The organism is Nodosilinea sp. FACHB-131, assembly GCF_014695395.1.
Lineage (GTDB): Bacteria > Cyanobacteriota > Cyanobacteriia > Phormidesmidales > Phormidesmidaceae > Nodosilinea.
Genome location: NZ_JACJOF010000038.1, coordinates 286,125 through 328,962, shown reverse-complemented (window position 1 = coordinate 328,962; position 42,838 = coordinate 286,125). Strand labels below are relative to the sequence as shown.

The 42,838-nt window shown below is 56.3% G+C and carries 42 protein-coding genes (1 of these 42 running past the window's edge); 26 read left to right on the top strand and 16 right to left on the bottom strand.

Annotated features, from left to right (window positions below; translation table 11 throughout):
- Window positions 1-134, top strand: a 134-nt coding sequence (locus H6F75_RS25940) for a transposase (protein ID WP_190754441.1), incomplete at its 5' end; no start/stop codon positions are given.
- A 114-nt stretch (window positions 135-248) separates the two neighbouring features.
- On the opposite strand, the gene H6F75_RS25935 is transcribed toward H6F75_RS25940, so the two are convergent.
- The gene (locus tag H6F75_RS25935; RefSeq protein WP_190755940.1) at window positions 249-1,940 is read right to left on the bottom strand and encodes a serine/threonine-protein kinase; all 1,692 of its coding nucleotides are present in this window, start codon (window positions 1,938-1,940) and stop codon (window positions 249-251) included.
- A 338-nt stretch (window positions 1,941-2,278) separates the two neighbouring features.
- On the opposite strand from H6F75_RS25935, the gene H6F75_RS25925 reads away from it, so the two are divergent.
- On the top strand, window positions 2,279-2,758 hold the full coding sequence (locus tag H6F75_RS25925) for a GNAT family N-acetyltransferase (protein WP_190755936.1): 480 nt from the start codon (window positions 2,279-2,281) through the stop codon (window positions 2,756-2,758).
- Window positions 2,759-2,842: 84 nt separating this feature from the next.
- Here H6F75_RS25925 and H6F75_RS25920 read toward each other — a convergent pair whose 3' ends face one another.
- Window positions 2,843-4,696 carry a tetratricopeptide repeat protein gene (locus H6F75_RS25920; protein ID WP_190755935.1) on the bottom strand — a complete coding sequence of 618 codons (1,854 nt, stop codon included), beginning with the start codon at window positions 4,694-4,696 and terminating at the stop codon, window positions 2,843-2,845.
- Window positions 4,697-4,994: 298 nt separating this feature from the next.
- Here H6F75_RS25920 and tilS point away from each other — a divergent pair, with 298 nt between their 5' ends.
- Window positions 4,995-6,005 (top strand): tRNA lysidine(34) synthetase TilS, encoded by a 1,011-nt coding sequence (tilS, locus tag H6F75_RS25915; protein WP_190755933.1) that lies wholly within the window; start codon window positions 4,995-4,997, stop codon window positions 6,003-6,005.
- 72 nt (window positions 6,006-6,077) lie between these two features.
- A complete protein-coding gene (locus H6F75_RS25910; RefSeq protein WP_190755930.1) occupies window positions 6,078-7,079 on the top strand; it encodes a hypothetical protein in 1,002 nt (333 codons plus the stop codon).
- 148 nt (window positions 7,080-7,227) lie between these two features.
- Here the strand turns inward: H6F75_RS25910 and H6F75_RS25905 are convergent, their stop codons facing one another.
- Window positions 7,228-7,539, bottom strand: coding sequence for a DUF6679 family protein (locus H6F75_RS25905; protein WP_190755928.1), 312 nt, complete (start codon window positions 7,537-7,539; stop codon window positions 7,228-7,230).
- Between the two features lie 342 nt (window positions 7,540-7,881).
- Between H6F75_RS25905 and H6F75_RS25900 the strand changes: the two genes are divergently transcribed.
- The 6 genes from H6F75_RS25900 to H6F75_RS25880 all read left to right on the top strand — a co-directional run bounded on the left by H6F75_RS25900 (window position 7,882) and on the right by H6F75_RS25880 (window position 12,521).
- Entirely contained in the window at window positions 7,882-8,631 is a 750-nt protein-coding gene (locus H6F75_RS25900) for a creatininase family protein (protein ID WP_190755926.1), read from the top strand.
- 270 nt (window positions 8,632-8,901) lie between these two features.
- Complete coding sequence (locus H6F75_RS25895; RefSeq protein ID WP_242020357.1) at window positions 8,902-9,816, top strand: AAA family ATPase; 915 nt, start codon at window positions 8,902-8,904, stop codon at window positions 9,814-9,816.
- Complete coding sequence (locus H6F75_RS29080) at window positions 9,779-10,234, top strand: hypothetical protein (protein ID WP_242020356.1); 456 nt, start codon at window positions 9,779-9,781, stop codon at window positions 10,232-10,234. The genes H6F75_RS25895 and H6F75_RS29080 overlap by 38 nt, the downstream gene beginning before the upstream one ends.
- A gap of 221 nt (window positions 10,235-10,455) precedes the next feature.
- Entirely contained in the window at window positions 10,456-11,823 is a 1,368-nt protein-coding gene (locus tag H6F75_RS25890; protein ID WP_190755925.1) for a tetratricopeptide repeat protein, read from the top strand.
- 105 nt (window positions 11,824-11,928) lie between these two features.
- Complete coding sequence (locus H6F75_RS25885) at window positions 11,929-12,042, top strand: type II toxin-antitoxin system HicB family antitoxin (protein ID WP_190755923.1); 114 nt, start codon at window positions 11,929-11,931, stop codon at window positions 12,040-12,042.
- Between the two features lie 119 nt (window positions 12,043-12,161).
- Complete coding sequence (locus tag H6F75_RS25880) at window positions 12,162-12,521, top strand: hypothetical protein (protein WP_190755921.1); 360 nt, start codon at window positions 12,162-12,164, stop codon at window positions 12,519-12,521.
- A gap of 67 nt (window positions 12,522-12,588) precedes the next feature.
- On the opposite strand, the gene H6F75_RS25875 is transcribed toward H6F75_RS25880, so the two are convergent.
- Window positions 12,589-13,164: a GNAT family N-acetyltransferase gene (locus tag H6F75_RS25875; protein ID WP_190755919.1), complete on the bottom strand. Its 576-nt coding sequence runs from the start codon at window positions 13,162-13,164 to the stop codon at window positions 12,589-12,591.
- 188 nt (window positions 13,165-13,352) lie between these two features.
- Between H6F75_RS25875 and purH the strand changes: the two genes are divergently transcribed.
- Both purH and H6F75_RS25865 read left to right on the top strand, forming a co-directional pair.
- Window positions 13,353-14,900 carry a bifunctional phosphoribosylaminoimidazolecarboxamide formyltransferase/IMP cyclohydrolase gene (purH, locus tag H6F75_RS25870; RefSeq protein ID WP_190755917.1) on the top strand — a complete coding sequence of 516 codons (1,548 nt, stop codon included), beginning with the start codon at window positions 13,353-13,355 and terminating at the stop codon, window positions 14,898-14,900.
- 101 nt (window positions 14,901-15,001) lie between these two features.
- The gene (locus H6F75_RS25865; protein ID WP_190755915.1) at window positions 15,002-15,670 is read left to right on the top strand and encodes an MOSC domain-containing protein; all 669 of its coding nucleotides are present in this window, start codon (window positions 15,002-15,004) and stop codon (window positions 15,668-15,670) included.
- A gap of 39 nt (window positions 15,671-15,709) precedes the next feature.
- On the opposite strand, the gene yidD is transcribed toward H6F75_RS25865, so the two are convergent.
- The 4 genes from yidD to H6F75_RS25845 form a co-directional block, all read right to left on the bottom strand.
- Window positions 15,710-15,955 carry a membrane protein insertion efficiency factor YidD gene (yidD, locus tag H6F75_RS25860; RefSeq protein ID WP_190755913.1) on the bottom strand — a complete coding sequence of 82 codons (246 nt, stop codon included), beginning with the start codon at window positions 15,953-15,955 and terminating at the stop codon, window positions 15,710-15,712.
- A 91-nt stretch (window positions 15,956-16,046) separates the two neighbouring features.
- Window positions 16,047-16,358, bottom strand: a complete 312-nt coding sequence (locus H6F75_RS25855) for a hypothetical protein (protein ID WP_190755911.1) — start codon at window positions 16,356-16,358, stop codon at window positions 16,047-16,049.
- A 139-nt stretch (window positions 16,359-16,497) separates the two neighbouring features.
- On the bottom strand, window positions 16,498-17,547 hold the full coding sequence (locus H6F75_RS25850) for a serine hydrolase domain-containing protein (protein WP_190755910.1): 1,050 nt from the start codon (window positions 17,545-17,547) through the stop codon (window positions 16,498-16,500).
- Window positions 17,548-17,549: 2 nt separating this feature from the next.
- Window positions 17,550-18,467, bottom strand: a complete 918-nt coding sequence (locus tag H6F75_RS25845) for a LysR family transcriptional regulator (RefSeq protein ID WP_190755908.1) — start codon at window positions 18,465-18,467, stop codon at window positions 17,550-17,552.
- Window positions 18,468-18,556: 89 nt separating this feature from the next.
- Here H6F75_RS25845 and H6F75_RS25840 point away from each other — a divergent pair, with 89 nt between their 5' ends.
- The 5 genes from H6F75_RS25840 (at window position 18,557) to H6F75_RS25820 (ending at window position 21,997) form a co-directional block, all read left to right on the top strand.
- A complete protein-coding gene (locus H6F75_RS25840; protein WP_190755906.1) occupies window positions 18,557-19,003 on the top strand; it encodes an ester cyclase in 447 nt (148 codons plus the stop codon).
- Window positions 19,004-19,167: 164 nt separating this feature from the next.
- Window positions 19,168-20,067, top strand: a complete 900-nt coding sequence (locus tag H6F75_RS25835; RefSeq protein WP_190755904.1) for an SMP-30/gluconolactonase/LRE family protein — start codon at window positions 19,168-19,170, stop codon at window positions 20,065-20,067.
- Window positions 20,064-20,615, top strand: a complete 552-nt coding sequence (locus H6F75_RS25830; RefSeq protein ID WP_190755902.1) for an antibiotic biosynthesis monooxygenase — start codon at window positions 20,064-20,066, stop codon at window positions 20,613-20,615. The genes H6F75_RS25835 and H6F75_RS25830 overlap by 4 nt, the downstream gene beginning before the upstream one ends.
- Window positions 20,616-20,642: 27 nt before the next feature.
- The gene (locus tag H6F75_RS25825; RefSeq protein ID WP_190755900.1) at window positions 20,643-21,293 is read left to right on the top strand and encodes an SDR family NAD(P)-dependent oxidoreductase; all 651 of its coding nucleotides are present in this window, start codon (window positions 20,643-20,645) and stop codon (window positions 21,291-21,293) included.
- Between the two features lie 14 nt (window positions 21,294-21,307).
- A complete protein-coding gene (locus H6F75_RS25820; RefSeq protein ID WP_190755898.1) occupies window positions 21,308-21,997 on the top strand; it encodes an SDR family oxidoreductase in 690 nt (229 codons plus the stop codon).
- Window positions 21,998-22,011: 14 nt separating this feature from the next.
- On the opposite strand, the gene ffh is transcribed toward H6F75_RS25820, so the two are convergent.
- Window positions 22,012-23,487 carry a signal recognition particle protein gene (gene ffh, locus H6F75_RS25815; RefSeq protein WP_190755896.1) on the bottom strand — a complete coding sequence of 492 codons (1,476 nt, stop codon included), beginning with the start codon at window positions 23,485-23,487 and terminating at the stop codon, window positions 22,012-22,014.
- A gap of 293 nt (window positions 23,488-23,780) precedes the next feature.
- On the opposite strand from ffh, the gene H6F75_RS25810 reads away from it, so the two are divergent.
- Entirely contained in the window at window positions 23,781-26,072 is a 2,292-nt protein-coding gene (locus tag H6F75_RS25810) for a GAF domain-containing protein (RefSeq protein WP_242020355.1), read from the top strand.
- Window positions 26,073-26,175: 103 nt separating this feature from the next.
- On the opposite strand, the gene H6F75_RS25805 is transcribed toward H6F75_RS25810, so the two are convergent.
- Window positions 26,176-26,586 carry a hypothetical protein gene (locus H6F75_RS25805; RefSeq protein ID WP_190755894.1) on the bottom strand — a complete coding sequence of 137 codons (411 nt, stop codon included), beginning with the start codon at window positions 26,584-26,586 and terminating at the stop codon, window positions 26,176-26,178.
- Window positions 26,587-26,676: 90 nt separating this feature from the next.
- Entirely contained in the window at window positions 26,677-27,087 is a 411-nt protein-coding gene (locus tag H6F75_RS25800) for a DCC1-like thiol-disulfide oxidoreductase family protein (protein WP_190755892.1), read from the bottom strand.
- A gap of 276 nt (window positions 27,088-27,363) precedes the next feature.
- Here H6F75_RS25800 and H6F75_RS25795 point away from each other — a divergent pair, with 276 nt between their 5' ends.
- Window positions 27,364-29,316 carry a tetratricopeptide repeat protein gene (locus H6F75_RS25795; protein ID WP_190755890.1) on the top strand — a complete coding sequence of 651 codons (1,953 nt, stop codon included), beginning with the start codon at window positions 27,364-27,366 and terminating at the stop codon, window positions 29,314-29,316.
- Here the strand turns inward: H6F75_RS25795 and H6F75_RS25790 are convergent.
- Complete coding sequence (locus tag H6F75_RS25790) at window positions 29,313-29,522, bottom strand: hypothetical protein (RefSeq protein WP_190755887.1); 210 nt, start codon at window positions 29,520-29,522, stop codon at window positions 29,313-29,315. The genes H6F75_RS25795 and H6F75_RS25790 overlap by 4 nt on opposite strands.
- A gap of 325 nt (window positions 29,523-29,847) precedes the next feature.
- Here H6F75_RS25790 and hpxO point away from each other — a divergent pair, with 325 nt between their 5' ends.
- Complete coding sequence (gene hpxO / locus H6F75_RS25785; protein WP_190755885.1) at window positions 29,848-31,008, top strand: FAD-dependent urate hydroxylase HpxO; 1,161 nt, start codon at window positions 29,848-29,850, stop codon at window positions 31,006-31,008.
- A 463-nt stretch (window positions 31,009-31,471) separates the two neighbouring features.
- On the opposite strand, the gene H6F75_RS28930 is transcribed toward hpxO, so the two are convergent.
- The 3 genes from H6F75_RS28930 to H6F75_RS25770 all read right to left on the bottom strand — a co-directional run bounded on the left by H6F75_RS28930 (window position 31,472) and on the right by H6F75_RS25770 (window position 33,910).
- Entirely contained in the window at window positions 31,472-31,672 is a 201-nt protein-coding gene (locus H6F75_RS28930; RefSeq protein ID WP_199304129.1) for a GNAT family N-acetyltransferase, read from the bottom strand.
- Window positions 31,673-32,111: 439 nt separating this feature from the next.
- A complete protein-coding gene (locus H6F75_RS25775) occupies window positions 32,112-32,750 on the bottom strand; it encodes a response regulator transcription factor (protein ID WP_190755969.1) in 639 nt (212 codons plus the stop codon).
- The gene (locus H6F75_RS25770) at window positions 32,747-33,910 is read right to left on the bottom strand and encodes a sensor histidine kinase (protein WP_190755883.1); all 1,164 of its coding nucleotides are present in this window, start codon (window positions 33,908-33,910) and stop codon (window positions 32,747-32,749) included. Before H6F75_RS25770 ends, H6F75_RS25775 begins: the two co-directional genes overlap by 4 nt.
- Window positions 33,911-34,075: 165 nt before the next feature.
- Between H6F75_RS25770 and H6F75_RS25765 the strand changes: the two genes are divergently transcribed.
- Window positions 34,076-35,032, top strand: a complete 957-nt coding sequence (locus tag H6F75_RS25765; RefSeq protein WP_190755881.1) for a CPBP family intramembrane glutamic endopeptidase — start codon at window positions 34,076-34,078, stop codon at window positions 35,030-35,032.
- Between the two features lie 434 nt (window positions 35,033-35,466).
- On the opposite strand, the gene mutS is transcribed toward H6F75_RS25765, so the two are convergent.
- Complete coding sequence (gene mutS / locus H6F75_RS25760) at window positions 35,467-38,151, bottom strand: DNA mismatch repair protein MutS (RefSeq protein ID WP_190755879.1); 2,685 nt, start codon at window positions 38,149-38,151, stop codon at window positions 35,467-35,469.
- A gap of 97 nt (window positions 38,152-38,248) precedes the next feature.
- On the opposite strand from mutS, the gene H6F75_RS25755 reads away from it, so the two are divergent.
- From H6F75_RS25755 to prmA, 5 genes are all read left to right on the top strand, one after another.
- Window positions 38,249-38,479: a hypothetical protein gene (locus tag H6F75_RS25755; RefSeq protein ID WP_073607125.1), complete on the top strand. Its 231-nt coding sequence runs from the start codon at window positions 38,249-38,251 to the stop codon at window positions 38,477-38,479.
- Between the two features lie 126 nt (window positions 38,480-38,605).
- Window positions 38,606-39,379: an MOSC N-terminal beta barrel domain-containing protein gene (locus H6F75_RS25750; RefSeq protein ID WP_190755876.1), complete on the top strand. Its 774-nt coding sequence runs from the start codon at window positions 38,606-38,608 to the stop codon at window positions 39,377-39,379.
- A gap of 42 nt (window positions 39,380-39,421) precedes the next feature.
- On the top strand, window positions 39,422-40,633 hold the full coding sequence (gene hemW, locus H6F75_RS25745; RefSeq protein WP_190755874.1) for a radical SAM family heme chaperone HemW: 1,212 nt from the start codon (window positions 39,422-39,424) through the stop codon (window positions 40,631-40,633).
- A 339-nt stretch (window positions 40,634-40,972) separates the two neighbouring features.
- Entirely contained in the window at window positions 40,973-42,553 is a 1,581-nt protein-coding gene (gene serA, locus H6F75_RS25740) for a phosphoglycerate dehydrogenase (protein WP_190755872.1), read from the top strand.
- Between the two features lie 160 nt (window positions 42,554-42,713).
- On the top strand, window positions 42,714-42,838 hold the 5' portion of the coding sequence (prmA, locus tag H6F75_RS25735; RefSeq protein WP_190755967.1) for a 50S ribosomal protein L11 methyltransferase. Its footprint extends 772 nt past the window's final position; only the first 125 of its 897 coding nucleotides appear in the window; the start codon lies at window positions 42,714-42,716; the stop codon falls past the right edge of the window.

The window sequence follows — 42,838 nt, the reverse complement described above, 5'->3', positions numbered from 1 at the left end:
GGGTAGTCGAACGAACTTTCGGGTGGCTGATGGGATGCCGACGCTTGGTACGAGACTATGAACGCCTGCCCGAAAACTCGGAAGCCCTCATTTATCTCGCCATGATCCGTATTATGGTCAGGCGGTTAGCATGATTTTTGACCCCGTCCGACTTCTCAAACACCCTCTAATTGCGATCGCCTCAACTCGCCTAACAAATTCAGGCTTAGAGTTTCCCAAAGGGTATCTGGCACCAGAGCCAACTTTGACTACCGAGACTCCAGCACCCCGCCAAAGCTAGAGCCCACAATCCGAGGCTGCCCATCTTGCATTTGCACCGTGAACGAGCGCTGTTCTCGCTGGGTAGAGCCATCCGGGTAAACATAGGTGTTCTCGCCTACAAACTCAACGCTGTCGGCGGTTTGCCCCGTCACCCGCAGATTCTCAACCGAAACGCGATCGAATTGGGCAAAAAAGCCCGGGTCAAACTGCTGCGCTAGCGAGCCGCTAAACTGCGATCGCGCCGCATCCCAAGATTTACTCGAAACATGGCTATACAGGGCTGCCACCGTCGCTTGGGCCGCCTCGGGCGTTAGCTCGCTATCCGCTGGCGGTGGTGGAGCCGGCTCTTCAGGTTCTACCACCTCTTCTGGCGCATCAGCCACCTCCGGCTCTGGGGCAGTGGGTGCCTCAGGCTCAGCCTCAGCCGATTCGACAGCGGCCTCAGGGGGTGCGGCAGGCGCTTCCGCTTCGGGCTCAGCCTCAACGGTTGTAGGTTCAGCTTCAACAGGTGCATCAGTGGAGGGAGCCGTGGCCACCGCTGGGGTTTCCTCTTCTGGGGTAGACGAGGCTGAGCGCCAGGCCTGCCAACCAAGCAGACCGGCGATCGCCACCACAGACGCCGCCAAAGCTCCTGCCGCCAGGGGCAGCCAATTAACTGACGACGGCTCTCGTCGCCGCACCGGTACTTTAGCTGCTGGGACTTGGGCTGCTGGTACCTGGGCGGCTGTTAGCTGAGTTCGTTCTCGCCGCCGCCCTACCGCTACCGTAGCGACAGTGGTGCGGGGAGTCTGTCCCTGGGGCGTCGGCGCCGCTGGCACATACCGACTCAAGGCCGAGGGTAAGTTCCTCAGGGCAGCCAGAGCCTCGGCGGCAGTGGTATAGCGGGTGCGAAAGTCGTAGCGCACCATCACTTCCAACACATCCAGCAGGGCAGGATTGGCCTGGGGCACATAGTGCTGCCACTCCAGCTCACCGCTGTGGGGGTCAGGATGCAGCTCAGTCGGCGAGTAGCCGGTCAGGGCCTGAATGCCCAGGACGCCGACAGCATAGATATCGCTGCTGAACTGAGGTCGCCCGGCCACTTGTTCGCTGGGCATGTATCCCTGGGTGCCGATTGAAATCGTATGGCTTAGGCCAGACCGCAAGGCGGTGGCCTGGGCACTCACCTGCTTGACCGCACCAAAGTCAATCAGCACAATGCGGCGATCGCTGGCCCGACGAATCAAATTCGAGGGCTTGATGTCGCGGTGGATTACCCCATGGGAATGCACAAAGGCCAAAATCCCGAGCAGCTCACCCAGAAATGCAGCGACCTGGGCCTCAGTCCAGGGGGTGCCCAACTCCTCTGCCAGGGAGTGACCTTCGATCAGCTCCTGGGCCAGGTAAAACTCTTGCCCTTCCTCAAAGTGGGCCAGCAGCCCTGGAATTTGAGGGTGCGTTCCCAGCTTGTAAAGGGTTTGGGCTTCAGTATCAAACAGCCGTCGCGCTGTTTGCAGCTCTTCAGCCGTGGTCACCTGGGGCTTGAGCTGCTTCACCACGCACAGTGGATGCCCCGGCAGGTGAAGGTCTTGGGCGCTAAAGGTTTGACCAAACCCCCCCGAGCCCACGGGTTGCACGAGCCGGTAACGGCCCCCTAGCAGTCTAGATTCTGGCGGCAGGTTGGGAAAGGAAGCGGTCATAGCCATGGGCAAGTGACGTTTGAACTATTAGACGACAATCTAGCAGGTGCCGTTAACCCCCCTTAGGGTAGCGCTCAGCAGCACAGAAATACAGCGGTGGCTGTAGATGCCGAGTTGATCAAATTCAGGGTGACGTACTGAACCGTCGGCGGGTTCCGGGGTAATGGCAAACGAACGAAAATAGAAGAGCGAAAAAAGCTCGATAGCTTGAATTGTTATATCTCGGCTGTCCAACCCAGACTTCATTAGCTGTAGGCTTTCAGGACTGTCAGAGCCACAGGAATTCGCCCTAAAATAGGTTCGACAAGCCATCGGCTTCCAGTTTTGGCTACAAGAACATGGAAATCGAACCCTATGCCTCTCACCACCTTGATGCGGTTGTTCGGCTGGCACTGCGGGCCCGGGCTCCAGTCTTTGATTCAATTCAAAGCACAATGAATGCCGAGGTGTATCAGGCGTTTTATCCTGAGCACTGGCGGGGGAGCCAGCAAAAGGCGGTTGAGGATATCTGCGCTGCGGCAGACACCAGCGTGTGGGTGGCTAGGGAGGCAGATTTGGTAGTGGGGTTTGTCGCCGTCAAGCTACATTCGGCAGACAACATGGGTGAGATCTACATGGTTGCCGTTGATCCAGAGTTTCAGGGTCGCGGCGTTGGCAGTGCTTTAATCAAATGTGCGCTGGGCTGGATGGAAGAGGTCGGCATGGCGATCGCGATGGTAGAGACCGGCGGTGACCCTGGCCACGCCCCGGCCCGGCACACCTATGAAAAGGCGGGCTTTGAGCTGTGGCCCGTCGCCAGATACTTTAAGAAGCTTTAGCGCGATCGCCCCCACCCTAAGCCGGCACCATGCCCAAATTTAGGTCGAGTGGATTCCCTGAAAGCCGTTTCCCTTGCCCAGGCCCTACTCCAACGACTCACGATACCGCGCCAGCAGCGGCTGCAAGAAGTCGTAGCCATCGACGCCAATCACGGCGAGAAACTGGCGACGGTGGTCGGCAAGAATGCTCTCAAAGGTCTCTGGTCCCAGTTGCCCGTAGAGAATGCTGAGCAGGGCCGCGGGCTGCCGCCACTCAGGGGAGTCAATCTGGTGGTGCAGATACATGCCGAGGCAGCCCGTGAGCACCGCTTGCTCCAGGTTGCCGTCGCCCTGGTAAGCAGCGGCCAGGTTGGCAAAATTGGAGGCCATTAGAAAGCGATCGCCGATCGCTTGCGCCACCTGAAGCCCCTGCTGAAGAGACTCGATCGCATCCCGATATTGCCCGAGCTTGAGCTGGGCGATGCCGAGACTGTTGGCGCAGAGGGCCTGACTGGGGCGATCGCCCACCTGCTCCGACAGCGCCAGCCCTTGCTCCAGATAGCTGAGCACGGTTTCGTACTGTTCGGCCTCCAGCAGTTGGGACTGGCCCTGGGCGACCTGGCTGTAGCCCACATTGGCCAAGGCGTTGGCTTGGCCAACGCGATCGCCGCTCTGACGGGCTAAAATCAGCGCCCGCTGGCTGTGGCCCTGGGCGGCCTCAAAGTCTTGCTGGGCCACCGAGGTGCGACTGAGATGGTTGAGGCTGGCGATTTCGCAGGGCACATCGTGGGCCTCGCGGGCCACCTCTAGGGCCTGTTGGTGAAAGCGCTGAGCCTGGCTATAGTTGCCCAGTGCCCGCTGCGAATAGCCCAGCAGGGTGAGAATGCGGGCCTTTACCGCCGTGTTGGGCACCGCTTGCAGGGGCTGATCCAGGTACTCTAGCAGGGCGCGAAGGGACTCCCCAGAGAGGGCAGTAAACAGGCCGCCATAGAGCGGAAAATAGCTCTGGTTGGCAAACTGCCGTAGCCCCTGGAGCGCTAGCTGAAACGACCCCATCGACAGGATGCGTTGGCCCTGCTGGCCCAGGCGGTCAGAAATCTGCCCCCAGACTACGGCAAAGGTGAGAAAGGTGGCGATCGACAGCCGCTTGCCCGATTGAGGGTCATAGGGTTGGCGATCGAACCAATTCACCAGGGCCAGCTGAAGGCGCTGCAAAACTACCCCCCAGGCAACCCAGTCGGCCACAGCTAAGGGAGCCGTTACGCCAGCGGCAGTGACCGTCTGATGCTGAGCCAGGTCAACAAACAGGCGTTTCAGCGCTGGGTTGCCCACAATTTTGCCCCAGTGCTGCCAGGGGCCAGACTGTTCCCCAGGTTCGCTAAAACCCAGCTGCTGGCCCTGGGCATAGATCCACCCCACCACGTCGCCTTCGAGCTGCTGCCAGGCGGTCAGCCCCTGCTCTAGCCCATCAGCCAGGGTGGCCAGGGCCGGGGCAGTCTCGGTAGCCTGTGCCGACGCGGACGGCACCGGAGCCTGCTTGAGCGCCCGCACTAGCTGCCCCAACTGCTCCCGAGAAAGGGGTTGATCGCGGTTGGGGTCAAGGGCGGTAAGGAGCTGAAACAGGCGCTCCTCGGGTGGAGCCTGGAGAATTTCGGCTTCTATGCCGGTGAGCACCGCCGTGGCCTGGTTGTCGGCCTGCCAGTGCTCCCATTCACCCTGAATGGTGCGGAGAGCACGCTGTTTGCGTAGGGCTTTGGCCTGCTTAAATTCGTCACTGCCGGGGGCCAGGTCAGGCTCTAGGGCAGCCAGGGTATTGGCCAAGGCCCGCTCAAACAGTTCGCCACCGCCTGGCTCGATGCCCGCTTGCAGCATGCGGTAGACCTGCTGTTTTGACTGAATTTTACCCTTGAGGGTGGCGGCTACTATGTCATCGATGAGTGCCTGGTACGGTTGAGCCATAGATCGCCATGCTGTTCAAAACTGCGAAGGAGTCGTTGCCCCAAGTGTGCCACAGATCTTTCTGAGATTCAGCCTAGTAGTCTGTCAAGCCAAGGGTGACAGGTCCGTGAGGGTTTAAGGTCTAAGGTGTCAGGTTCACGGCCTGCCTTAGACCCGACACCTTGAACCCTAAACCGTTGGAGCCTGTCACAATCAGCTTGGTCAAGTACAAGCAGCGGCAGAGTGTTGGAGGTCAAAGCCCGGCGATTTTTTGGGGTAAGGTAGCCTGGGAAAAGCTCACTCAATTCCTTATAAATTTATGGGCGGGGTTGCTTGGAGTACTACCCACGCCGGGGTGCATCGGCTGCTCAAGGTTCGTCCGCTGCTGCCTCGGGGGGCGACAGGGCTATTGGCGGTGTCGGGTGGGCAAGATTCGGTGTGCCTGCTCAAGCTGCTGGTCGATCTGCGGCCCAAGTGGGGCTGGCAGCTGCGGGCGGTGCACTGCGATCACCGCTGGCGACCCGACTCGGCAGCCAACGCCGATTTTGTGCGGCAGCTGTGCGAAGGTTGGGGCGTTCCCTGTGAGGTGGTCACTGCCGATGCCGATTACGCCACCGAGGCACTGGCGCGGCACTGGCGGTATCGGGTATTTGAAGCGTTGGCTAGTCAAGAACGCTGTACTCAGGTGGCGACGGGGCATACGGCGAGCGATCGCACCGAAACCCTGCTCTACAACCTGCTGCGGGGCAGCGGCACCGATGGTCTTCAAGCCCTGGCCTGGCAGCGACCCCTTTCAAAAGACAGCTCCGTTACCGTAGTGCGCCCCCTGCTGGGGCTGACCCGCCAGCAGACCGGAGAGTTTTGCCGCCAGTTTGACCTGCCCATCTGGCCCGATGCTACCAACCAGGACACCGGCTATGCCCGCAATCGCATTCGCCTAGAGCTATTGCCCTACCTGCAACAGCACTTTAACCCTAGGGTAGCCATGACCCTAGCGAATACAGCTGAGCTACTGACGGCTGAGGTGGAGCTGCTAGAGGCGATGGCGGGCGAGCTGTATGAAACATCGGTCCTACCTCCCGCTGGGGAGGGCGAAGCGTGGAAAATTCAGCGATCGCCCCTCAAGACCGCCCCCCTAGCTCTCCAGCGGCGGGTGCTGCGGCGAGTGCTCCAGCAGGTGACCCCAGCCCAGGTCAGCTTCGAGCATGTGGAGAAACTCATCGCTTTACTCGTCGCCCCCCAAGGCAGCCAGAGCGATCCCTTCCCCGGTGGATGGATGGCCATAGTAGACGGCGACTGGCTGGTGCTGAAGCCATCAATGACAACGTGAGGCCGCAGCATGGCATGGTGTAGGTTCTAGAATGGCAGTAGCTACTATGAACCTGTCTGCGTGGGCCAGCCCATGACCTTACCTCCCGCTCTACGCTATCGCTTGGTACGCCTGCAATCCCTGGGGCGATCGCTCAATCGCCCGACGGTGTGGGGCGGTCTTGGCCTGCTGGGGTTGCTAGCCGTGGCCGTGCCTCAGTACTCGCGCCACCCCGAGTGGCGCAGTCAGTACAACCCAGCGGTTGACAGTGCCGCCGTCGACCCCAACACCAACCTGGACAACTTATCCAACGACGATTTGGCCGACCTGGCCGAAATTGACAACCTCGCCGTGCTGCTTGACCAGATTCAGCCCACTACGGCTACTGCTTTAGAAGAAGCGGCGCGATCGCCCGATACCGACCCACTGGCGCTGCCCACCGCTACAGAAGAGCAGCAGGCCCCCACCAGCCCCTTTGCCAACTACTTAGAACGCAGTCGCTTTCGGTTTAGCCCCTCGGCCAGTGGCAGCGAAGCCGGCTCTCTAGAGGCCACCCGACCGCTTGGCCAATCAGCAGCCGATCTGACGTCTGGCCAGGGCGCACCCCAACTCAGTGCCCTGCAACAAGCGCTTAACCAGCGCCGTGCCAATGCTGCCCCTCCCTCCGAGACAACGTCCGAAGACCGCAATCCGGTAGCTGAAGCTGCCCCCACCGACAATCTGACGCCCTCGCCCTGGATGGTCGAAGGTAGCCTGCCTGGGATAGACCAGCGGTTTATTCGCACTACTCCACAGATGTCGCCGCCACCAGGCACAACAGGTTACACATTGCCGCCGACACTAGCGCCTAGTCCAGCAGCAGTAGCTCCAGCAGCTTCAGTGGCCCCCGCCGCGCTTAACCTAAATCTTAGAACTCCAGCCACCGCACCTCCGGCGGGGGTGACGGCGCAGCCACCGTCTGGGGTGCCAGGCAATATCCCTAGCGCCACTCCCCAACCAGAACCTGCCCCCTTCTCCGCCCCGAGGCCACCCGGCGTCTACACCGGCAACGGCTATATCAACACGTTCTCAGACCCGAGCGGGCCAGCAAATTAAGCAAATTCAAGCGAACGGGTTGACGTTTCAACGGTCAAACGTGCGCCGCAGTCTAGCGGCGTGGCCTTTTGTGGTTCAAACCAAAAAGAGGATGACTAGGCTTTCTACCTGGTCATCCTCCTGAGGATTGCGATGCACAATGACGGATCTAGTCAGCGTTTGACTCTGGGTAGGGGTCGCTCAGTTGCTCGGTTTCGGGGCAATCATCAGAGACGTTAATCTCAACATCGCCTCGGGGGACGGCGGCGAGGCGCTTGGTAACTGCACCAATGCTCTCTATGCGCACCATTTCTTCCCAGGAGCAAATCTCGTCTTCTTCCTCAGTTTCGTAGCGAAAGGTGACCAGATCGCCTTCGACATCTAAAATTTTCGCCCGCTCAATCCAACGCTGTTGATCCCGTAGAAAAATCCACACATCTTGACCATCACAACAGAGTTGATAGATCTTGCGGTGTAGCATAATTGCGGCTCCTTCACAGGTAACATCAACGCTCGTGTCGCTTCGCTGACGGAGGGGAGCGTTCACCCAGCTGAAACGGGGTTGACTACATCACAGACTTTGCCTAGCCCCGTGAATGTGCCTTCGCTCTGGCTAAACTACGCGTCAGCAGTCTAGGTAGATGACCAAAGCTAGCGATCGCAGCGAATCTGGTTCTGTACCTTAACATTCCCCGAGGCATTCATTCTTCTCATATCAGTGAAGCGGAAACTGTAGTGTAGCAAGCCCTACCTTCGCTTGCCCACAACAGTCCGAGGGCGAGCGCTATAGTGAGAAATCAGCCCTGTTCTCGTGTCTTGCCCTATGCTGCTGCACCTCTGCACCTGGCCCGAAGTTGAGGCTTACCTCACTCAGTCGTCAGGCATTATCTTGCCAATTGGCTCCACAGAACAGCACGGCCCTACCGGCCTGATTGGCACCGACGCGATCTGCGCCGAGGTAGTGGCTAAGGGCGTTGGTGAGGCCGCCAATGCGCTGGTTGGCCCCACCATCAATGTAGGTATGGCGCTGCACCACACGGCCTTTCCTGGTTCTATGACCCTGCGCCCCAGTACGATGATTGCGGTCATTCAGGACTACCTCACGCCCCTGGTGCGTCACGGCTTTACCCGGTTCTTTTTCGTCAACGGCCACGGCGGCAACATCGCCACCCTCAAAGCGGCTTTTGCCGAAGCTTACACCACCCTAGCCCACGAGCAAATTCCCAATGCCGAGCGGGTGCGCTGCAAGACGGCCAACTGGTTTATGGCGCGATCGGTCTACACCTTGGCTAAGGAACTCTACGGCGATCAGGAAGGTTCCCACGCGACTCCTAGCGAGGTGGCCCTAACGCAGTACGCCTATCCTGATTTCATTAAGCAGGCACCTTTGGAACCGCAGGTGGCTCCGTCGGGCCATGCGATCTACAGCCCTACGGACTTTCGGCAGCGCTATCCCGATGGCCGCATGGGGTCGAACCCGGCTTTGGCCACCCCCGAGCATGGGCAGCAGCTCTATGAGGCCGCGGTGAAAGAACTGACTAGCGACTATTTGGCGTTTTTGGCGGCAGAGTAAGGCAGAGTCGGTAAGCTGCATTCTATTGTCGGCGGTCGCATTGGCATAGCAGCGGCTTGACTTGCCATAACCACCCAGTGACATGGCATTGCAGCGGGGTGACATAGCTTATCCACCCGGTGATATGGCATTGCAGGGCGATGCCATAGCGATGCAGGGCGATGATATGCCAATACCACCCGATGACATAGCATTGCAGGCGGTGGATATAGCGAAACCAGCCGTTGCTATGGCATTACCATAGGGGCTAGCTCTGTTTCGGCCCCGGCAATGCCTAGCGACTTTGAGATTCTGCGCAGCATTTACAACGCCTTCGACCCCTTTGAGCCGCTGCTCCCCGGCGACCCGGTATATGTCAATTGCAGCGCGGTGCGGGGCGAAGAGAATATTTTGGTAGATGTGGGGCGGCAGATTACCTACAGCGATCGCATCACTCACCAGCTCTACACTGGCCATCGGGGCGCAGGCAAATCGACCGAGCTGCTGCGGCTTAAGGAAGCCCTAGAACAAGACGGCTACCGTGTCGTCTATTTTGCCGCCGAAGAGACCGACATTGACCCTGAGGACGCGCAATATACTGACATTCTGCTGGCTTGTACCCGCAACCTGCTAGCAGATTTGCAGGGCGATCAGAAACCGATTCAGCAGTGGTTAAAGTCGCGCAAGACTGAGCTGGTGGATGCCATGCAGAGCGAGGTTGGCTTCGACAGCATTGACGCCGAGGTACCTTTTAGCAAGCTCACCACCACGCTCAAGGTTAGCCCTACGGCGCGTGCCCAAATTCGCAAAATTGTGGAGCCGCATACGCCCTCGCTGATTGAGGCGCTGAATACGTTTATTAAAGAGGCGATCGCCCAAACGCCCCAGCAAACGACCCACAAGCTGGTGCTCATTGTCGATAGCCTCGATCGCATTCCATCCATTCTGCGAGAAAACGAACCCAGCAACCACGAGCAGATTTTTGTCGATCGCAGCGAACAGCTCAAAATGCTGGATTGCCACATCATCTACACGGTGCCGATTTCGCTGGTGTATTCGGGCCGTGCTCCCGACCTGCGCGACATTTACGTATGCCGAAATTCAGGTATTGCCGATGGTGATGGTGCGCGACCAGGCGGGGCAAGTATGCGAACCGGGGTTAGCCATTATGCGCGAGCTGGTGCGCCAGCGGGTGTTTCACGTTGAGTCGGTGAGCCCTGAGGCTCAACTGGTGGGTGACATCTTTGACGATGGCGAAACTCTCGACCAGCTTTGCCTGATGAGCGGCGGCCACATGCGCAACCTGATGCTGATGGCTCAGGAGGCGATTAAGCAGACTACGGCGCTGCCCATTGGCAAAAAGGCGGTGCGATTGGCGATTACCAAGGCCCGGAATACCTACCGTAACGCGGTGTATGACAACCAGTGGGGGCTGTTGGCCAAGGTGTGGCAAACCAAGGAAATTCTCAACGACGAAGCCCACCGTGACCTGCTGTTTAATCGCTGTATTTTGGAATATCGCTACATTGATGACGATGGTGAAATTGTTTGCTGGCGCGATGTGCACCCCCTGCTGCGCAGCGTGAAGGAGTTTCAGGCAGCATTAGATAAACTAGAAACATAGGTAGGGTGGGCACTGCCCACCAACGTCTCGGCAGTGCCATGCTCCTGGGACGCGTCATTGTTATCTGATAGACCAAAGGAACCTTGGCAAGGCTGCACATGTTAATGGTGGGCAATGCCCACCCTACGCTCTCAACGAAATAGCGCTCCATGGCGAAACCTGAGCTAACCGAATGGGATGAAGACCTTACCGCCTCAGCCGAGGAAGAGTACGCAGGGCTGGTGCGGGCCATTCGCTGGGCGAAGGGGTTTGGCCTGCTGTTTGTGCAGTGCTCGCCTGCCCAGGGCGAGGAGCTAATCGCCCGTGTGTGCGACGACGTTACTGACAAAGCTATAGATGTACTGCGCCTAGAGGGCGAAGTTGACAACCTCTACGAAACGGTTGCTGCGCTGCCCAAAGTAGATAAGACCAACGTGCTGTTTATCACCGGGCTAGAGAAGTCGTTGGTGCCCTACATTAAGCCGGGCTACGGCAGCGAGGGTGACTACTACGCCAAAGACACGGTGCCGAAGATTCTTGGCAAGCTGAATTTGCAACGCGAGAAGTTTCGCGAAACGCTCAAACTGTGCTTTGTGTTTTTGGTGCCACCGTATGCCATGAAATACCTGATTCGCCGTGCGGCGGATTTCTTTGACTGGCGATCGGGCATATGGGAGTTTGTAGGACCGCTAGAGGAGTTGCAGCAAGAAGCCTACAGATTGTTGAAAGACAATGACTTTGAGCGATATCTGAACCTGACGCCTCAGCAACGGTGTGAACGCTTTTTAGCTATTGAAGATTTACTTGAACACAATGATGGTTCGGCAGAAAATGTTAGTGAGCTTCTACGTGAACAAGGAAGATTGCTAGACGCTGACGGTAATCACAAAAAGGCCATAAATTACTTTGATGCTGCACTGAAGGTTAAACCTAGCTATCCTGAAGCGCTCAATAGCAAAGGAATTGTGCTAAATGACTTAGGTCACCACGAAGAAGCGATTATCTGCTACGACACTGCTCTGGCAATTAAATCCAACTATCACCATGCACTCACCAACAAAGGCGATGCATTGGATGACCTAGGTAAATACGAGGAAGCAATCACCTGCTATGACGCCGCTCTAGTGCTCAAACCTGATCATGTCCATGCACTTGGCAACAAAGGATTTATGCTGAGCAAACTAGGCCGTTACGAGGAAGCGGTTGCCCATCATGACGCTGCTCTGGCCATCCAACCCGACTATCACTATGCGCCCCAAGGCAAAGGGGAAGCGTTTGAGAGCTTGGGCAAATATGAGGAGGCGATAGCCTGCTATGATGCCGCCCTAACAATCAAACCCGACTTTCACTATGCGCTCAACAACAAAGGGGTTGTACTGGGTAAATTGGGTCGTTATGAGGAGGCGATAGGCTGCTATGATGCCGCTCTGGCAATCCAGCCCGAGGATCACGAAGCGCTCAACAACAAAGGGATTACGCTGCGAAACTTGGGCCGCTATGAGGAGGCGATCCTCTGCTATGAAGCCGCCCTGGCGATTAAGCCTGACTACCAACTAGCGCTCGACAACAAGGAAGAGGCGCTAGAAAAACTGGCGGATGCTTCTCACTGAGAGAAATTAATAACGCTAATGAAAATTATAGTATTTCTCAGAAACAAATATCCTGGCTATTGAGCTGGCCACACAACCAGTTGCCACAACCGACGTATATGCGACATGTACATCGGCAAAGTGCCTCAACTCAAGGCTTGCTATAGAGGCGAAACCATCGAAGAACTAATGGCCAACATTCGAGAAGTCATCGAGATGTGCATCGAAGAACTCAATTGAGCTTCTCTGTGATAAGTCGTACTGCACAGTGGGAATCTTACTGGTAAGCCCGTGTCGCAAACAACGCGCCGCATTCGCCCAGCTTTCCACTATTCCCAACTCTGAAACAGGAGTGCATTATGCCCATTACTGACACTAGCCGCCGCTTGCGGCCCGCCATTCTCAACAAAGATATTGACGCCCTGCACGGTCTTGGCACCATTCCCACCTACAGCACCGTTCGCGCCGCAGCCACCCCCGACGCATTGCAGCTGGCCCACGCCAAAATGCGCGCCATGCAGCAAACCGAAACCGAAAAGCTCGCGATCGCCAAAGCCGCCACCGATGCCGCCCGCGTCGCCGAGTGGGAGTTTCACAACGCCGTGCTGGCCATGAAAGAATGCGTGCGCGGCCAGTTTGGCTCCGACAGCAACGAAGCCCAGGCGATCGGCCTGAAGAAAAAGTCTGAGCGCAAACGCCCCAAGCGCCAGGCTGCCTAACTATATTCCTCCTGATGGTCGAACGCTCCAGATACCGCTGGAGCGTTTTTTTGTAGGCGTCATCGGCCTACGGCTCCGGCATCTGCCAGTTGGGGTTGACCAAGCTAGTCATCACGTGGTCTTGCCACTGGCCATCGATGAACAGGTAGTCGCGAGCAATGCCTTCAATTTGAAAGCCTAGCCGTTTGAGCACGCTGGCGCTGCGGTGATTATGGGGCATGTAGTTGGCCATCACCCGGTGCAGATTGAGGTCGTCAAAGGCGTAAGCAATGATTGCTTTGCCGGCCTCGGTCATATAGCCCTGGCCCTGGTGCTCGGCAGAGAGGCCATAACCCAGAGTGGCCCCTTGAAACGCGCCGCGAATGATGGTGTTGAGGTTGATGGTGCCCATCACTTGGCTCGGCTCATCGCGAGAAAAGATAAACAGCTTCACCGCCTGACCAGAGTAGAAATCGTTGCGGCGGGCATTCAGCACATTTCGCCAAAAGTCTGGGGTGTAAAAGTCGTCTGGCCGCTGGGGCTCAAAGGGTTGTAGATAGTCGCTGTTGTCGTGGTAGTAGCGCAAAATCTCGGTAATGTCGCTGGGTTTGCCAAGCCGCAGCCGCAGCCGTGGGGTGTTGAGCGTGGGCTCTTGAGTGATCATTGATGCCCATAGTAGTGGCCCACCGAGGTTTGAGCTAAGCAATGGAGTGCCATCCTGCGGTGAGAGGAGCATTGCTATGGTGCCATAGGAGGGGGTGAGGGAGACGGGGAAGTGGGGGAGGTGAGGAAGATGGGGCGGGCAGGCTTTTTCGGTATAGTAGGGGTCTGCAAAATCGAGGATGGAGAGCTATGGCGCGCCTGGCACTGTTGAGCGTATCGGATAAAACCGGGCTGGTGGAATTAGCCAAAACTTTGGTAGAAGAGTTTGGCTTTGACCTAGTCAGCAGCGGCGGTACGGCAAAAGCGATCGCAGCGGCAGGACTCCCCGTCACTAAAGTCTCTGACTACACCGGCTCGCCCGAAATTCTTGGCGGACGGGTGAAGACGCTGCACCCCAAAATCCACGGCGGCATCTTGGCGCGGCAAGACTTGGCCGAAGACCAGAAGGATTTGGCCGACAACGGCATTCGCCCGCTGGATTTGGTGGTGGTGAATCTCTATCCCTTTGAGCAGACGATCGCAAAAGAAGGCGTGACCATGGCCGATGCGATCGAGAACATCGACATCGGTGGGCCAGCCATGCTGCGGGCCGCAGCCAAGAACCACGCCCATCTGACCGTGTTGTGCAGTGCCGAGCAGTATGGGCCTTATCTGGAGGCGCTGCGAGCTAGCGAAGGACAAGTCCCTTTAGAGTTTCGCCAAGCCTGCGCACGGGCAGCATTTTGGCATACGGCCAGCTACGACCAGGCGATCGCCACCTACCTCACCGCTGCCACCAGCGAGGAAAGTGCGCTGCCCCAGCAGTGGGCGATGATCGGTCGCCAGCAGGCCACCCTGCGCTACGGTGAGAACCCTCACCAGACGGCGGCTTGGTACCGCACCGGCTCTGTGCCCACTGGCTGGGCTGGGGCTGACCAGCTCCAGGGCAAAGAGCTGAGCTACAACAATTTGGTGGATCTGGAGGCAGCGCGGCGGATTATTGCAGAGTTCCCCAGCGATCGCCCCGCCGCTGCCGTGCTCAAGCACACCAATCCTTGCGGTGTGGGGATGGGCGATACGCTAGCTAGCGCCTACCGCCGCGCCTACGATGCCGACGATGTCTCGGCCTTTGGCGGCATTGTGGTGCTCAATCGCCCCATTGATGCCGACACCGCCGAGCAGCTCACGGGCACGTTTTTGGAGTGCATTGTGGCTCCGGGATGTGATCGCGCCGCCCAAGACATTCTCGCCAAAAAGCAAAACCTGCGAGTGCTGGTGCTGGAAGATCTGCTGACCGGGCCAACCCAGGTGGTGAATGCGATCGCGGGTGGATTCTTGCTACAAGCTCCCGACACCTATCGCGACGACCCTGCTACCTGGCAAATTGTCACCGAGGCCAAACCCACCGAGGCTGAGCTGGCCGAAATGCTGTTTGCCTGGCGGGTGGTGAAGCACGTGAAATCTAATGCGATCGTGGTCACTCACCAGCAGCAAACCCTCGGCATTGGGGCTGGGCAGATGAACCGCGTCGGCTCGGTCAGCATTGCCCTGGCCCAAGCGGGCGCAAAAGCCCAGGGGGCTGTCTTAGCCAGCGATGGATTCTTTCCCTTTGACGACTCGGTACGCACTGCTGCCGCTGCGGGCATTCGCGCTGTGGTGCAGCCCGGCGGTAGCCGTCGCGATGAGGACTCGATCAAAGCGGCCAACGAGCTGGGCCTGATCATGGCGATGACCGGCGTGCGGCATTTCCTGCATTAGAAAATTGTCCAGTGGTGCATCGCTGCGCGGATGCACCCTGCTCAGAAGAATAGAGTTACCCTAGACCTTATTCCTGCCCAGCCATCAGTAGCGTAGTACCGATGCAGATTCTATCTATCAACAGCGGTCGACCCGAAACCATAACCATTGGGCAACGGGTCGCTACGACAGGCATTTTTAAGACACCGATCGCAGGGCAAGTTCACGTCAGTGCCCAAGGGCTGGTGGGAGATACGATAGCCGATACCGCTCACCACGGGGGCGTAGACCAGGCCGTTTATCTCTACAGCGCTGAAGACTACGCTTGGTGGGAGGCTGAGCTACAGTGCCCGATTCCCTTTGGTACCTTTGGTGAAAACCTCACACTCTCAAGCTTTGGGCCTCAACCACTCCGGGCTGGCGATCGCATCGCGATCAACGCCGTCTTGCTTGAAGTCACCTTCCCGCGCATCCCATGCTCCACCCTCGCAGCCCGGATGAGTGACGCCACTTTCGTCCAGCAGTTTATCCAGGCCCGGCGACCGGGAGCCTACACCCGCGTGTTATCAACTGGCGATCTACAGGTGAACGATCCAGTCACCATGGAGTATGCTTCCCCCAGCTTTCCGACCCTGACAGAACTATCTGACCTGTGGCACGACAAGGATCGCCACCCTGATCTGCTCCGCAAAGGACTCAACGCCCCGATTGCAGAACGGTTCAAAGCAATCTTTCAGCAGTGGCTAGAGCGGGGCTCAACGCCTTCTGATTCTGTGGCACATGAGGACTAAACCCCAGTCGCGTCATTGGGCCAACTCAAACCTGCTCGTCTACTTTTGAGCGGTATCCGATTCAGCGGCGGGCCCTTCAGGCACCGGGTCGTAGCCGCCGGGATGAAAGGGGTGACAGCGCGTAATCCGTCGCGCCGCCAGCCAGCTTCCTTTCGCCGGGCCAAACCGCTCGATCGCCGTCAGCGCGTACTGAGAGCAGGTCGGGTTAAACCGACAGGTGGGCGGAAACAGCGGCGACAGCAGCCGTCGATAGCCGTGAATGAGGAGCAGCAGAACTTGCTTCATAAGCTCATTTTAGAGGGGGTATATGGTTCACGGTGTAGGGTACAGGGCAAAACCAGGAACCCTAGACCAAAAACCTTGAACCCTACACCCTCTAATAATCCAACATCAGCGTGTTGTAGTCTTCGGGAGCCTGGCGGCTGTTGCGCTGGGGCAAATACACGTTGGTACTGGGGGCAAAGTTTAACCCTTGGGGCTTGTGGGCAGCGGAAGACTGGGTGGGCTGGCGCAGTGTAGCGGCTTTGGTGTCAAGCCCTGCGGTTGCTTGCTCAATTTCAGCGAGGCGATCGCACAGCTGCTGACGGCGACCGTCGATATATTCCAGCTCCTGCTCAAGCCGCGTCTTCTCGACGGTGAGCTTATACATATCGAGATACTGGGCGGCCTCAGTGGCCGGGCGCGGCATCGTGCTGATCTTAGGAAAACTTCGGCGGGGGGCGCGTTTGATGCTCATAAGCTATCCGAGGGCTGACCTAGAGTTCACAGCGTTAGCTTGCCCACTTAGGCAAACGAATTCCCATCGGCGCACGATTTGTAGCAATGGGTCAGGCCTCAGCTAGCACGCGGGCCAGGGCATAGGCCACATCTACACCCACGTTATCGCCCTCCCGATTGGTCGCAGCGGCGATGGTGGTGGGGCAACCCGCCAGAGCCGAAAAGTGGAAGGCTGCGATCGAATAGCCTGGCCCACCACCGTTGTGCCCCGCGACCCGACCGTAGGGCGATGCGGTATCCACAAACAGTCCTAGCCCACAGCCCACGTTTTGTAGGGGTGGGTGCGGCCCCAAGCTGTGAACCGGCTGAGCCATCTGCTCTACCAGCGTTGGGTCGAGAATATGACCTGTGATTAGAGCATGCATCATCGTGGCCAGCTCTGCCGCCGTAGACACCACTACTCCATGGGAAACCCAACCGGGATGGTAGCGCTGCGACATATCCTCAAGCTCGTCACTAAATATCGACGTATAGCCTGGCGTCAGGCCCGTAATATCGTCTAGCGAAGCGGCGACAAAGGTCTGCTTCAAGCCCAAGGGTGCCAAGAATAGCTTGTCTAAATGGTCCTGCATAGGTTGCCCGGTGACCTTCTCTAGCAGCAGCTTGAGCGCTAAATAGCCAATGTTGGAATAGGACCAGCTCTGGCCAGGGTCAAACAGCAATCCTCGACTAGAGGCCACCTCAAGAAAAGACTCGGGCGACCAGGGAGCACTGGGGGTTGCTTTTACAGCTTCGTTGTAAGCCGGCAGACCGCCGTAATCGGGTAAGCCGCTGCTATGGCTGAGAATCTGACGCAGGGTAATGGGCGTTGCGACTGGAAAATCTGACCAATAATCTTGAATAGGTGCGTCTAGACCAAGGCATCCTTCGCTGACTTGGTGTAGAACCGCCGCCGCAATGAGCGATTTAGTCACGCTGTAGATATAGAAGCTGGCGTCGATGGAGAGCGGTATCGTCTGGCTCAGGTCTTGATGCCCCATGCCCATAGTGAACGAGGGCTTGCCTTCTATACAGATGGCGATCGCCGCTCCGGGCATCTGAGCCTGGGCCAGTGTTAGCTCAACCGCCCCTCTAAGCACTGATTGAATGCCTTGATTCATAGTTAAATCTCGATAGCTTGACAGACCGCTTGAATAGTTTGCCGCAGCCAAAGATTGGCAGAGTCGCGATTGCTGAGTTTGCTCCAGGCCATTGAGATTGCCCAGTGGGGCACCTCAAGGGGAAGCTCAAAGACCTGTAGGGGATAGTACTGGAGAAAGTGCTGCTCCAGGCAGGAGGGAATGGCGGCGATGAGATCAGAGGCGGCGATCGCCGTTGGTAGTGCGAACCAGTAGGGCACCGTCAGCGCAACGCGTCGCTGTAGCCCTTGCTCGGCTAAAAGTTGGTCAATAATGCCGCTAGCATCCCGCCGCAGCGTAAAGAGTGCGTGGGGAAACGCAACAAATTGCTCTAGGCTAACTTTGCCATTCTCAAGGGCAGGATGATTTAATCGACATACTCCTAGAAACCGCTCTATCAGGAGGTTTTCGTCAAGAATATGGCTGGGCAAATTTGCAAACGTCCCCAGTGCCAAATCGACAATCTCTCCTTCAATTAACTCTACAAATGACTCTTTTTCGACAGTAGTTAAGCGCAGATCGATATATGGCGCTTGTTGCTTAAAAGCGCTCAGCATTTTTGGCAAAATTAAGCTGGCAAAATAGTCAGACGTGGCTAGGGTAAACACCCGTTGCGAACTGAGCGGAGTGAAGGCTTGCGGATCTGCCAGGGTCACTCGAATGGTATCTAAAGCAGCGGTAACTTGGGGGGCGATCGCATTCGCCTTTGCAGTAGGTCGCATCTCTCGCCCTACCCGCACAAACAGATCGTCACCAAAGAGCGATCGTAACCGGCCCAAGCTTGCGCTCATGGCGGGCTGCCCGACATGCAGACTCTGAGCCGCCACCGTGACGCTTTTCGAAGCATACAGCGCCTCAAACGCCACCAGCAGATTGAGATCAATAGCTCCCAAGTTAATCATTCTCGTTGATGAATTGTATCTTTATTATCAATTTGATTTATTTTAGTCCTGCCTCTATCGTGGGTTCAAGGCGTTAAGGAAAATAAACCATGACTGAGGTAGAAGCCCAGAACCTGGCAATTGCCCATCGCTTTGTCACCCATTTTTTGGGAAGAGGCAATATGAGCATTGCGGCAGAATTGCTCGACGAAAACGTGCAGATAACTACTGGCCTGAAGCCTAGCGGCCCCATCAATGGCATTGCAGAATACACTCAGGTATTTTCTGACTTCTACGCTGCCTTTCCCGATGTGGAACCCTTGGTTATCGAAGATAGTTTTGCGGCAGGCGATCGCGTTGTGGTGCGATTCAAGTCCTTTCAGCAGCATGTAAAAGACTATTTCGGAATTCCTAAAAGCGATCGCATCATTACCTTTCACGAGACCCACGTTATGCGCATTCTCAACGGCAAAATCGTGGAAAACATTGTCAGCGCTACAAATTTAGAGTTTGAAATGCTGATGGCTCCAGCGTTAGCACCTTTGATTCTGACTTAACTGTTTAGATCATGCTACGGCATCTCTCACGAAGACGCGATCGCCTAAACCAAGAACTGCTCTGTTTTGTTGGGTAGGATACATGACTATTTGTTGATTGTGCGCCAACATCAACTCAGCAATATGTGAGACGCCCAAACTGTGTTCTATTCTGCGCTGTAGCTATGCCCCTTCCAGATCTCTATGCCAATACACCTGTTGAGCTAGTTCCAGCTCAATCTCTAGCGACTTTTCCTGTCAATACATTTTTAGAAAATCTCGCGATCGCCCCTAATGGCGACATCTTTGTCACCAGCCACGAAGCCGGCGAAATCTTTAAGCTCGACACCAATCGCAACCTCACTCAATATGCCAAGTTGGATGGCAAAGTCACGGGCATTGTCGTCGTTGGGTCAGACAGCCTTCTGGTCAACGGGTGGAATGCGGAGGGCGTGCCGTTTATTGCAACGCTAACGCAGGGAACAGTTCAGTCGTTGCAAACTGTTCCAGAGAGCGCTTTTCTCAATGGCATTACAGCAATTGCACCCGACTTATACCTCATGGCCGACTCTTATAGAGGAGCGATCTGGGTCTTTGAACTGGCAACCAAGGCCGCTAAACTTTGGCTAGAGCACCCTTTGCTGGCCCGTAGCGACAACAATGATCCCTTCCCAGCCGCCAACGGGCTAAAGCGATTTGGGAATGTTCTATACGTGTCAAATACTCAGCAAAAGCTGCTGCTGCGCATTCCCCTAGACCACAATTTGGCACCCCAAGCGCCCGAGATCTTTGTATCGAGCACTAACATTGATGACTTCGCCTTTGATGCCCACGGCAACCTCTACGGGGCAACCCATGTCTACAACAGCGTGCTGCGCATCGCTCCCAACGGTCGAACGACGATTATTGCCCAGTCTGAGCAGGGTGTCACTGGCTGTACGGCCGTAGCCTTTCACGGCACAGACTTGTACGTTGTCAACAATGGGGGCATGTTTTTGCCGCCACCGGGGGGTATTGAGCCAGCCCAGATCGTGCGCCTTGAGGTGGGCGTTACCGGCGCACCCCCATTGGAAGTTACACCATGATTAGTGACCCTCCCGTGACGGTGGATGTAGTGCAGAGCATCAGACCCGGCAAAGACCGCGAGTTTGAGACTTTGCTGGAGAAAATCATTGGTACCGCCAGCACCTTTGAGGGCTATCTAGGCTCCTCGGTCTTTCGACCCAATGAACAAAACCCGTCAGAATATCGCATTATCTTCAAGTTCGACCACCTAGAAAATCTGAAGCGCTGGGAAAACTCTTCCGCTCGCCAAAGGTTTTTGAGTGAAGCCAGAGAAATCACCACTAACAACGGAACATTCTCAATTGTCACTGGGCTAGAAACCTGGTTTACGCTACCTGCAAAACCGGGCATAAAGCCTCCAGCTCGTTACAAAATGGTCGTGGTTTCTGGAGTGGCCATTTTTGTCATCAACCGAGGGCTGGCGTTGTTGCCTACAGCCTGGTTGGCACCGTTTCCGCCGCTGGTGCAGCTGCTAATTTTAGTGTTCATCACAACGGCTCTAATGACCTATGTGGTCATGCCCAGACTGACCAAGCTACTGGCTGGTTGGCTCTATCCTCAGCTTTAGTTACCTACCCAAACTAGGAGAAAAGTTATGGCAGAGTTTTGCGTCATTGTCGGTATGGGTGAAGGCAACGGCATGGCGATCGCTCGCAGATTTGCCAGCGAAGGATTTGCGATCGCCATGGTCGCCCGCAACGAAGACAAGCTGAAAGGCTATCAAACTACCCTACAAACTGAGGGCATTACTGCCCACTATTTCTTAGCCGATGCAGGGGATGAGGCCGCGCTAACAGCGGCGTTTGCAGCGATTCAAACGCAGTTGGGCACGCCGGAGGTGCTGATCTACAATGCCGCTGTGCCCCGGATGGAAAGCGTATTGCAGACCAGCTACGACACCTTGGTCAACGACTTTAGGGCCAATGTAGCAGGGGCGATCGCCTGCGTTCAGGCCGTCCTTCCCGCTATGCAGACTGAGCAAAAAGGCACGCTGCTCTTTACTGGCGGCGGGTTCGCCCTCTACCCCGACCCCAACTTTGTCTCTCTTTCCCTGGGCAAAGCGGGCATTCGGGTGCTGGCCAGTACGCTCCACGCCGCCCTGAAGGATTCGCCGATTAAAGTGGGTACCGTCACCATCTGCGGCACGGTCAACGGCGATGATCCCAAGTACAGCAGCGACCTGATCGCTGAAGAATACTGGAAGCTCCACATCGCCGAAAATGGAGACTACGAAACCCTCTACTGAGGCGCGGGGGCAACATGAGTCACGATCTAAAAACGATTGTCGTTGTCGGCGCTAGCCGAGGCATTGGGGCAGCGGTCACCCAGCATTTTGACCAGCGGGGTTATCGGGTGTGGTCAGTCTCCAGAAGTCCTGCCATCGCTGGCCGCTGGATACAGGCCGACATTTCTGGGCCAGAGGGGATAGGGGCGATCGCCGCTGCCCTCGGCGACACCCCCATTGATGCTCTGCTATTTATGGGCGGCGTGTGGGAGGCAGGGGCGTTCACCGACGCCTACGATTTTTTGGCCAGTTCCGACGCCGAAACTCGCTTTGTGATCAGCGTCAACACGATCGCCCCGATAGAGATTACGCGATCGCTCGCCGCTAACCTCTCCCAGGCCGCTAACCCCAGAGCCATTTACATCGGTGCCCTCTCTGGCCTAGACAACTGCCCTTCCGTCGAAGTGGCTAATACCGCCTCTAAGTTTGGCCTTCGGGGCGCAGTGCAGGCCCTACGGCTGGCATTGGGTAGCCAAAATATCGGCTTCACCGTCATCAACCCTGGCAACATAGCCACCGAGGAAGTTCTGCTCGACATTGAGGAAGGCCGGTTCGGCCCGCAGACACCCATTCCCATGGCGGTCATCACTGCCGCCATCGACTGGCTGCTGAGCCTGCCGCCTAGCGTGGATGTGCCGGATTTGAATCTGTGGCAGCGATCGTAAGCGTCTAAACCAGCCTAAAGCTGACCAAAGCCCTTCTTTTTCTTCTGGCTTTTCTGCTTTTTGTTGCTGGGGGGGCGAAAACCGGGCTGCGGCCCGCCGCCCATGCCGGGAAGTCCGGGCATACCGCCGCCCATGCCCGGAAAGCCGCCGCCCATACCGGGCATGCCACCACCCATACCAGGGAAGCCGCCGCCCCGACCCATCTGCTGCATCATGGTGCGCATTTTGGTGAAGTCGCTGACCAGCTTACCCACGTCTTTTTCTTGATGGCCCGAGCCTTTGGCGATGCGGCGGCGGCGGCTGGGGGAGCTAGAGAGCAGGTTGGGCTGCTTGCGCTCCTGGGTGGTCATGGAGTTGATCATGGCTTCGCAGCGCTTGAGCTGAGCCTCGCCCTGTTCCAGCATGTCTCCGGTAATTTGCTTACCCATGCCGGGGATCAACTTCATGATGCCGCCCAGCGAGCCCATGCTCTTCATAAAGCGCATCTGCTTGAGGAAGTCATCGAAGTCAAACTCGGCTTCGAGAATTTTCTGCGTCAGCTTTTCAGCGTCGGCAATATCGACGGCTTCCTGAGCTCTTTCAACCAGGGTGAGCACGTCGCCCATGCCCAAAATGCGGGAGGCCATGCGATCGGGGTAGAAGGGTTGCAGCGCCTCTACCTTTTCACCCACGCCGATGAACTTGATGGGCTGGCCCGAAATCTGCCGCACCGACAGGGCCGCACCACCACGAGCATCACCGTCCATTTTGGTGAGGATAGCCCCGGTAATGCCAATCTGGTCGTGGAAGGTGCGGGTGAGGTTAGCGGCTTCCTGGCCGGTCATGGCATCGACTACTAGCAGCACTTCGTCGGGCTGAATAGCCGTTTTGATGTCAGCCAGTTCGGCCATCATCTTGGGGTCGATCTGCAAACGGCCAGCCGTGTCGACAATAACGGTGTCAATTCCGTCGGCCTTGGCTTTCTCAATACCCTGGCGAGCGATATCCACCGGGTTGGCATCGGTGCCCAGCTCAAACACGGGCACATCGATCTGCTTACCCAAGGTGACCAGCTGATCGATCGCCGCGGGGCGGTAGACGTCGGTGGCGACCAGCAGGGTGCTGCGGTTTTCTTTGCGCAGGTGCAGGGCCAGCTTGGCGGTGGCGGTGGTTTTACCCGTACCCTGAAGGCCCGCCATCAGCACCACGGTGGGCTTACTCGACACATCGGCCAGCGGGGCGTTGGTGTCGCCCATCAGCCGAATGAGTTCGTCGTTCACCACTTTGATAAACTGCTGGTCGGGGCTCACCCCTTTGACCACCTCAATGCCCAAAGCGTTTTCTTTGACCTGGGCGATGAAGTCTTTGATCACCTGAAGGTTGACATCGGCCTCTAGCAAGGCGCGACGCACCTCGCGCAGGGCGCTGTCGATGTTAGACTCGCTGATTTTGTCCTGGCCACGCAGGCTTTTCCAGGCAGACTCAAGGCGATCAGACAGGGCTTCAAACATGGTTTAACGAAGAGAATAATCCTGGGGCGGAAATTCTATTCTAAGGGGTGAAGGCCCTAACCAGGAGGGCAGCTAGCCCGGCTGGGGATGACGCGCCGCGATTGGGTACCATAGACATAAACAACAAACTCACTCCAGGTGAGCTGACGCAAATACTAAGTTGATGTTGCGCCACAGGGGTAGGGTTTATCCGATCTCCAAAAACTCCTAGGATTCCGCAAAGATGTCAGGGCTGGTACGGAATTCCCCTGGGTTGCTTTGTAAGACTTTTGAAGGGTACGTCAAGAGCAACTATGGCAAATGAATCGTCTCGCTGCATCGATACTGATCGAATAGTTGCCCCTGAGGGGGGACTGCTGATAGATATTTCGTATAGTCTGGGCGATCGCAATGGATGTAGCCAGGAGGGTGAGACCCCTGATCAAATAATGGCTCAACCGACCTTGCCCTGGCTAGAGCTGATTCAGAACTACAGCCACTTGGTGATGGCGGTGGTGGATGTGGCTACAGCGATCAGCAACCCCACCCAAGCCCATCCGGTGCTGTTTGCCAGCCGATGCTTTTGCCGACTGACGGGCATTCGTTCTGAGGGGGGGCACCTCGACCTCAGCTTTTTTGATCAACTCTCAGCGGCGGACCAAACGGGGCTGCGGGAGCGGTTTCGCCGGCATTTCTTAAATGCGGTGCTGCGCTATGCCTACGGGACAGACGGCTTGGTCTCGCAGCGGCTGCTCCACGAGCCGCTGGTAGTCTCGCTGGCCGACTCTGAAACCGGCGAGATGCGCCAGATTGAGCTGCGGCTGCGCACGGCAACGGCGGGCTTGCAGATCACGGCGATCGCCCCCGAACTCCAGGCCAGCCTGGCAGACTGTTGGCCTGTGGCCCCCAGCCGCGAGCAGGTGACCACCCAGCTGCTTAGCCAAGAACCCGCCTTTAGACAGCTGATTGCGGCCCTCAAGCCTGGCCACTACAGTGCTAGCGGCCAGATCTTAATCGAGGGCATTGACGTCACTGAGCGGGAAACCTCCAAGGCGCTGATTGAACTCCTGGTAGGTCACGAGTCAGTGCTGGGAACCCGCCGCTTCGAGCAGGCGAACGAGCTGATGAAGCAGCTGTTTAGCGCTACCGACAGCTTTTTGCTGAGTGCCGAGAATAGCCAGGCCCAACTCTTTACCCAGCTCAACCAGCCCGAGTGGCAAACGGCCAACTATGCCATCGAAGACTTGCAGGGATCGGTCTTTTTGCGAGCCACCGATCGCCGTGAGGTGGTCAATGTGCCTGACCTTAGCCTCGACTGCACTACTCCCGGCGAGGCCGCGATGCTGAATCAGGGGGTGCGATCGCTGCTGCTGATCCCGTTAGTGATGCGCGCCGCTCGGCTGGGCGACAGCCAGGCCCAAATGGTAGGCCTCGTGGGCCTCACCAGCCCCAGGCCCTACGCCTTTGACCAGGACGATTGCAGCCGCGCCACGACGCTGATTCCAGCGCTGACAGCGGCTATGCGCCACAGTGTGCAAGATCGCTTTACCAACATTCACCCCTCGGTGCGGTGGCGGTTTGAGCAAGAGGCTGAGCGCCTCAGCCTGGGGCTGCCCCCCGCTCAGATTGTCTTTGAGAACGTCTATCCGCTCTACGGTATCTCTGACATTCGCGGCTCGTCAGACGAGCGCAACCGGACGATTCAAAAAGATCTGCTGACCCAGTTTCGCCTCGCCCTGGCTGTGGTGGAATCGGCGGGCCGGGCCGTGAACAATGCCCTGGTGGGGCAGCTGGCCCTCGATCTAGCCGACCACATTACCGCACTGGAGCGAGGGGTAACGGTTGATTCGGAGGTGACGCTGCTGCGCTATCTGCAAGGGGAAGTGGAGGTCCATTTCACCTACTTTGCCCAACACAGCCCTGAGGCCGCAGCCGCGATCGCCCAGTACAAAGCCGCCATTGATGCCAACCACGGCTGCGTCTATGCCGCCCGCGCCCTCTATGACGACACCATTGGCCACATCAACGGGCTGCTGCGCGATACCTGGACCCAGTGGCAGCAGTCGATGCAGGCGATTACCCCCCACTACTGCGATCTGGAGGCCACCGACGGCATTGACCACATGATCTATGCTGGGCAGGCCATTGACCCCAACTTCACCGAGTTTCAGCTCAAGTCGCTGCGCTACGAGCAGCTGCGGGCGGTGTGCGACTGCGCTCGCAAGGGGTTTTCGCTTAAGGCCGCCTACGACACCGACATGACCATCACTCACCTGGTGCTGGTGCAGGGCTACACGGTAGATATCGTCCACGACGAATCGACCGAGCGCCTGTTCGATGTGCGGGGCACCCGCGACACCCGCTACGAAATCGTCAAAAAGCGCATCGATAAGGCCCGTGATGCGGAAAAGGGCGATCGCATTACCCAGCCCGGCATGCTGACGGTGGTCTATTCGACTAGCGAAGAGTGGCAGGAGTATGAGCGCTACCTGCGCTACCTGCATCGCGAGGGCATCGTGGCGGGCGACATCGAGCAGGGCATGGTAGAACCGCTCCAGGGAGTCAGCGGCCTCAAGTTCGCTCGGGTACGGGTGAACCCGGAGTAGGGGTGGCCGCAGATGGGCCCTAAAAAGAACCGGGTGCCCTGGGGTCGTCCATTCACGCGTTGGACAACTCAACAGGCACCCGGTCCCTAAAAGCCAGCTTGGTTTATCGGCTGCGTTGCAAACCGGGAGGTAGACCACGATCGCTGGCAGCCTGGCGCTGAAGGCCGGGAGGCAGGCCGCGATCGCTAGCAACCTGACGTTGCAGACCGGGAGGTAACGTCTGCTCCTCTGCTGTGGTGCTGACTACAGCAGACTCAGGTTCAGAAGTCTCAACTTCAAGCGATTCGACGAGAACAGACTCGGTGGTTTCGAGGGTGACCTCAGGGGTTGCCGCCGCAGCGCTAGGGGATTCGACCTGGGGCGCTACTTCTTGCACCACGGGTGCGCTGGGTTGAGGCCGCTGCCCTCGGCCTTGGCCAGGCCGGGCGTCTGCGGCGGTGGCGGCCAGGGCAGCGGTGGCCAAAATGCTGAGGGTAGCTAGGGCAAGTTGCGATCGCAGGCTCATGACGGTCATCCTTGGGTCAACAACGACGAAGCAGCCTGCCCAATTCTGCGTGAGCCGCTGCCTTGATGTCTCCAAGGTAGCTAGAGGGGGTCAAACCCCTCATCTGTGAATACACCCATCTCCGTCGCAGAGGGGGTAAGCCGAGTCGTAGCGCGCCTGGCGCTTACCAAACAGCTCGTAGCGGCGATCGCGCACCAAGGCGTAGATTGAGTCGCCCACCGCCTTAGCTCCAGGCAGTGCTCGATAGGCTTGGACAAAGGGGTTGCCCAGGGGCAGCAGACGGCCAATTTCTTCGGCGGCGTCACTGCCCTGCCAGCGACGCTCGGGGGCCTGCATGTCAACCACGATCATGCCGGCCTCGCAGTCTTGGGAGCTGATGCCATAGCGCGCTAGGGTGGCCTCGTCCTGCATGGGCACGTACTGAAACTGGGTGCCCCGATCGAGCGACTCCAAGAGCTGCACTAGACTGACGCAGAGGTTACAGTTACCGTCATAAATTACACAGTACATAGTAGTATTGCTGCTGATGGGTCGCCTTATCATCTTAGCCATCCGCTGATTGAGTTTCAGCTGTGGGGTAGATTAGCCCGCATTGCTTTCTTCCTGAAATCGACGCTACATTTGCCTTGTCTTTTTGGGATAGCCGCTGACCCTAAGTAGGGGTTTAAGCTCTCTGAGGTATCCACTTCAGAGCACCGATGGGATCGGGCAGCACGCTAACGCATGACCCACGGCCTAGGGTTGCGGGCAACGCCCTAGCCGGTGCATTTACCTCAGCGAAAACTAATGGTTGTGAAAAGACTGATCGATGGACGGTTTCAGTTCATTCGAGTTGTCAGTACTAAGGCCTACACAAAGACCTACCTGATGACCGATCATGGCGACCCGGCAAAGGCAAAGTGCATTGTTAAGCATTTGCAGCTGCCCTCCCACAACACCATTACCCTAAAATTTCTCAACGATTTGCTGGCCAAGCGGGTTAACCTGCTCAAGCGCATGGGCGACCAAGAGGCGATCGCCAAAAACCTCTCTACAGTGCAGGAAGGACAAGACTTTTACTGGGTGCGCAACTATGTTGCTGGCCATTCCCTGATGGCTGAACTGGCTGAGGGCAAACCCAGACAGGAGGCCGAGGTACTGCGCTTTTTAGTTGAGAGCCTGGGCATTTTAGACCTGATTCAGCGCCACGGCATTGCCCACCAAAACCTGCACCCCAACAATCTGATTCGGCACCGCGATCGCGGCCACCTGGTGCTGGTAGATTTCGGTCTGATTCAAGATACGGGCACTCCGGAGCCGAGCTTAGAGACTAACGGCAACTCCGCAACTCTCACCGCCGAGTCGGCCTACCTACCCCAAGTCAAGCACCGCCAGTACACCCGCTTTGCCACCGACCACTTTGCCTTGGGCATGATTGCCATGCAGATGGCCACGGGCTTGTCTAACGAGGCGATTCCTCGCCTGAACCAGGACGATTTTTTGGCTCAGATCAAGCTCCAACTCGACGAATGCTCAACCCTGGGCAACCCTCTCAAAGACATTTTGATCAAAATGGTGTCGCCCCAGCCCGAGGCGCAGTATCACCAGGCCAAAGACATTTTGCTGGCCCTGGCTGAGCGAGTTGGCCCCCCTACCCCGGCGGCTTCAGCCCAGCCCGCCAGTCCCCCGCCCCCGGAGAACGGTGATATGGAGCCAGAACAGTTGTCATCCACGCCTTCCACGGCCCCCCGTGCCGCCCGTCTCAACCGTCGCGCTAAGGTTTGGTTGGGTGCAGGGGTCGCGCTAACTCTACTGACGGTGGCGGGGGTATTTTTGCTGCGCATTCCCCAACGCATGACGGTCAATAGCCTACTCCAGCAGGCCGAAGCCGCTAAGCAGGTGGGGCAAAAGAATGACTCGCTCAACTACCTCAACCAGGCTATCGATCTAAAACCTGACCACGGCGAGGCCCTGGCCCAGCGCTCTACGCTGCTGTGGGAGAACGGGCAATCGGAGGAGGCCCTGCAAGACCTAACCAACGCCATTCAGAACGACCCCAATACGGCCACCTGGTACTTTCAGCGAGGCAACTTGCGCTTTCGCCTGGGCGATTTGCAGGGGGCGATCGCCGACTATGGCGATGCCCTAGAGCGCGAAACCACCTACGTTGACGCCCATATCAACCGGGGCAACGCCCGGGCCGAGCTGGGGGACGAAGCCGGAGCCCTGCAAGACTACACCGCCGCCATCAACCTGGCCAAGGACCCAGAAAGCAAGGCCGATGCCTACTTGAATCGGTGCCTATCCCGCTCGAACTTGGCAGACCACGCCGCCGCCCTCAACGACTGCACCGAGGCCGTCAACCTGCGCCCCAACAACAGCCTGGCCTACGAAAATCGAGGGCTAGTCAAGCGCCGACTCAACGATTTTCAGGGAGCGATTCAAGACTTTACGATCGCAATTCAGATCAATGCGGGCAGCCCGGAGCCCTACTACAATCGCGGTTTGACGCGCCAAGATCTGGGCGACTACGCCGGGGCCATGGCCGACTTCAATCAAACGATTCAGCTCAATCCCAATCATCCCTTTGCCCATTACGACCGAGGGTTGCTCCATGCGGAGCTGGGGGATATTGAGAGCGCGATCGCCGATTTAGAAACCGTGGCTAGCGCCTGTCTCGATGTCAGCCGCCTGGGCTGCTTTGACGACGCCAAATATCAGCTAGAAAAGCTCCGAGCTATTCAGGGAGAAGAACCCTAGCTGCCGCGCATCTGTCGCCGCCCGCTGCCCGACCGTTTTTTGCCCTGAACGTAACTACTAACAACCGTATCCGCATTAACCTCAACGCCCTCGCTGCCAGGAGATAACGGGGCAGCAGCCGTCTGCGGAGACAGCGCCACATAGCTCAGACCACCCACGCCACCAACTAAAACAGCAGCCAACACTACAGAGAAACGATGCCACATGATGGTATTCCAATCTGGACAGTTACCTTTTCTGTGTGGCCAAAAAAAATCCAGCTATTTCAGATGTAGCAGCAGTAACAAATTGGTGAACAATTTGGCAGGTTCTTAAAGATTGAGTTAAATACTGCCCAGCCGATTTTTACGGTTGACGGTGCTAAGCGCCACTGCTAACCTAGACGCCCATAGCTGTGCACTGTATACAATTTGTTTTTTATAGTGAAGCTATTGCTCATGAGATCTTAGGCTCTGAGCCAGCGTGCAACCGCTTTGGCAACACGCCCCTTCACAGACATGCCCCACCCATCACAGCAGTTAGGAGCGACCCATGTACAACCTGAAGGTGGTGATTATCGGAGCCGGAATCGGCGGATTAACCACGGGCATTGCCATGCGGCAGGCAGGGTACCAGGTCGAAATTTACGATCGCGCCCAGGAGCTGCGTCCTGCTGGCGCCGGTATTTCGCTCTGGTCGAACGGGGTCAAGGTGCTCAACCGCCTGGGTTTAGGGGAAAAGCTGGCCGCCATTGGCGGTGAGATGAACGCCATGGAGTATCGCAGCCACACCGATGAATCCCTCAGTTACATCGATCTGCGCCCCCTATTTGAGCAGGTGGGCCAGCGCCCCTACCCCGTCGCCCGCACCGATCTGCAAACCATGCTGCTCGAAGCCTTTGGCCGCGAGGATGTGCACCTGGGCATGCTCTGTACCGGTGTTGAGCAAGACGAACACAGCGTCACCGTCATCTTTGAAAATGGGGAACGAATCAGCGGTGACCTAGTGGTGGGAGCCGACGGCATTCATTCCGCAGTGCGCGCCCATGTGGTGGGGCAGATCGATCGCCGCTACGCCCGCTACGTCAACTGGAATGGCCTGGTCAAGGCTGAGCCTGAACTGTGTGACCCAAATCTGTGGGTGCTCTACGTGGGCGATAGCAAGCGCGCCTCGATGATGCCGGTTGGAGGCGATCGCTTTTACTTTTTCTTTGGCGCACCGATGGCTGAGGGCACCCAGGTTGAGCCCGCCTACCGCCAGGATGAATTGGCCAAAATCTTTCAGGGCTGGCCCAAGCCGGTGCAAAAGCTCATTCAAGCCCTTGACCCAGAGCAGACCAATCGCCTAGAGATTGGCGACATCGACCCTCTGGAGCACCTGGTGAAAGGTCGCATTGCCCTGCTGGGTGACTCAGCCCACGCCACTACCCCCACCCTAGGCCAAGGTGGCTGTCAGGCGATCGAAGATGCCGAGGTACTGACCCGCTACCTGCACACCACCAATATTGGCGTGGCCGATGCCCTCAAACGCTATGAGGCAGCCCGCAAAGACCGCACCGCCGAGCTAGTGCTCAAGGCCCGCAAGCGCACCAGCCTCATCTATGGCTACGTGCCCGAGGCCACCGAGCAGTGGTACAGCGACCTCAAGCAAGAACCGCCCGAGGCCGTCATTGACGCCCTAGCTAAGGTGATTTTAGCTGGCCCCATGGGCTAGGTAGAACGATTCTGAGAGCGGCTTGAACAAACCTAGATAGCTAGGTGCACGGTAAAAAGCGCCTGTCGCTGGTGACTGATCCGCCCTCTGATTTAGTAGTTGAGATTGATGTCACTAGCGTGTTTCGTGGTTGACTAACGCTCTATGCTGACTTGGGAGTTTTAGAAGTGTGGGTGTACAACGGCACTACACTATCGATTCAATAGCTTCAAAACCAGGGTTGTATAATGGCTTCCTCTATCCAGGTTTTTCTCAACTTACCCATCACTAAAATCGCTAGTTTTCTACAACAGGTCGAAACGGTGGATTATTTAGAACTGGTAAAAACTTTTCGCACTTAGGTCAAAGGTCAAATTAAGAGCTACCGAAGCTAACGGTTTGGCTGAGCGGCTGTAAATAACCTAACGTACACACCAGAGGCATTCAACAGCCCGCTCCAGCGAAATTGTTATGCCGCAGGTTCTCACAAGTTAATACGAAACTCAACTCCATGTTGAGTAAATCCTAGTCGCTGATACAGTTCATGAACTTTGGATTTAGAAGTGCGGTTCGTTGCAATGAGCTTGTAGCAATTTGCTCTTTTAGCTAACACAATTACTTGGTTAACGAGTTCTGAACCCACACCTTGACCTCGATAGGCTTCATCAACATATACATCCTCCATCAGACAAATGGCTGATCGTGCAAGTCGTTATGCATTATGTAGATGTATGCTCGACCAATCTCAGCCCCGTTGTCTGTGACAGAAATGCGGATGCCTGTTGCTTCAACATTCCGGTTTTCAAAGTCCACACTCCTACCCTCCTCTGGCTAATCTCATACTAACGGCTTCAGCATCGACATCTAATACTGTGCAAAATTATATCGTTCAACAATTGCCAATTTAGAAGAACTGCTAAGGTGACACCTCCAAAGCATTGCCTCACTGACAGAGTTGGGTGATTTGACCCTGAACACCAACGGATAGGATTTCGGTTACGGCCCAACTAGGTCGTTCCGGCATAACGGTGAAATTGTGCGGCAGTGATAACTTCAAACTCTCGCCAATAGCCTCTGAGCCGTCTACACCAATGTAATGTATGGTGCGATCGCCTCCCTCATCTTCAATTGGTTAGATGCTGCTGTGCCCAAAGTACCGCTTGGATACGATCTCGCAAATTGAGCTGGCTCAAAATTCGAGTCACATAATTTCTGACTGTTCCATCACTCAAATGCAGAATCTGAGCAATTTCCTGATTATTTTTACCTTGACCAATCAACTTTAGTACCTCTAGTTCGCGCTTACTTAATTGAGAATGCTCGACCACTTCGGGAAGAGACTGCCTTGAACTCAATTGATTAAAAACTTTAGAAGCAATCGTTGGACTCAATTGACTGTACCCCAAATATGCTGAGCGAATTGTGGAAACAACCTGATCTGCGGGAGTCCGTTTAAGCAAATAACCGATCGCGCCTGATTGCAGCGATCGCCAAATATATTCATCATCGTCAAAAGTAGTCAGTACGACAATCTGAATCCACGGATATTGCTGGTGAATCTCGTGAGTTGCGATTACACCATCGCAGATGGGCATCCGCACATCCATTAAAACAACATTAGGCTGTAATTCTGCCGCAAGGGTGATCGCCTCTTGTCCATTGCAGCCTTCCCCTACGACACTAATATCCTTCCTCACCGAGAGCAACGCTGCTAACCCTTGGCGAAAAATGTCTTGATCGTCCACCAGTAAAACTCGAATCATCTTAATTGTGACAGACAAGGAACGACGATCCGAATTTGCGTACCTTGATTAAGTTGACTGTGAATTTCAAATCGCCCATTGAGTGATTGTACTCGTTCATCAATGCCCTTTAAGCCAAAACCTATTCTGGATTTCTGAAGGTCAAACCCCCGACCATTATCATCGATCTCTAAAATAATTTCTTCAGGGGTTCGCTCTCCCCTAATGCAAATCCTCGATGCCTGAGCGTGTTTTTGGATATTAATGAGTCCTTCTTTAACAATGCAGTAAAGGTTATAGCTCACCGATAGGGGAAGATCCGGTAGATTCATTTGCCACTCAATCTGCCAAGCCTGATTTTGCCTGACCTGTTCAATTAACGAGTTGAGGGCTTGATTCAAGTTGAAATTGGGTTGCCGCATAGCAGAGAGTGATTGACTGACATCCTCAATACATTGATCCGCTAAACCTTTTGCCAGATCGACCGCTCGAAATGATTGAGCTAGATTGTGCTGACGAAACTCTTGAGCTACTGCCAACTGAACTTGCAGATTCGTCAAAGTATGCCCTAATGAATCATGAATGTCACGAGCAATACGAGTACGTTCAAGTGCAATCCCCAAACTTTCCACTTGCTGAGCTAGTGCTTCTGCTCGTTTTCGGCTTTTCTGCTCTGCAATCACCATTGAACTAAACAAGATTGCAAACGTATTACCTGTCAAGTAATTTCCTAAATAATTAACCGTAAATTTTTGGATTTCGCTAGGATTATTCGCTAAAGGGCACGAGAATTCCTGAAGTATTTTTGGCAGTGCTTCTACATAAATCGGCGTACTAATAATTGCTGTCACAACTACTATTACAATAATGCTTCTCCGATCGAGCAGAAAGCAGCTTTTGGCAATATAGAGATAGAGAAATATATTGAAATCAATGCCAAGTGAGTAAGCGATGATAACGAGAGAAAGGCCTAGAGTAACGTATCCTCTTCGCTGCCAAAGAGGGCGATGAATTGGCAGAACTAAACTCAATAGAGCAAAAGCGATAAGGAAAAGCATACCCAGCCAAGCATTGGCTTCACCATTGACCGCACTGTTAAACGCAATGATCGCTACTAATGTCCACTCTACATAACGCAGTAGGCGATAGATTGTTGGGGATAAATCAAGATCAAAGCTCATGGTGATTAAGGTGCTGAAGTCCTACGACGAAGGCGCACCGTTACCCTAACTGATTTGGATTCATCTAGCATATGACTGGTGTCATAAAGATTGATGACACTGGGCTATAGCTAGGGTTGCCACTCGTTGATAGTTTGTGGAGGATATCGCTATCTTCCTCCACACATGAAACTAAATCATACTGCTGTAGTAACCAGCATCAAGGTACACCCGTTGATCTGGTTTTATATCATTTCAATTTTGATCGAAATTGCGATTATTCCAATCTTTTATTTTACGGGTGCTGCTGATGTACTAATGAATGCGATCGAAATATCTGGCATTCCTTTCAAAACAGATCTAGTCACTGCGTTCCGAGTCGTTTTAGCAGTCCCCAGTGCATTTCCTGGAGTCTTCTTGGCAATCGTTCAAGTTGCAGCTGTCGATATCGCAGTTTTCATCGTTGCCAAAATTGCCTTTGGGCAAGCTGGAATTACTAATCTAAAAACTCGCTTTCGCTTTTTTGGGAAAAAAATTTCTTACCAAAGCGCCCTCAAGATTTGGGGAGTCTGTATTGTCCTGTTTAGCCTGATCAACCTTGCTGCTGCTGGGTTAAATAAGCTAATGTTTCCAGGTTTCCTCGTCTGGGATGTCAACTTCTCCCCAGTTCACTTCCTGGTTAGTTTAGGTATTATGCTGTTCCTGGATATCGGTGGTTTATTTGAAGAAAATGGCTGGCGGGGATTTGCTCTGCCTTTATTGCTACAGCGATTTAGCCCGCTTAAAGCAACTCTCTTTCTAGGATTTTTGTGGGGATTTTGGCATTTTCCTGTCAAATATGATCTATTTAATATTTTTGGCTTAGTTGGAGGATTCGTTTATCTCGCTGCTTTTACACTCCGGTTAACGTTTGTCTCAATTCTGATGACCTATTTCTGGAGTCGGTTAGGGCAAACCACAATCGTTGCGATCGCCATGCACGGTTTAATCAACGATTCGATGGGATTGGGGGGTAGAGTAGAGTCTGAAAACTTTATTCCTCAGCTATTTACTGAAATCAACTTGCTGATTCCAACGGCGATTGTTGCCTTACTTTTGATTGCAAAAACACGAGGCAAACTTGGTATGAGAGCTAGAGACTAAAACCTCGTGATGATTTGACTTCAAGCTCCGGCACATAAGCTCTAAGTACAGTAGACAGCCTAAGCGACATAACTATGTATTAAGTGTCGGATTCGCTGGATAAGACTCTGTACTCTCCACATTATCCAGCACATGCACGGGATAATACCCAGTTTTAGGGAATTAAACAGAATATTTGCTGTATACATCCGAGGTCTTAGGGTGTTATTCGGCAGATCTGATGGTTAATCCTGGAGATCGAGGATCTTATTTCGTCAAAAGTGCTGGATAAGATTCCTATTTCCTAGGTTATTCAGCATTCATCCAGGTAATTATCTCAAGCACCGCGATTGCTCAGTGAGCAAGGCTATTCGGGTTAAACATTGCAGCCTCAAGACCAAAATGATTTAACATCAACCACAGAGAAATTCGCGTACTGATCGCCTAGGTCAGAGTCAAGGTTGACCAAACAGATCGAGCTGTTCTGAAGGGTCGTAAGTTTCTGTCAAATCCTTCAAGCGGCGGCGAGGCTTACTCAGTTTGGGCACTTCCCCCCGCAAGCCCACGGCGATGGTGCTGTTGCGCTCGATCTCACGCATCACATCTCTGGCGCGTTGAATGACAGACGTTGGCAAACCTGCTAGCCGCCCTGCCTCAATGCCGTAGGATTTGTCGGCTCCACCGGGCTGCACCTGGTGGAGGAAGATGATCTGGTCGGGCATTTCTTTAACCGTGACCTGGTAGTTAGCGACGTTGGGAATCAGCGCCGCCAGCTCATTTAGCTCGTGGTAGTGGGTGGCGAAAATGGTGCGGGATTGAAGCTCTACAGCCAAGTGCTCGGCTACCGCCCAAGCGATGGAGAGGCCGTCGAAGGTGGCGGTGCCCCGACCAATTTCATCCAGCAGCACCAGGGATCTGGGCGTGGCGTGATTCAAAATATTCGCGGTCTCATTCATTTCAACCATGAAGGTGGATTGGCCGCTAGCGAGGTCGTCAACGGCACCGACGCGGGTGAAGATGCGATCGCACACCCCCAGACGCGCTGCCTTAGCGGGCACAAAGCTACCCATCTGCGCCATCAGCTGAATCAGTCCCACCTGGCGCAGGTAGCAGCTCTTGCCGCTGGCATTGGGGCCGGTGAGAATGATCAGGTCTTGGGGGGCCGTGGCCTCGCGATCGCTGGGGATCGTCCCCATGTAGTTGGAGTTGGGTACAAAGAACCCAGCGGGGAGCAGTTGCTCGACAACCGGGTGGCGGCCCTCGGTGACGGCGATCGCCCTTGATTCATCCATCTCGGGGCAGCAGTAGCCCTGGAAGATAGCGACCTCCGCCAGGCCGCACAGCACATCTGCCGCCGCTACCGCTGAGGCTACTTTGCGAATCAGTTCGACCTGCTCGCCCACCTGCTCGCGCAGCCGGTTGAAGATTTCGTACTCCAGGGCATTGATCTCAGACTCAACGTTGAATACCCGGGTTTCCCGCTCCTTAAGTTCGGGGGTGATGTAGCGCTCTTCGTTGGTGAGAGTCTGCTTGCGGATGTAGTCGTCGGGGGCCTGGTCGGCGCGGGCGCGGGAAACACTGATGTAGTAGCCAAAGGCTTTGTTAAAGCCGACTTTGAGGGTGGAGATGCCGGTGCGCTGGCGCTCGGCGGGCTCCAGCTCCGCGATCCACTTTTGGTCGTCCACCGCCTGCTGGCGCAGGTCGTCGAGCTGGGCGTTGACGCCATCGCGAATCAGGTGGCCCTCGGTGAGGTAGAGGGGCGGGGTTTCGACCAGGTGCGATCGCAGCGTCTGCCCCAGCTGCTCCAGCTCCGGCGGCACGTACTGTAGCGCCTTTAAGTAAGGCGACTGGGCCTGTTCTGCCAAAGCAGCCAGATCCGGCAGGCGCAAAAACGAATCCGCTAGGGCGACGAGATCCCGGGCATTGGCGGTTCCAGATCCGGCCCGACCCGCCAGCCGCTCTAGGTCATAGATCTGCTTCAGTTTGTGCTGGAGCATCTGCCGCAAATTGCCGTCCTGCAACAGTTCCACAATGGTGGACTGTCGCTGTTGAATGCCCTTCACATCCAACAGCGGTTGCAGCAGCCAGCGGCGCAGGGTGCGACCGCCCATGGCCGTAACGGTGCGATCGAGCGCCCACAGCAAAGAGCCGTTGTAGGTGCCATCGCGCGCCGTCTGGGTGATTTCTAAATTGCGGCGGGTCTGGTGATCAATTACCAGGTAGGCAGACAGGGTATAGGTGCAGAGGGGTTGGAGCGGAGCCTGCACGGTCTTCTGTGTTTCTTCGACATAGTGCAGCAGGCCACCCGCCGCCCGCACCGCCAGGGGCAGATGGTCGCAGCCGAGGCCTTCCAGCGACCGCAGCCGAAACCGTTGCAACAATCGCTGCCGCGCCTCGCTCTGGCTATAGGGGCCCTGGGGCCGCAGAGTGTAGCAAAACTGACGCGGCAAGCAGTCCGGCAGCTGGTCAGAGTGGTCTCCCGGCCTGAGCATCGCCCCCAGGTTGGGCGCATCCACCGGAAACAGCACCTCAGCGGGCTGGAGCCTGAGCAGCTCCTGACAGAGCTGGTCGAGGTCTTCCCCTTGGGTCGTCAAGAATTCTCCGGTGGAGACATCGGCGTGGGCCAGCCCCCAGTGGTGACCGGCCACCACCACCGAGGCCAAAAAGTTGTTTTGGCTGGCACTCAGCATGCCCTCCTCGATCACGGTGCCGGGGGTGATGACGCGGGTAACTTCGCGTTTCACTAATCCCTGGGCCACGGCGGGGTCTTCTACCTGGTCGCAGATGGCGATCGCATAGCCCCGTTCCACCAGCAGTGTGCAGTAGCGATCGAGCGCGTGGTGGGGAATGCCCGCCAGTGGCACCCGGCCAATCTGCTTGCCCGCCTCTTTGCTGGTGAGCACCAGCTCTAGCTCGCGGGCGATCGCGATCGCATCTTGAAAGAACGTTTCAAAGAAGTCGCCCACCCGATATAGCACCAGGGCGTGGGGATACTGCTCCTTCATCTCCACGTAGTGGCGCATCATCGGCGTCAGGTCATCCCAGTTTACCGATTGGTGGTCGGCGTAGCGCACCGTGTGCTTAGCCAGCCGCTCGGGAATGGGCGGTTGGCTGTCGGCGGAGGGGGATGAACCGGGCATGGATTGTGTCAGATGTTACGCACCGTTAAGCTTCGTTGCACGGCCTGTGAGGGGTACAGCGCCTATGTTAGTTTCGATATCGTTGCATATTTTATCGATGTTTAATAGAAGAGAGGTTGTTCCCGTGGCCCTGTCAGAAAACTTTGCTCCAGCCCTGACCGAAACCCGCGAAGACTTTTCCGAATACGTCGCCCATCTCCAGCTCCACATGACGCTCCAGGCTCGCAACCTGGTGCCCTCCCTCAGCAATACTGGCGATAGCCGCCACCACCTGCTGCACCAAACCCAGGCCGATATTGAGAAATTCGTTTCTCGCCAAGGGTTCTAAAAAAACTCTTTTAGAGCAATCGTCAAACCGGAATTCTGGGCCATAGCCGCGTATCTAGGCTAGCTCAGGGTTCCGGTTTTTTTGTAGGCCGCATTGCTCAATTCAACCGCCTACCAACCTTCAGCCATGACCTACCATCTCGCCCGCATCGACTGTTTTCCCGTCAAATCGTTAGATGGCGTCTCGGTGTCTCAGGCTACGGTGTTGGCTAGTGGGGCACTGGAGGGCGATCGCACCTACGCCCTCTTCGATGCCCAGAACCGCCTGATAAACGGCAAACGCAACGCCGCCATTCATCGCCTGCGCGCCACCTTTGCCGAGGGCGAGGTGATTACTCTAGCGATCGAGGGGGATGATGCCTCGGCCACGTTTCAAATACGAGAGCAGCGACCGCAGCTCGAAGCCTGGTTGGGCGACTACTTTCAGCAACCCGTCACCCTGCGAGAAAACCGCGACCTGGGCTTTCCAGACGATACTGCCGCCGCGGGGCCAACCGTCATCAGCACGGCCACACTGACCGCCGTCGCCGCCTGGCACAATCTCACCCTCGAAGAAACCCGCCGCCGCTTTCGCACCAACTTAGAAATCGACGGCGTTCCCGCCTTTTGGGAAGACCAGCTCTTCGGCCCCGACTCAGCCCCAGTTCGCTTTGCGATCGGTAACGTGGTATTAGAAGGCATCAACCCCTGCCAGCGCTGCATCGTCCCCACCCGCGACACCCTCACCGGAATTGCCACTGACCACTTTCAAAAAACCTTCTCCCAACAGCGGGCCGCCACCCTGCCCGCTTGGGCTCCCCCATCGCGGTTCAATCACTTTTATAAGCTGGCGGTCAACACCAACATCGTCCACCAGGGCGGCCACACGCTCAAGGTGGGGGATAGTGTTAGCGTGATTTAAACGGCGTCCCTTGCTCAATTTTTCCCAGGGATAGCCATCCCCATGATTGCCAACCCAGCCTCTGCCTATATTCACATTCCCTTTTGCCGTCGCCGCTGCTTCTACTGCGACTTCCCCATCTCGGTGCTGGGCAACCACCAGCGGGGCGAAACCTCCGGCACCGTTGAGAGCTACGTAGACCGGCTGGGCGAAGAAATCGCGGCAACTCCCAAGCTAAATCAATCCCCGCTTCAAACCGTTTTTTTCGGCGGCGGCACCCCCTCTCTGCTCTCCGTTCCCCAGCTCGAAACCATCTTGGCCCAGCTCGACCAACGTTTCGGCATTGCCCCCGCCGCCGAGATCTCCATGGAAATGGACCCCGGCACCTTTGATCTAGAGCATCTCCAGGGCTACCTGGCCGCAGGCATTACTCGCATCAGTCTTGGCGTGCAAGCGCTAGATGACGCAACGCTAGAGAGCTGTGGCCGCTACCACCGCGTTGTCGATGTCTACCACGCTGTGGACTGGCTACACCAGGTCGCCATGCCCAACTGGAGCCTGGATTTAATTTCGGGACTGCCGCATCAGACCCTAACTGACTGGGAAACTGGCTTGTCTAAGGCGGTAGCTCTCTACCCCCACCACCTCTCGATCTATGACCTCACGGTGGAACCTCAAACGGTATTCGCCAAGCGCTACCAGCCGGGCGACCAGCCCCTGCCGACGGATGAGCAAACAGCAGCAATGTATCGGCTTGCCCAAGCGTTTCTTAGCGCCCAGGGCTACGACCACTACGAAGTCTCTAACTACGCCCAGCCAGGGCACCAGTGTCAGCATAATTTGACCTACTGGCGCAACCAGCCCTACTACGGCTTTGGCCTTGGGGCCACCAGCTACACTCAGCTTCAGCGGGTCAGCCGTCCCCGCACCTTGGCAACCTATAGCGAGTGGGTAAAGGGGTTTCAGGCGGCTGGAGGAATTCACAGCGAGCCTCCAACACCAACCCTAGAGCAACTGCTGGATCGACTGATGTTGGGCTTGAGACTGAAGGAGGGGATCGGTGGAGATGAAGTGCGATCGCTCTGCGACCCCACCACTTGGACCACCCTTCGCGCCGCCCTCCATCCCCACATCGCCCAAGGCTGGGTCATTCTAGAGGGCGACACCTGGGCCACCCTCCAACGCTTGCGCCTCAGCGATCCCGAAGGTTTTCTGTTCTCTAACGTCGTGCTCTCTGACTGCTTTCGTGCGATCGAAGACTTGCAGGAAAGCTAATGCTTGTGTCGCAGATTTCGTCTTTTAACGCTGCTCATAAATCGCAGATACAGCTGCCTTGAAAGAAGACATTGCTTGGCTGTAATCCATGCTGCGTGGCGCTGATTAGAGCTGGTGGGCAATGCCCACCCTACCTGGAGCTTGCAAGATTAATCTCCTTAAACTGGTGCATCGCTCTGCGGATTCACCCTACATCCCCATCTCCTCACCCATCCACCCGCCCACTCATCTACCCACCTACCCATCCACCCACCTACCGCTAAAAGTAACCCCACACACTAATGCCCCGCTCCGCCTTTGCAGTAAAGTAGATCCCTGTGACATTTTTATGGCCGACCCATGCCCAAGGTTCTAGTTTCCGACCCCGTTGACCAGGCGGGCCTCGATATTCTCTCCCAAGTTGCTCAGGTGGATGTCAACACCAGCCTTTCCCCTGAGGAACTAGTAGCTGCCATTGGCGACTACGACGCGCTGATGATTCGCTCGGGCACTAAGGTGACCAAGGCCGTTATCGAAGCGGGCCAGAACCTAAAAATCATTGGTCGGGCTGGGGTTGGGGTCGATAACGTCGATGTGCCCGAGGCTACCCGGCGAGGCATTGTGGTAGTCAACTCCCCCGAGGGCAACACTATCGCGGCCGCCGAGCACGCCTTGGCCATGATGATGTCGATGTCGCGCTACATTCCCAGCGCCGATCGCTCCGTGAAATCGGGCGAATGGAAGCGCAAAGACTTTACCGGGGTTGAGATCTATAAGAAAACCCTTGGGGTGGTGGGCCTGGGCAAAATTGGCTCCCACGTGGCCACCGTAGCGCGGGCCATGGGCATGAAGCTGCTGGCCTACGACCCGTTTATTTCGGCGGAGCGCGCTGAGCAGCTCGGCTGCCGCTTGGTGGAGCTAGACCTGCTGTTCCGTGAAGCCGACTACATCACCCTGCACCTGCCCAAAACCCCCGAGACCACCCACCTAGTCGATGAGAAAGCCCTGGCTACGATGAAGCCCACGGTGCGCATCATCAACTGCGCCCGGGGCGGCATCATCGACGAAGCCGCACTGGCCAAGGCCCTACGCGAAGGCACCATTGGCGGTGCTGCGCTGGATGTCTACGAATCCGAGCCTCTGGGCGATTCGGAGCTGCGGGAGCTAGACAAGGCGGTAATTCTCACCCCCCACCTGGGAGCTTCCACCGAAGAGGCCCAGGTGAATGTGGCCATCGACGTAGCCGAGCAAATTCGCGATGTGCTGCTGGGGCTACCGGCGCGATCGGCGGTGAATATTCCCGGCCTGCGCCCGGAGGTGATGCAAAAGCTGCGCCCCTATCTGCAACTGGCTGAAACCTTGGGCAACCTGGTGGGGCAACTGGCTGGGGGCCGGGTTCAAGAACTGACGGTACGCCTCCAGGGCGATATTGCCGGGGGCGATACCCAGCCAATTATGGTGGCGGCGCTCAAGGGGTTGCTGTCCCACGCGCTTCAAGAGCGGGTCAACTACGTCAACGCCTCCATCGAAGCGAAGGAGCGCGGCATTCACGTGATTGAAACCCGCGATGCGGACATTCGCGACTACACAGGCTCGTTAAATCTGTCAGCCAAGGGCAGCCTGGGCGAGCACTCTGTCACTGGCGTGCTGCTGGGGGGCAGCGAGATTCGCGTCACCGACATCGACGAGTTCCCCATTAACGTGCCGCCGACTCAGCACATGCTGTTTACCCTGCACCGCGATATGCCGGGCATTATCGGCAAAATTGGCTCGCTGTTGGGCAGCTTTAACGTCAACATTGCCAGTATGCAGGTGGGCCGCAAAATTGTGCGCGGTGACGCGGTCATGGCTCTCAGCCTGGACGATCCTCTGCCAGAGGGCATTCTAGACGAGATTCTCAAAGTGCCGGGCATTCGCGATGCCTACACGGTAAACCTGTAGTCTTGAGAAGCCCTGTAGGATGGGCAGGGGCAACGGCTCTTGGCTTGGCCAAAAGTAGGTGGTGGGCGGTGCCCACCCTACAGGGTCACGGTTAGGATCCCAGGGTTAGGAGAGCGTTAGCTCCAAGGTTGATAGTTGTGAGGCAGCCCCTAGAATGGCCGTGGTCAATACCTGGTGGGAAGTAAAGGTACTGTGCGATCCATCCCTGGAGGACACGGTTTTTTGGCGATTTGACAGCTTTGGCAGCCAGGGCACCTCGACCCAGCAGCGGGGATCGGCCTGTGT

What these genes read in the sequence shown, in the direction of transcription:
- H6F75_RS25935 (WP_190755940.1), bottom strand. Translation starts at nt 1,940, where the DNA reads ATGACCGCTTCCTTTCCCAACCTGCCGCCAGAATCTAGACTGCTAGGG.
- H6F75_RS25925 (WP_190755936.1), top strand. Translation starts at nt 2,279, where the DNA reads ATGGAAATCGAACCCTATGCCTCTCACCACCTTGATGCGGTTGTTCGG.
- H6F75_RS25920 (WP_190755935.1), bottom strand. Translation starts at nt 4,696, where the DNA reads ATGGCTCAACCGTACCAGGCACTCATCGATGACATAGTAGCCGCCACC.
- tilS (WP_190755933.1), top strand. Translation starts at nt 4,995, where the DNA reads ATGGGCGGGGTTGCTTGGAGTACTACCCACGCCGGGGTGCATCGGCTG.
- H6F75_RS25910 (WP_190755930.1), top strand. Translation starts at nt 6,078, where the DNA reads ATGACCTTACCTCCCGCTCTACGCTATCGCTTGGTACGCCTGCAATCC.
- H6F75_RS25905 (WP_190755928.1), bottom strand. Translation starts at nt 7,539, where the DNA reads ATGCTACACCGCAAGATCTATCAACTCTGTTGTGATGGTCAAGATGTG.
- H6F75_RS25900 (WP_190755926.1), top strand. Translation starts at nt 7,882, where the DNA reads ATGCTGCTGCACCTCTGCACCTGGCCCGAAGTTGAGGCTTACCTCACT.
- H6F75_RS25895 (WP_242020357.1), top strand. Translation starts at nt 8,902, where the DNA reads ATGCCTAGCGACTTTGAGATTCTGCGCAGCATTTACAACGCCTTCGAC.
- H6F75_RS29080 (WP_242020356.1), top strand. Translation starts at nt 9,779, where the DNA reads ATGCGCGAGCTGGTGCGCCAGCGGGTGTTTCACGTTGAGTCGGTGAGC.
- H6F75_RS25885 (WP_190755923.1), top strand. Translation starts at nt 11,929, where the DNA reads ATGTACATCGGCAAAGTGCCTCAACTCAAGGCTTGCTATAGAGGCGAA.
- H6F75_RS25880 (WP_190755921.1), top strand. Translation starts at nt 12,162, where the DNA reads ATGCCCATTACTGACACTAGCCGCCGCTTGCGGCCCGCCATTCTCAAC.
- H6F75_RS25875 (WP_190755919.1), bottom strand. Translation starts at nt 13,164, where the DNA reads ATGATCACTCAAGAGCCCACGCTCAACACCCCACGGCTGCGGCTGCGG.
- purH (WP_190755917.1), top strand. Translation starts at nt 13,353, where the DNA reads ATGGCGCGCCTGGCACTGTTGAGCGTATCGGATAAAACCGGGCTGGTG.
- H6F75_RS25865 (WP_190755915.1), top strand. Translation starts at nt 15,002, where the DNA reads ATGCAGATTCTATCTATCAACAGCGGTCGACCCGAAACCATAACCATT.
- yidD (WP_190755913.1), bottom strand. Translation starts at nt 15,955, where the DNA reads ATGAAGCAAGTTCTGCTGCTCCTCATTCACGGCTATCGACGGCTGCTG.
- H6F75_RS25855 (WP_190755911.1), bottom strand. Translation starts at nt 16,358, where the DNA reads ATGCCGCGCCCGGCCACTGAGGCCGCCCAGTATCTCGATATGTATAAG.
- H6F75_RS25850 (WP_190755910.1), bottom strand. Translation starts at nt 17,547, where the DNA reads ATGAATCAAGGCATTCAATCAGTGCTTAGAGGGGCGGTTGAGCTAACA.
- H6F75_RS25845 (WP_190755908.1), bottom strand. Translation starts at nt 18,467, where the DNA reads ATGATTAACTTGGGAGCTATTGATCTCAATCTGCTGGTGGCGTTTGAG.
- H6F75_RS25840 (WP_190755906.1), top strand. Translation starts at nt 18,557, where the DNA reads ATGACTGAGGTAGAAGCCCAGAACCTGGCAATTGCCCATCGCTTTGTC.
- H6F75_RS25835 (WP_190755904.1), top strand. Translation starts at nt 19,168, where the DNA reads ATGCCCCTTCCAGATCTCTATGCCAATACACCTGTTGAGCTAGTTCCA.
- H6F75_RS25830 (WP_190755902.1), top strand. Translation starts at nt 20,064, where the DNA reads ATGATTAGTGACCCTCCCGTGACGGTGGATGTAGTGCAGAGCATCAGA.
- H6F75_RS25825 (WP_190755900.1), top strand. Translation starts at nt 20,643, where the DNA reads ATGGCAGAGTTTTGCGTCATTGTCGGTATGGGTGAAGGCAACGGCATG.
- H6F75_RS25820 (WP_190755898.1), top strand. Translation starts at nt 21,308, where the DNA reads ATGAGTCACGATCTAAAAACGATTGTCGTTGTCGGCGCTAGCCGAGGC.
- ffh (WP_190755896.1), bottom strand. Translation starts at nt 23,487, where the DNA reads ATGTTTGAAGCCCTGTCTGATCGCCTTGAGTCTGCCTGGAAAAGCCTG.
- H6F75_RS25810 (WP_242020355.1), top strand. Translation starts at nt 23,781, where the DNA reads ATGGCAAATGAATCGTCTCGCTGCATCGATACTGATCGAATAGTTGCC.
- H6F75_RS25805 (WP_190755894.1), bottom strand. Translation starts at nt 26,586, where the DNA reads ATGACCGTCATGAGCCTGCGATCGCAACTTGCCCTAGCTACCCTCAGC.
- H6F75_RS25800 (WP_190755892.1), bottom strand. Translation starts at nt 27,087, where the DNA reads ATGTACTGTGTAATTTATGACGGTAACTGTAACCTCTGCGTCAGTCTA.
- H6F75_RS25795 (WP_190755890.1), top strand. Translation starts at nt 27,364, where the DNA reads ATGGTTGTGAAAAGACTGATCGATGGACGGTTTCAGTTCATTCGAGTT.
- H6F75_RS25790 (WP_190755887.1), bottom strand. Translation starts at nt 29,522, where the DNA reads ATGTGGCATCGTTTCTCTGTAGTGTTGGCTGCTGTTTTAGTTGGTGGC.
- hpxO (WP_190755885.1), top strand. Translation starts at nt 29,848, where the DNA reads ATGTACAACCTGAAGGTGGTGATTATCGGAGCCGGAATCGGCGGATTA.
- H6F75_RS28930 (WP_199304129.1), bottom strand. Translation starts at nt 31,672, where the DNA reads ATGGAGGATGTATATGTTGATGAAGCCTATCGAGGTCAAGGTGTGGGT.
- H6F75_RS25775 (WP_190755969.1), bottom strand. Translation starts at nt 32,750, where the DNA reads ATGATTCGAGTTTTACTGGTGGACGATCAAGACATTTTTCGCCAAGGG.
- H6F75_RS25770 (WP_190755883.1), bottom strand. Translation starts at nt 33,910, where the DNA reads ATGAGCTTTGATCTTGATTTATCCCCAACAATCTATCGCCTACTGCGT.
- H6F75_RS25765 (WP_190755881.1), top strand. Translation starts at nt 34,076, where the DNA reads ATGAAACTAAATCATACTGCTGTAGTAACCAGCATCAAGGTACACCCG.
- mutS (WP_190755879.1), bottom strand. Translation starts at nt 38,151, where the DNA reads ATGCCCGGTTCATCCCCCTCCGCCGACAGCCAACCGCCCATTCCCGAG.
- H6F75_RS25755 (WP_073607125.1), top strand. Translation starts at nt 38,249, where the DNA reads ATGTTTAATAGAAGAGAGGTTGTTCCCGTGGCCCTGTCAGAAAACTTT.
- H6F75_RS25750 (WP_190755876.1), top strand. Translation starts at nt 38,606, where the DNA reads ATGACCTACCATCTCGCCCGCATCGACTGTTTTCCCGTCAAATCGTTA.
- hemW (WP_190755874.1), top strand. Translation starts at nt 39,422, where the DNA reads ATGATTGCCAACCCAGCCTCTGCCTATATTCACATTCCCTTTTGCCGT.
- serA (WP_190755872.1), top strand. Translation starts at nt 40,973, where the DNA reads ATGCCCAAGGTTCTAGTTTCCGACCCCGTTGACCAGGCGGGCCTCGAT.